This is a genomic window from Stutzerimonas stutzeri (genome assembly GCF_002890915.1).
Lineage (GTDB): Bacteria > Pseudomonadota > Gammaproteobacteria > Pseudomonadales > Pseudomonadaceae > Stutzerimonas > Stutzerimonas stutzeri_AF.
The window spans coordinates 1-57,671 of the sequence record NZ_POUT01000002.1 but is presented as its reverse complement, the minus strand read 5'-3'; the positions used below and the strand labels follow the sequence as shown (position 1 = coordinate 57,671).

General features: G+C 66.7%; 48 protein-coding genes and 1 tRNA gene (1 of these 49 running past the window's edge). 32 read left to right on the top strand and 17 right to left on the bottom strand.

Going from position 1 to position 57,671, the window contains the following annotated elements:
• The 7 genes from CXK94_RS03990 to CXK94_RS03960 all read left to right on the top strand — a co-directional run.
• A protein-coding gene (locus CXK94_RS03990; protein ID WP_037037662.1) for a response regulator crosses the window boundary here: on the top strand, positions 1-582 show its 3' portion. The gene continues 90 nt to the left of window position 1, outside the view; 582 of the gene's 672 nt are visible here — the last part of the coding sequence; its start codon lies beyond the left edge, outside the window; it ends in the stop codon at positions 580-582.
• Positions 583-738: 156 nt separating this feature from the next.
• A complete protein-coding gene (locus CXK94_RS03985) occupies positions 739-972 on the top strand; it encodes a hypothetical protein (RefSeq protein ID WP_102893377.1) in 234 nt (77 codons plus the stop codon).
• A gap of 407 nt (positions 973-1,379) precedes the next feature.
• The gene (locus CXK94_RS03980; RefSeq protein WP_102893376.1) at positions 1,380-2,918 is read left to right on the top strand and encodes an MBOAT family O-acyltransferase; all 1,539 of its coding nucleotides are present in this window, start codon (positions 1,380-1,382) and stop codon (positions 2,916-2,918) included.
• A gap of 23 nt (positions 2,919-2,941) precedes the next feature.
• Positions 2,942-4,843 carry an HAD-IIIC family phosphatase gene (locus CXK94_RS03975; protein ID WP_102893375.1) on the top strand — a complete coding sequence of 634 codons (1,902 nt, stop codon included), beginning with the start codon at positions 2,942-2,944 and terminating at the stop codon, positions 4,841-4,843.
• A complete protein-coding gene (locus CXK94_RS03970) occupies positions 4,840-5,088 on the top strand; it encodes an acyl carrier protein (RefSeq protein ID WP_037037654.1) in 249 nt (82 codons plus the stop codon). Before CXK94_RS03975 ends, CXK94_RS03970 begins: the two co-directional genes overlap by 4 nt.
• A gap of 3 nt (positions 5,089-5,091) precedes the next feature.
• On the top strand, positions 5,092-6,159 hold the full coding sequence (locus CXK94_RS03965; protein ID WP_102893374.1) for a hypothetical protein: 1,068 nt from the start codon (positions 5,092-5,094) through the stop codon (positions 6,157-6,159).
• A gap of 78 nt (positions 6,160-6,237) precedes the next feature.
• Positions 6,238-7,221 (top strand): lipid A deacylase LpxR family protein, encoded by a 984-nt coding sequence (locus tag CXK94_RS03960; protein ID WP_102893373.1) that lies wholly within the window; start codon positions 6,238-6,240, stop codon positions 7,219-7,221.
• Positions 7,222-7,282: 61 nt separating this feature from the next.
• Here CXK94_RS03960 and CXK94_RS03955 read toward each other — a convergent pair.
• The 5 genes from CXK94_RS03955 to CXK94_RS03935 all read right to left on the bottom strand — a co-directional run bounded on the left by CXK94_RS03955 (position 7,283) and on the right by CXK94_RS03935 (position 12,172).
• Positions 7,283-7,358 (bottom strand) — tRNA-Thr (locus tag CXK94_RS03955).
• Positions 7,359-7,462: 104 nt separating this feature from the next.
• On the bottom strand, positions 7,463-8,215 hold the full coding sequence (locus tag CXK94_RS03950) for a DUF3618 domain-containing protein (RefSeq protein WP_102893372.1): 753 nt from the start codon (positions 8,213-8,215) through the stop codon (positions 7,463-7,465).
• A complete protein-coding gene (locus CXK94_RS03945; RefSeq protein ID WP_102893371.1) occupies positions 8,212-8,637 on the bottom strand; it encodes a phage holin family protein in 426 nt (141 codons plus the stop codon). Before CXK94_RS03945 ends, CXK94_RS03950 begins: the two co-directional genes overlap by 4 nt.
• Complete coding sequence (locus tag CXK94_RS03940; protein WP_102893370.1) at positions 8,634-9,368, bottom strand: hypothetical protein; 735 nt, start codon at positions 9,366-9,368, stop codon at positions 8,634-8,636. Before CXK94_RS03940 ends, CXK94_RS03945 begins: the two co-directional genes overlap by 4 nt.
• 428 nt (positions 9,369-9,796) lie before the next feature.
• Positions 9,797-12,172, bottom strand: a complete 2,376-nt coding sequence (locus tag CXK94_RS03935; RefSeq protein WP_256045974.1) for a glycoside hydrolase family 5 protein — start codon at positions 12,170-12,172, stop codon at positions 9,797-9,799.
• A 490-nt stretch (positions 12,173-12,662) separates the two neighbouring features.
• Here CXK94_RS03935 and CXK94_RS03930 point away from each other — a divergent pair, with 490 nt between their 5' ends.
• On the top strand, positions 12,663-12,875 hold the full coding sequence (locus CXK94_RS03930) for a DUF2945 domain-containing protein (protein ID WP_037037642.1): 213 nt from the start codon (positions 12,663-12,665) through the stop codon (positions 12,873-12,875).
• A gap of 7 nt (positions 12,876-12,882) precedes the next feature.
• Positions 12,883-13,464, top strand: coding sequence for a DUF488 family protein (locus CXK94_RS03925; protein ID WP_102893369.1), 582 nt, complete (start codon positions 12,883-12,885; stop codon positions 13,462-13,464).
• Between the two features lie 224 nt (positions 13,465-13,688).
• Here CXK94_RS03925 and CXK94_RS03920 read toward each other — a convergent pair whose 3' ends face one another.
• From CXK94_RS03920 to CXK94_RS03910, 3 genes are all read right to left on the bottom strand, one after another.
• On the bottom strand, positions 13,689-14,525 hold the full coding sequence (locus CXK94_RS03920) for a CvfB family protein (protein WP_102893368.1): 837 nt from the start codon (positions 14,523-14,525) through the stop codon (positions 13,689-13,691).
• Between the two features lie 86 nt (positions 14,526-14,611).
• On the bottom strand, positions 14,612-16,942 hold the full coding sequence (locus CXK94_RS03915) for a glucose/quinate/shikimate family membrane-bound PQQ-dependent dehydrogenase (protein ID WP_102893367.1): 2,331 nt from the start codon (positions 16,940-16,942) through the stop codon (positions 14,612-14,614).
• A 177-nt stretch (positions 16,943-17,119) separates the two neighbouring features.
• Complete coding sequence (locus tag CXK94_RS03910) at positions 17,120-18,268, bottom strand: PQQ-dependent sugar dehydrogenase (RefSeq protein ID WP_102893366.1); 1,149 nt, start codon at positions 18,266-18,268, stop codon at positions 17,120-17,122.
• Between the two features lie 190 nt (positions 18,269-18,458).
• Between CXK94_RS03910 and CXK94_RS03905 the strand changes: the two genes are divergently transcribed.
• The 4 genes from CXK94_RS03905 to CXK94_RS03890 all read left to right on the top strand — a co-directional run bounded on the left by CXK94_RS03905 (position 18,459) and on the right by CXK94_RS03890 (position 20,975).
• Complete coding sequence (locus CXK94_RS03905) at positions 18,459-18,638, top strand: hypothetical protein (RefSeq protein ID WP_013982276.1); 180 nt, start codon at positions 18,459-18,461, stop codon at positions 18,636-18,638.
• Between the two features lie 87 nt (positions 18,639-18,725).
• Positions 18,726-19,451, top strand: a complete 726-nt coding sequence (locus CXK94_RS03900) for an RNA pseudouridine synthase (protein ID WP_102893365.1) — start codon at positions 18,726-18,728, stop codon at positions 19,449-19,451.
• A gap of 132 nt (positions 19,452-19,583) precedes the next feature.
• Positions 19,584-20,354, top strand: a complete 771-nt coding sequence (locus CXK94_RS03895; protein ID WP_102893364.1) for a PAAT family amino acid ABC transporter substrate-binding protein — start codon at positions 19,584-19,586, stop codon at positions 20,352-20,354.
• 72 nt (positions 20,355-20,426) lie between these two features.
• Positions 20,427-20,975 carry a hypothetical protein gene (locus CXK94_RS03890; protein WP_102893363.1) on the top strand — a complete coding sequence of 183 codons (549 nt, stop codon included), beginning with the start codon at positions 20,427-20,429 and terminating at the stop codon, positions 20,973-20,975.
• Between the two features lie 188 nt (positions 20,976-21,163).
• Here the strand turns inward: CXK94_RS03890 and CXK94_RS03885 are convergent, their stop codons facing one another.
• A complete protein-coding gene (locus tag CXK94_RS03885; protein ID WP_037037631.1) occupies positions 21,164-21,352 on the bottom strand; it encodes a hypothetical protein in 189 nt (62 codons plus the stop codon).
• Between the two features lie 155 nt (positions 21,353-21,507).
• Between CXK94_RS03885 and CXK94_RS03880 the strand changes: the two genes are divergently transcribed.
• Positions 21,508-22,362: a DUF6279 family lipoprotein gene (locus tag CXK94_RS03880; protein WP_102893362.1), complete on the top strand. Its 855-nt coding sequence runs from the start codon at positions 21,508-21,510 to the stop codon at positions 22,360-22,362.
• A gap of 154 nt (positions 22,363-22,516) precedes the next feature.
• On the opposite strand, the gene CXK94_RS03875 is transcribed toward CXK94_RS03880, so the two are convergent.
• On the bottom strand, positions 22,517-26,839 hold the full coding sequence (locus CXK94_RS03875) for a DEAD/DEAH box helicase (protein ID WP_102893361.1): 4,323 nt from the start codon (positions 26,837-26,839) through the stop codon (positions 22,517-22,519).
• Between the two features lie 113 nt (positions 26,840-26,952).
• Here CXK94_RS03875 and CXK94_RS03870 point away from each other — a divergent pair, with 113 nt between their 5' ends.
• The 9 genes from CXK94_RS03870 to CXK94_RS03830 all read left to right on the top strand — a co-directional run bounded on the left by CXK94_RS03870 (position 26,953) and on the right by CXK94_RS03830 (position 40,154).
• A complete protein-coding gene (locus tag CXK94_RS03870) occupies positions 26,953-27,258 on the top strand; it encodes a hypothetical protein (RefSeq protein WP_102893360.1) in 306 nt (101 codons plus the stop codon).
• Between the two features lie 121 nt (positions 27,259-27,379).
• Positions 27,380-28,675, top strand: coding sequence for an ergothioneine biosynthesis protein EgtB (egtB, locus tag CXK94_RS03865; RefSeq protein ID WP_102893359.1), 1,296 nt, complete (start codon positions 27,380-27,382; stop codon positions 28,673-28,675).
• 2 nt (positions 28,676-28,677) lie between these two features.
• Entirely contained in the window at positions 28,678-29,640 is a 963-nt protein-coding gene (gene egtD, locus CXK94_RS03860) for an L-histidine N(alpha)-methyltransferase (RefSeq protein WP_102893358.1), read from the top strand.
• A 2-nt stretch (positions 29,641-29,642) separates the two neighbouring features.
• A complete protein-coding gene (locus CXK94_RS03855; protein WP_102893357.1) occupies positions 29,643-31,388 on the top strand; it encodes a S8/S53 family peptidase in 1,746 nt (581 codons plus the stop codon).
• 553 nt (positions 31,389-31,941) lie between these two features.
• Positions 31,942-33,714, top strand: coding sequence for an N-acetylglutaminylglutamine amidotransferase (locus CXK94_RS03850; protein ID WP_102893356.1), 1,773 nt, complete (start codon positions 31,942-31,944; stop codon positions 33,712-33,714).
• Between the two features lie 49 nt (positions 33,715-33,763).
• Complete coding sequence (gene ngg / locus CXK94_RS03845; protein WP_102893355.1) at positions 33,764-35,506, top strand: N-acetylglutaminylglutamine synthetase; 1,743 nt, start codon at positions 33,764-33,766, stop codon at positions 35,504-35,506.
• Positions 35,507-35,591: 85 nt separating this feature from the next.
• Entirely contained in the window at positions 35,592-36,791 is a 1,200-nt protein-coding gene (locus tag CXK94_RS03840) for an osmoprotectant NAGGN system M42 family peptidase (protein ID WP_037039868.1), read from the top strand.
• Between the two features lie 199 nt (positions 36,792-36,990).
• Positions 36,991-39,735, top strand: coding sequence for a hybrid sensor histidine kinase/response regulator (locus CXK94_RS03835; protein WP_102893354.1), 2,745 nt, complete (start codon positions 36,991-36,993; stop codon positions 39,733-39,735).
• Between the two features lie 188 nt (positions 39,736-39,923).
• A complete protein-coding gene (locus tag CXK94_RS03830; RefSeq protein WP_037039865.1) occupies positions 39,924-40,154 on the top strand; it encodes a YheU family protein in 231 nt (76 codons plus the stop codon).
• 1 nt (position 40,155) lies between these two features.
• On the opposite strand, the gene CXK94_RS03825 is transcribed toward CXK94_RS03830, so the two are convergent.
• From CXK94_RS03825 to CXK94_RS03805, 5 genes are all read right to left on the bottom strand, one after another.
• Positions 40,156-40,584: a hypothetical protein gene (locus tag CXK94_RS03825; protein ID WP_037039862.1), complete on the bottom strand. Its 429-nt coding sequence runs from the start codon at positions 40,582-40,584 to the stop codon at positions 40,156-40,158.
• Positions 40,585-40,695: 111 nt separating this feature from the next.
• Positions 40,696-41,826: a CynX/NimT family MFS transporter gene (locus tag CXK94_RS03820; protein WP_102893353.1), complete on the bottom strand. Its 1,131-nt coding sequence runs from the start codon at positions 41,824-41,826 to the stop codon at positions 40,696-40,698.
• 188 nt (positions 41,827-42,014) lie between these two features.
• Positions 42,015-42,824 carry an SDR family oxidoreductase gene (locus CXK94_RS03815; RefSeq protein WP_102893352.1) on the bottom strand — a complete coding sequence of 270 codons (810 nt, stop codon included), beginning with the start codon at positions 42,822-42,824 and terminating at the stop codon, positions 42,015-42,017.
• A 193-nt stretch (positions 42,825-43,017) separates the two neighbouring features.
• Positions 43,018-44,673, bottom strand: a complete 1,656-nt coding sequence (locus tag CXK94_RS03810) for a cation acetate symporter (RefSeq protein ID WP_102893351.1) — start codon at positions 44,671-44,673, stop codon at positions 43,018-43,020.
• Complete coding sequence (locus CXK94_RS03805; protein ID WP_102893350.1) at positions 44,673-44,987, bottom strand: DUF485 domain-containing protein; 315 nt, start codon at positions 44,985-44,987, stop codon at positions 44,673-44,675. Before CXK94_RS03805 ends, CXK94_RS03810 begins: the two co-directional genes overlap by 1 nt.
• 475 nt (positions 44,988-45,462) lie before the next feature.
• Here CXK94_RS03805 and CXK94_RS03800 point away from each other — a divergent pair, with 475 nt between their 5' ends.
• The 3 genes from CXK94_RS03800 to CXK94_RS03790 all read left to right on the top strand — a co-directional run bounded on the left by CXK94_RS03800 (position 45,463) and on the right by CXK94_RS03790 (position 48,450).
• Positions 45,463-46,755 carry a serine/threonine protein kinase gene (locus CXK94_RS03800; protein WP_102893349.1) on the top strand — a complete coding sequence of 431 codons (1,293 nt, stop codon included), beginning with the start codon at positions 45,463-45,465 and terminating at the stop codon, positions 46,753-46,755.
• Positions 46,721-47,515, top strand: coding sequence for an MlaA family lipoprotein (locus CXK94_RS03795; RefSeq protein ID WP_423835233.1), 795 nt, complete (start codon positions 46,721-46,723; stop codon positions 47,513-47,515). The genes CXK94_RS03800 and CXK94_RS03795 overlap by 35 nt, the downstream gene beginning before the upstream one ends.
• Positions 47,516-47,607: 92 nt before the next feature.
• The gene (locus CXK94_RS03790; RefSeq protein ID WP_037039845.1) at positions 47,608-48,450 is read left to right on the top strand and encodes a pirin family protein; all 843 of its coding nucleotides are present in this window, start codon (positions 47,608-47,610) and stop codon (positions 48,448-48,450) included.
• A gap of 22 nt (positions 48,451-48,472) precedes the next feature.
• Here CXK94_RS03790 and CXK94_RS03785 read toward each other — a convergent pair whose 3' ends face one another.
• A complete protein-coding gene (locus CXK94_RS03785) occupies positions 48,473-49,420 on the bottom strand; it encodes a lipid A biosynthesis lauroyl acyltransferase (RefSeq protein ID WP_102893347.1) in 948 nt (315 codons plus the stop codon).
• 278 nt (positions 49,421-49,698) lie between these two features.
• On the opposite strand from CXK94_RS03785, the gene minC reads away from it, so the two are divergent.
• The 5 genes from minC to CXK94_RS03760 all read left to right on the top strand — a co-directional run bounded on the left by minC (position 49,699) and on the right by CXK94_RS03760 (position 53,702).
• The gene (minC, locus tag CXK94_RS03780; protein ID WP_037039841.1) at positions 49,699-50,424 is read left to right on the top strand and encodes a septum site-determining protein MinC; all 726 of its coding nucleotides are present in this window, start codon (positions 49,699-49,701) and stop codon (positions 50,422-50,424) included.
• Between the two features lie 96 nt (positions 50,425-50,520).
• Positions 50,521-51,336, top strand: coding sequence for a septum site-determining protein MinD (minD, locus tag CXK94_RS03775; RefSeq protein WP_037039839.1), 816 nt, complete (start codon positions 50,521-50,523; stop codon positions 51,334-51,336).
• The gene (gene minE / locus CXK94_RS03770; protein ID WP_037039836.1) at positions 51,333-51,590 is read left to right on the top strand and encodes a cell division topological specificity factor MinE; all 258 of its coding nucleotides are present in this window, start codon (positions 51,333-51,335) and stop codon (positions 51,588-51,590) included. The genes minD and minE overlap by 4 nt, the downstream gene beginning before the upstream one ends.
• 62 nt (positions 51,591-51,652) lie before the next feature.
• On the top strand, positions 51,653-52,288 hold the full coding sequence (locus tag CXK94_RS03765) for an RluA family pseudouridine synthase (protein ID WP_102893346.1): 636 nt from the start codon (positions 51,653-51,655) through the stop codon (positions 52,286-52,288).
• Between the two features lie 124 nt (positions 52,289-52,412).
• Complete coding sequence (locus tag CXK94_RS03760) at positions 52,413-53,702, top strand: M18 family aminopeptidase (protein WP_102893345.1); 1,290 nt, start codon at positions 52,413-52,415, stop codon at positions 53,700-53,702.
• A gap of 224 nt (positions 53,703-53,926) precedes the next feature.
• Here CXK94_RS03760 and CXK94_RS03755 read toward each other — a convergent pair whose 3' ends face one another.
• Entirely contained in the window at positions 53,927-54,889 is a 963-nt protein-coding gene (locus CXK94_RS03755) for an NAD(P)H-quinone oxidoreductase (RefSeq protein ID WP_102893344.1), read from the bottom strand.
• A gap of 170 nt (positions 54,890-55,059) precedes the next feature.
• Here CXK94_RS03755 and CXK94_RS03750 point away from each other — a divergent pair, with 170 nt between their 5' ends.
• Positions 55,060-57,144 carry a carboxy terminal-processing peptidase gene (locus tag CXK94_RS03750; protein ID WP_102893343.1) on the top strand — a complete coding sequence of 695 codons (2,085 nt, stop codon included), beginning with the start codon at positions 55,060-55,062 and terminating at the stop codon, positions 57,142-57,144.
• The last annotated feature ends 527 nt before the right edge of the window (positions 57,145-57,671 follow it).

The window sequence follows — 57,671 nt, the reverse complement described above, 5'->3', positions numbered from 1 at the left end:
GACCAGGCCGGCTACATGGTGCTGGTGGCGCTCGACGGCCTCAGCGCACTGGAGCGCATGCAGCGCCTGAAACCCGACATCGTCCTGCTCGACGCCATGATGCCGGGGCTCGACGGCTTCGAGACCTGCCGCCGGATCAAGGCCCAGGCGGAGCTGGAAGACGTGCCGGTGCTGTTCATGACCGCCCTGACCGAAAGCGAACACGTGCTCGAAGGCTTCGAGGCCGGCGGCATCGACTACGTGACCAAGCCCATCCACCCGGAACAGGTGCTGGCCCGGGTGGCCGCCCACCTGCGTACCGCGCGCGCCCTGCAGAGCGCCCGCCAGACCTCGCAGCAGTTGCAGGCGCCACCGGACGAACAACAGGTCCAGGCGATGCTGACCCAGCGCTTCCAGCTGACCGGGCGGGAGGTGGAAGTGCTGCACTGGGTCTCCTGCGGCAAGACCAACCGCGACATCGGCGACATCCTCGGCCTCAGCCCGCGCACGGTGAACAAGCACCTGGAACACGTCTACGTGAAGCTCGGCGTGGAAACCCGGACCGCCGCCGCGGCCATCGCGATGTCCGCCATTTCCCGCTGACCCAGGCTGCCCCCCACGGGTTGCGGCAGGACGAGCAGCATCCGGGAACGTTTCCAATGTGCGCCCTGTCTCAAGGTGGCTGATCGATATCAGGGTCACCTGCGATCGCCCCGCCTCCGGGATGTAGGCGGTCGCCACAACAAGAAGGACGACAGGATGTTTTCCAGCTATCTCTACGACGCCGCACTCATCTATAGCCTGGTCTTCACTTCGCTGGGGTTCGTGCTGGGCATGTTCTATAACCACCGCAAGGTCTTCCAGCTGGAAGACAAGGTGCACCGCCTCAAACGCACCATCCGCCACCTGCAGCGCAAGCTCGAACAGCCGCCGGCCGAGCAGCAGCCCGACGAACAGCCCGGGTGCCAGCAGGCCACGCCCAGCGTGCTCTGACAGGCCTGGCCGGCAACGGCATGTCGGCTTGAACGCTGCCGCCAGCGCCCCCAACGCTTGTCCACAACGGAACGCCCGGGATGGCTCGCCGACGAAAGGCCGGCCGCTGCAGGCCAGGCCGTTCGCGGGGTTGCCGGCCAGAGCCGGGAAAGCGCCCGGTGGCGCACGGAACGCTGAAACTTTTGCTTACAGCTCCAAGTCGGAGCCAGAGGAGCTCAGGGGGTACCGGCCGGGTGGCCGATGACCCGAGCGAAGCATCCGGCGAAGGACCGAGGATGCCGCGGCACCCGCCAAGGGCGGGCGCAGTGCCGCGACGGTAGTAGACGGTTACCGAACAGGATGGATCGCCCGCCCCACAGGCGGCCTGGGCAGCGTTGAGCACATACGCTGAACAGGGATTAAGGAAGATGCTTTTCAATTCTGTGGAGTTCATCGCGGGATTTCTCCCGCTGGTGCTGATCGGATTCTTCGTGCTGACCGGCTCAGGCCGGCAGCGCCTCGCGGTCATCTGGCTGACCGTCCTGTCGCTGGTCTTCTATGGCTGGTGGAACCCGGCCTACGTGCCGCTGCTGGCCGGCAGCATGCTGTTCAACTACCTGCTTGGCGGCTATCTGCGCCAGCACCCCTCACGCCTGGTGCTCGGCCTGGCGGTGGCCGCCAATGTGCTACTGCTCGGCTACTACAAGTACACCGGTTTTCTCTTCGGCAACCTCGACGAAGCCTTCGAACTCGGCTGGCGCGTGCACGACATCATCCTGCCGCTGGCCATCTCCTTCTTCACCTTCCAGCAGATCGCCTATCTGGTCGATGCCCACGACGGCGTGGTGGAGGAGCACGGCTTCGCCAACTACTGCCTGTTCATCAGTTTCTTCCCGCAGCTGATCGCCGGGCCGATCACCCACCACGGCGAGATGCTCGCCCAGTTCCGCGAACGCGCTACCTTTCGCGCCCGGCTGGACAACCTCTCCCTGGGTGCGACGATCTTCCTGTTGGGGCTGTTCAAGAAAGTGGTGATCGCCGACACCCTGGCGCTGAAGGCGACACCGGTGTTCAGCCTCGCCGTCGATGGCTCGATTCCATCCTTCTACGACGCCTGGACCGGGGCACTGACCTACACCCTGCAGATCTACTTCGACTTCTCCGGCTACAGCGACATGGCCATCGGCCTGGCCCTGCTGTTCGGCATCAGCCTGCCGGCGAACTTCAACAGCCCGTTCAAGGCACGCAACGTCATCGACTACTGGTCGCGCTGGCACATGACGCTGACGCGCTTTCTCACCGCCTACATCTACAACCCCATCGTGCTGCGCGTGACCCGCGCGCGGATGGCAGCCGGCAAGCCGCAACCGCGGCGCGGCAGGATGACCGCCGGAACCTTCTTCGCCCTGGTCGCCTATCCGACCGTCTTCACCATGTTCATCTCCGGCATCTGGCACGGCGCCGGCTGGCAGTTCGTCGTGTTCGGCCTGTTGCACGGTTTCTACCTGGTGGTCGCCCATGGCTGGCGTGCCTGGAAGGTGAGCCACGGGCGCCAGCTGGACAGCGACCTCTGGTGGCATCGGCTGCCGGCGGTGCTGCTGACCTTCCTCTGCGTGGTGGTGGCGATGGTGTTCTTCCGCGCCGCCGACGTGCCGGCGGCGCTGGCCGTACTCGCCGGCATGCTCGGGCTGAGCCCGGTCAGCACGCAGATGGACCGTTCCGACTTCGTCTACATCGCCGCGCTGCTGCTGTTCGTCTGGGGCATGCCGAACATTCAGCAGTGGATGGGGCATTTCCGTACCGCGCTGAATTTCCAGCCGCAGCCGCACTGGACCGGGCGCTGGCTGCCGTTCGGCGCCTGGCGCCCCGCCCCCGCGTACGGCGTGGCGGTCGGAATGCTCGGGTTCTTCGCCCTGGCCGTCGCCTTCTCCATGGCGCCGACCGAATTTCTCTACTTCCAGTTCTGAACCGCGACAAGGAGTCCCTGGTAATGGAACAACTCTCCTGGCTGCCCCCACATCCCGACCTCAGCGCCGCCATCGGCCAGGCCAAGCACCTGGACGATCCGCTGGCGCGCCTGGCCGAAGCCATCCGGCTCGCCGGCTACCGCCGGGATTTCACCCTCACCGCCCGGCTGGACCGGCTGGCCGCCGCCGGGCTGGCGGAGCATGCAGCAGCGGCGCAACTCATGCCGCTGCGTGTGGCGCTGCTGGCCTCGCACACCGTGGATCACCTGCTGCCGGCCATTCGCGTCGCCGGGTTGCTGCGGCGCCTGGCGCTGACGCTGCATGTCGCGCCCTACGGCATGTATCGCCAGGCGCTGCTGGCCGACGACCCGGCACTGGACGCCTTCGCCCCGCAACTCGTGGTGCTGGCCCTGGATGCCCGCGACACGCCGCTGCAGATGCCGCTGGACGCTTCGCCGGCCGAGGTCGATACCGCCGTGCAGGCGCGTGTCAACGAGCTGCGCCTGCTCTGGCGGCGGGCCCGCGAACGCTACGCCGCGCAGGTCGTGCAACAGACGCTGGTGCCGGTCGATCCGCCGCTGTTCGGCTCCTACGAAGCCCTGGTGCCCGCCTCGCCACAGGCCCTGATCGAGCATTTGAACGCCGCCATCCGCAACGCCGCGCGGGAAGACGGCGTGCTGCTGCTCGACCTCGCCTGGCAGGCCGGCGGTTATGGCAATGGCCTGGCCGACCCGGTGCGCTGGCATCAGGCCAAGCAGCTGGTCAGCCCGACGCTGGCGCCGCTCTATGGCGACCACTTGGCGCGGGTTCTCGCCGCCGCGCTCGGGCTGTCGCGAAAATGCCTGGTGCTGGACCTGGACAACACCCTGTGGGGCGGCGTGGCCGGCGACGATGGGGTCGACGGCATCCAGCTGGGCCAGGGCAGCGCCAGCGGCGAAGCCTTCCTCGCCTTCCAGCGCTACGCCGCGCAACTGGCGCGCCGCGGGGTGATCCTCGCGGTATGCAGCAAGAACGACCTGGACGTGGCCGAAGCGGCGTTCGCCCACCGCGAGATGGCCATCGCCCGCGGCGATGTCGCCGCCTTCATCGCCAACTGGGACGACAAGGCCGGCAACCTGCGGCGCATCGCCACCTTGCTCGACATCGGCCTCGACAGCCTGGTGTTCGTCGACGACAACCCGGCCGAACGCGACATCGTGCGCCGCGAGCTGCCCGCCGTAGCGGTCCCGGAACTGCCCGAGGACGTCGCCGACTACCCGGCCCGGCTGGCGGCGGCCGGCTATTTCGAGGCGGCGTCCTTCACCACCGACGACACCGGCCGCGGCCGCAGCTATGCCGCCAATGCCGAGCGCAAGGCGGCGCTGGGCCAGGCCACCGACATGGACGGCTACCTGCGCGGCCTGGACATGATCCTGCGCGTTACCCGCATCGGCCCCGCCGAACTGGCGCGCAGCACCCAACTGATCAACAAGACCAACCAGTTCAACCTCACCACGCGGCGCTACACCGAGGCCGAGGTCGAGCGCATCGCCGGCGATCCACGCGCCATCGCCCTGGCCCTGCGCCTGGAAGACAAGTTCGGCGACAACGGCCTGATCAGCGTGGTGCTGGCACGCCCCGACGCCGGCATCGAGGCGAACGAATTGCTCATCGACAGCTGGCTGATGAGCTGCCGCGTGCTCGGCCGCCAGGTCGAGGCCGCGGTGCTCGAGGCCCTGGCCGATGCTGCAGCGGCAGCCGGCTGGCATGCACTGGTCGGCGAATACCGACCCACCGAGCGCAACGGCATGGTGGCCGAACATTATCCACGGCTGGGCTTCCAGCAACGCCCGGCCCCGGCAGGCGCCGGCCACGATGCAAGTTTCTGGCGCTACGAGCTGGCCTCGCGCGCTCCCCTCGACCACTTCATCCAGGTGCAAGCATGAACGAAAAGGACATTCTCGCGGCGCTGACCCAGGTCTTTCATGACGTGTTCGACGATGACGACATCGTCCTCAGCGCGCAAACCACCGCCGACTGCATCGATGGCTGGGACAGCCAGGCGCACGTCCTGCTGATCGTCGCCGCCGAACAGCGCTTCGGCATCAAGTTCCGCACCGCCGAACTGGAATCGCTGAAGAACGTCGGCCACTTCGTCCAACTGATCCAGACCAAGCTCGAGGGGCGCTAAGCCATGAGCGGAACCGTCGAAACATCCCTGGGCGGTTCGGCCGCCCGGGCCGTGGCCGATCCGGTCGACATGCGCCCGACCTACCTGCTGGCCCTGCTCGTCGGGCTATTCGGCTCGCTCGGCGCCTTCGCGCTGTTGCTGGCCGGGCTCGAGATCACCGACAACCTGCCCCCGCCGGCCTTCTCCAACAGCCTGTGCGTGGACGAGAAGCTCAGCTTCCTGCGCGACAATCCCGTGCGTGACCCGAACCTGCTGGTGATCGGCTCCTCGGTCGCCTGGCGCCACGTCGACGGCGAGGTACTCGTCGAACAGGCACCCGGCTCGCGCCCATTCAACGGCGCTTTCTGCGGGCTGCACGCGAACCAGGCGGTCTACGTCGCGAACTGGCTGCTCGACCGCCATCCGGGCATCCGCCAGGTGGTGATGATCGTCGATCCGCTGGACTTCGCCGGCTGCTGGAAGGTGCCGGACGCGGTATTCGACCGCGACGACGTCGACAGCTACGTCAACGGACAGGCCTCACCCTGGGGCTACTATCTGCGTTACTTCTCTCCGCGCTCGCTGCTGCACAATGCACGCACGATCAAGGCGCAGCGGGCCAACCTGATCGAATGGGACCCGCTGGTATTCAACCGCTACGGCGATGGCCCGCTGGAACCACGCGGCGACCGTGGCCTGTTCTACGGGCGCCCGGACCCGCTCGATAGCGGTTGCTTCAGTGCGCTGGCGGCACTGGCCGGCCGCCTGGAGCAGGAGAAACGCCAACTGATAGTGGTATCGACGCCACTGCATCCGCAATGGAAAGAAGAGTTCGATCACGACGGCAGCTTCCTCGGCTACTTCGACAACCGGCTGAGCGCCGCGCTAGCCGGCAACGACACAGCTCGCTACTGGAACGCGGACCGCGAATGGGTCGCCCCGCCCTCGGCCTTCGTCGATGCCATCCACCTGCGCTGGTCAGCGGTGCGGGATTTCTCCTCGGCGCTTGCCCGGCAGTTGCTCGAGGCCGAGCGAGACGCCCTGGATGACTCGATCGTCGCCGAAAATGAGGAAATCTTTGCACAGCCATGAGCCCCAAGCGAACCGGCATGCATGACGGCGGTCCAAAGCGAAACATACAAAAACGAATGTAAGCCCAGGAGTACCGCCATGCATTGCCCACCTCTGCTGCGCCCCTGCCTGCTCGTCACCCTGTTCACCGTACCGATGCTGGCATCGGCCGGCATCCTCTCGATCAAGGCGGAGAACGACATCATCTCCTCCGGCAGCGATGGCCATTACAGCAACGGCCTGGAACTGATCTGGGGCTTCGAACCGCAACGGGAACACTGGAGCCGCAACGTCGCCGACTTCCTGCCAGGGTGGTCGGGTGACACGGTGAGCAATGTCGCCTACCGTTTCGGCCACCAGATCTACACCCCCGAGGAAATCGAGACCGACCGCCTGCTCGAAGACGACCGCCCCTATGCCGGGCTGATATTCGCCGGGCTGTCGCTGTTCGCCGACACACAGCACGAGGGCTGGCGTGTGGCCGAGGGGCTGCACCTGGACGTCGGCATCGTCGGCCCCGCCGCTGGTGGCAAGCGGCTGCAGCGTGCGGTGCACAAGGTCACCGACAGCGACGAGCCCATGGGCTGGGACAACCAGTTGGAGAACGAACCCTTCATCAACCTGGCCTATCAGCACCGCTGGTGGTTGCAGGAGCGCTTCGCCGGGCTGGAGCTGGAATACGGCCCGAGCCTAGGGTTCTCGCTCGGCAATCTCTACACCTACGCCTCGGCCGGGCTGGGCGCACGCCTCGGGCAGAACCTCGGGCGCAGCTTCAGCATTCCGGCGGTGACACCGGCGCAGAGCGGCAGCCAGTTCTTCCGCCCCGGCGGCGGGTTCGGCTGGTATGGCTTCGCCAATGTCGAGGGGCGCTACATGGCGCAGAACATGCTGCTCGACGGCAACACCTTCGAGGACAGCCATTCGGTCGACCGTCGCGAATGGGTCGGCGACGCCAAGCTCGGCGTGGCACTGACCTGGGATCGCTGGCAACTGGCATTCGCCAGTGTCTGGCGCACCCACGAGTTCGAAGGCCAGCAGGAGCACGACCAGTTCGGCTCGATCACCCTCTCGACCTGGCTCTGACGGGCCACTGGGCCTCGAAACGAAAAGGCCCGCATCGCTGCGGGCCTTTTGGGGAAATCAGTGGTGCCGGAGACAGGAGTCGAACCTGCGACCTTCGCATTACGAATGCGCTGCTCTACCTACTGAGCTACACCGGCGCCAGGCGGCGGATTATCGGGGGTTCTGCGGCCGGACTCAAGCCCGACCGCAGTCGCTGCGGTGAAATGTCGAGTGACGCCCCGCCAAGCGGGGCGTTTTGCGCTCAGTGAGGCCTTGAAACGGCTTGGCTGTCGTCGCGGCCGAGGTCCTGTTTGACCTGGTTGGCCAGCTGCTCGCCCTCGGCGCTGGCCATCTCGTAGCCTTCACGCGCCTTCTGCTTGAGCCTGCCGCTGAGCTCGTCGCTGCTCGGGCCCATCAGCTCGTCCTCGCGCCGCGTCGGTGGCATCGATGCGGCGAGCAATGCGCCCAGGGCGATGCCCATGGCTCCCAGTGCCAGTGGTTGCTCGTTGAGCAGTTGCGAGAAACCGCCACGGGCACGGTCCGCCGTATGGCGCAGGCTATCGGCTGCATGCCGGCCGGAATCGCCGACACGCTGGCGCGCATTGTCCAGCGTGCTGGAGGCGTCGTGGCGCATCTGCGCGGCCTTGTCCTTGATGCCGCTGCCCTGCTGCCTGAGGCCCGAGGCCTTGGCGGCGAGCCTGTCGGTCACCGACGGGCCGCTGGTTGCGCCGTAGTCCGGTCGCCGGTTCTGCCCGGCCATGAGCCAGACCAGGCCGATCGAGGTGAGCAGCGTCGGCACCGGATTGGCCTTCACGGTATCGCTCAGGTTATGCAGGAACTCACCGCCGCCGCCCTTGGCATAGCCCAGCGCGGTATCGATCATCTGCCCCGGCGACAGCTTGCTTTCCAGGGCGTGAACGATATGGTCGATTTCGGCGCGCTGCTGGTCGATTTCCCGTTCGAGGGTGTCCGGGTCTTTCTGCGCTTCGGCGTCGATCCGATGATGAGTGCTCATGCGTGCCCCCTGACGACTTCTTTGTCTTTATTCAGCGAATGAAGGGTGCGCTCGGGCTTGAAGGACGAGGCTTCGAACTTCTTCTTGCCCGCCGCGACCATGATCAGGCCGATGACCATGACCACACCGCCGACGATCAACGCCGCCAGCCAGGTTTCCATCAGGGTGCCCAGGAAGTACACGGCGGCCATCAGCAGGATGATGAAGCCGGCCAGCAGCACCGCGCCGCCGGTGGCGACACTGGCGGCGCCGGCCTTGGTGGCGCGCAGCGATTCGTTCAGCTCGGCCTTGGCCAGTGCCAGCTCCTTGGTGAACAACGACGGCACCTCACGGGTCAGCTGGCGCAGCAGGCCGCCGACCGAGCCGTCCGGTTCGGAATGGAGCGGTTCATAAGGCGTATTGAGGTTGCGTTGCTCGTTCATCGATTAAGCCCTCCATCTGTGCCTTTGCCATTGTTGCCGTGGCCCTGGGTTGCCGGGGGAACGCCGGCGTTGCTGATGCTGCCGACGGTGCCGGCGGGTGCGCCGCTGGAGATGCGCGAATCCAGCTCGGCCTGGCTGGGCAAGGTTTCCGCCGTCACGTCCGCCGGCACGCCCAGGGGTGAGGTGGGATGCGGTCGCGCGGCGTCGGAATGGCCGTAATCGTGGGTCGGCTCGCGGTGCCCGGCCTGCGCCCGGTGGCTGGAGGCGCGGGCGAAGCGGGTCAGGCCGAAGCCGAGGGCGACGCTGCCGGCGATGAACAGTGCCGGATTGTTGCGGGCCAGGCGATTGACCTCGCCGACCAGTTCGTCGACGCTCTTGCCGCGCAGGTCGTCGGCGAACTCGACCATGCTCTGCGCCATGTCGGATACGTAGTGGGACAGCCCCGCGCGATCTTGCTGTTCCAGTTCCGCCGCAGCGGCCTTGGCGCTGCGGGCGACCTTTTCCAGCTCGTCGGCGGCGCTGCCGCGATAGCTCTCGAACTGGGCCTTGCCCTGGTGCTTGACCTGCTCGGCGGCCTGACGCGCACTCGCCTTGGCCGATTCGCTCATCCGAGCGGCATCGGGGCCAGCGGTCTGCGCCGGAGCCTGGCTGGGCGAGCTGTCCGTGGACTGCAGGGAGCCGGTCTTGGCTGGGCCGCCATAACCTGTGATGTCTTCATCGGGTGTCGTCATGTTGATCCACCTTTCATGGGGTTTGGCCGGATGACCACGGTCCGTTGAAACACAGCGATGCGGGGTTGCCGCGGCCGTGCAGTTTCAGTGCGCACATAAATGGTGACCGGGGCCCAAATTTTGAGTTCCGTCGCTCCAGCCGGGCGGTTCAGGGCTTTGCCAGCGCAGTCGCGGCCCCGGACCGGCACGCCGCGGCAGCCAGCGCCGGGGGCGAAGCGACTCGCCCAACCGAATGGCCGGGACCGGCCGGCATGCGCTCTGGGCTGCGGGTTGGCGGGGAAACGAGCAGGCGAAGCGGCATGGGATGAGGTATCGCGCGCCCGGCTGCTGCCGCGGGCCGACGAGCCGTAGCGAAGGCGTGTTCTTTTCGGCGGGCAAACGCAAGAACGGGCCCGAAGGCCCGTTCCGTATGCATCGCGTCTCGGTCCTTACAGCGGGCCGATGCTGGTGCAGCTGTGTGCCGTCTTGGCGTGCTTCTGCAATACCGGCAGCTGCGGGCGCTGCTTGCCGCTGCTGACATCCAGCGACAGGGCGTAGTCGCCCCACCAGGGCCCGGCCGCCCAGTAGGTGCTGGGAATGCAGTTCTGGCGCAGGTAGGCCATCAGGTTGTCGGTGGCGACGATGGCCGACGGGGAGAAGTCCGGCACGCCGTGCTCACCGATGTAGCCGCGCAGTTTGTTCTGCTTGAGCCAGTCGACGAAGGGCTTGACGCGGTTCACGCCGACCATCGGGTCGAAGGTCTCGCTCTTGTTGAAGTAATTGCCGGAGAAGTCGCTGTCGATGTACATGTGGGCTTCGTATACCAGGTTGTTCTTCGGATCGCGCATCCAGGCGTTGCTGATCAGCTGGCTGTTGTAGTGCGGCCAGTGGTAGGCACTCGACCAACGGTCGCCGGCGACGTAGATCCAGCGCTGGGCATCGACGCTGCGGATCGCCTGCGCGGCGGCCAGGGCAGCCTGCGGCCACAGGCCATTGGTGGAGTACGGCTCGTTCATCAGGCCGTAGCCTTCGACGGCCGGATGGTTCACCACCTGCTGCGCAATCTGCTTCCAGACCGCGGCGAAGGAGCTGATGGGCACCTCGTTCGAGCCGATCAGCTTGCCGAAGTAGCGGTAGTAGTTGTGCAGGTCGAGGATCACCTTGACGTTGTGCTTGTGCGCGAAATCCAGCGACTGCTTGAGACGTGCCAGCTCCTCGGCATTCAGCGGGGTGTTCAGCTTGGGCTGGATGCGCTCCCAGAGAAACGGCAGGCGAACCAGCGGCATGCCCAGGTCGGAATACTTCTTGTAGTACGACTCGGCCGGGTAGGTGTAGTTGGTGCCGTGCGTGCCGGGCACCACGGAAGGCCCGAAACCGGCGCCCGACAGGTTGACCCCGACCAGCCGCGGCTTGCCATTGGTGGTATCCGGCGCGGTAGGCGCCGGCAGGGCGATCTCGGACGGGCTGCTGTCGGCAGGTGCCGAAGGCGTGCTGACGCTCGACTCGCTGATCACGGAAACGGTCTTCGGGTAGCCCAGGGTAGTGCCATTGAGCACCGCGCCTTCCACGAACACGCTCATGTTGGCGCCAACGATCTGCGCACGCAGGATCTTGCGTACCTGGCCGTCGGCCAGTTTCACCGACGCCCCCGCCTTGAAGGCGGCGACGTTGGCGGCAGTGGCCTGGATGGAGAAACCGGCCGAAGCGCGGTAGACACCGTTCAACCAATCGGTATTGGTGAAGTTGTTGAGGTTGCTGGTAGTCACCGTAGTGGTTGGCGAGGGCGCGGTCAGCGTCGGGCTGCTGGTGGCCGAGGCCAGGCTCAGCTTATTGGGCGCACCGACAACGCTGCCATTAACCGCGACGCCATCGAGGAACACACTCATGTTGCTGCCGACAACTTGTACGACCGTCACTTTGCGCACCTGGCCGTCGGCAAGTTTGACCGACACGCCAACTTTGAAAGCGGACTTATTAGCGTCGGTCGCCGGAATGGAGAAACCGGCGGACTTGCGCCATACACCGTTCAGCCAATCGGTATTGGTGAAGTTATTGATGCTGGTGGCGTAACTGGTCTCGGTAGATGGCGCCGGGGCCGGCGTCGAGGTATCGGTCGAGGTATCGGTCGATGTACCGGCAATGCTGACCGAACGCGGCGCACCCACCTTGTTGCCGTCGATCAGCGCACCGTCGAGGAACACGCTCATGTTGCTGCCGACGATCTGCACGCGACTGATCCTGCGCACCTGGCCATCGGCCAGTTGCACCGAGACGCCAGCCTTGAAGGCCGCCTGGTTGGCGGCAGTGGCCTGGATGGAGAAACCCGCCGAGGTGCGGAACACGCCGTTCAGCCAATCAGTATTGGTGAAGGCGTTGATGCTCGCCGAAGTACCGCTGGACGGTGCGGTGCTCACCGGCGAAGTCGTCGTCGAAGTGCCGGCGATGGCCACCGCACGCGGCGCGCCCACCTTGTTGCCGTCGATCAGCGCCCCTTCGAGGAACACGCTCATGTTGGCGCCGACGATCTGCACGCGGCTGATCTTGCGCACCTGGCCATCGGCCAGGTGCACCGAGGCACCCGCCTTGAAGGCCGCCTGGTTGGCAGCAGTGGCCTGGATGGAGAAACCCGCCGAGGTGCGGAATACACCGTTCAGCCAATCGGTATTGGTGAAGGCATTGATCGGCGCGCTGACGCTGGACGTGGTGACGGCGGTCGATGCGACGGCGCGCGGCGCGCTTGCAACCATGAAACCGCCCATGAGTGCAGCCATGGCAACAGAGGTGCAGAGCAGTTTGCGAGCACCGGCAAAAACAGTGGTGGGCATTCAATCTCTCCGGAACTTAATACGTCTAAAGGCGTTGCCTTTAAAAAAGTGGCGAGAGCTCAATTGAGTCGTGGGGCGTTGCGCTGGAAGAAAAGCCGCAGGTGACACAACCAAACGAACCGTTCAGCAAGAAATCCCCCGCCGCCCCCCTGAACACCGGTCAAACCTCTTGCTTGGCGGCTTTATAATAGGTTCAAAAAAATAATGGAAATTTTTCTGACGGAAATATATCGCCAGAAAATCGCCGATAATTGTGAGTGGCTATTAATTTGATACTGTCAAAAATCAATTTGATATCTAAATGACACCATGAAAATCGTATCTGAGTAGCTTCAGATCAATTTATGCGCGTCATTTTTTTGAATTCTGCAAATAAGAAACAGGCAAAAGCTATTGCAACTTTCCCGACGAACGGCAATTGGCAAAAAGCGAGACCTTCCTCTGCGCATCGGGGTCAGAAGAAGCATCGGCAACTGCACAGGGGCCACTCATGGGCGAGCATTTCAAGGTGGGCGATCATGTCGGCTGGAACTCAGAGGCGGGACATGTCAGCGGCACGATCATCCGCGTGCACACGCGCGATACCCACTACAAGGGCCACCTGCGTCACGCCAGCGCGCAGGAGCCGCAGTACGAAATCAAGAGCGACAAGACCGAGCACATCGCCATGCACAGGCATTCGGCGCTGAAGAAACTGCCCTGAGGAAACGGTGAAACAGCCATCCGCCATCTGGACCATCGGCCACTCGACACGCTCGCTGGAGCAGTTCGTCGAGGTGCTCCGGCAGCACCGCATCGAAGCCATCGCCGACGTGCGGCGCTTTCCCGGTTCGCGGCGGCTGCCGCAATTCGGTGGCGACACGCTACGCAGCGCGCTGGCTGAGCACGGCATCGACTATTGCTGGTTCGAAGCGCTCGGCGGCCGGCGCCGGGCGCATGCCGACTCGCAGAACCTGGCCTGGCGCAATGCCTCGTTTCGCGGCTATGCCGATCATCTGCAAAGCACGGAATTCGCCGAAGGCCTGGCGCGCCTGCTGGAACTCGCCGCGCGCCGTCGCACGGCGATGATGTGCGCCGAACTGCTCTGGTGGCGCTGCCACCGCTCGCTGGTGTCGGATGTGCTGAAGGTGCGTGGCATCGAGGTGCTGCATATCCAGGACGGCACGCCAGCGATCCCCCATCCCTTCACCGCCCCGGCCCGCCTCGTCGACGGGCGGCTGAGCTACGTTCCGGGCCGCGGCGAGGCGCTCGGGAAGCAGGCCCGGAACGAACAGATCAGCCTGGATCTGTAGCCGTCAAGCCAACACCGCTTCCGATACCCGGCACGGTCCGGCGGTGACGTAGGTTGGGTTGAGCGCAGCGAAGCCCAACGCCTGGCGGTGAGGTAATGGGCGGACTGTGGTGTATGGCTGGAAACTCGTTTGTTGGGCTTCGCGGAGCTCAGCCCAACCTACGGTAGGGTGCGCTGCGCACCCGAAAGCGAAAGCCCCATGTACCAGGACGGTCGTTCCGACGCTCAGGCCCGCTCGATGCGGTCGGGATGGATGACGATTCGCCCCTGCTTGTAGAGCCCGCCGATGGCCTTCTTGAAATTGCCCTTGCTGACGCCGAAGCGCCGGGCGATCTCCTGCGCCGGGCTCTTGTCGCTCAGTTCGAGCACACCCTGGTTCTCCTCGAGCTGCTGCAGGATCAGCGCCTGCAGGGCATCCGCGGCCTCGCTGCCTATGGGCTGCAGGCTCAGGCTGATCTTGCCGTCGGCGCGCACTTCCTTGATATAGCCACGCTCGCGCATGCCGCCACGGAGGAACTTGAACACCTCGTTCTTGTGGATCAGCCCCCAGTGCCGGCCGTTGATGATCGCCTTGTAGCCCAGGTCGCTGGCCTCGACGATCAGCAGGTCGACTGCCTCGCCGGCCGTATAGGCGGCCGGGGTCTTGTCCAGATGACGGTCCAGGCGCGCGGTGGCGGTGATGCGGCGCGTGCGCTTGTCGATGTAGACGTACACCACGCAGTAGTCGCCGACCTGCAGCGGGCGCTTTTCCTCGGAGTGCGGCAACAGCAGGTCCTTGGGCAGGCCCCAGTCGAGGAAGAGGCCGACGCGGTTGATTTCCACCACCTTGAGGCTGGCGAACTCGCCGACCTGTACCCTGGGTTTCTCCGTGGTGGCGATCAGCTTGTCCTCGCTGTCGAGGTAGACGAAGACGTTGAGCCAGTCGTCCACCTCGGCCGGCGTGTCCTTGGGGATATAGCGCTTGGGCAGCAGGATCTCGCCATCCGGACCGCCGTCCAGGTACAGGCCGAAACCGGTGTGCTTGACGATGGGCAGGCTGTTGTAGCGTCCGATTGCGGCCATTTCAGGTGTCCCGAGCAAGAAAGCTGGCGATTCTAGGTCCGTTGACGTTTCGGCGCGAGCCGCGTTGCGGCGGCGGCCGCCTCGCTTCAGCGCGGCAACGCATAGGCGATGACCGAATCCCCGGCCCTGGTGCCCAGCGAGCCGTGGCCGCCGGCGACCACCACCACCATCTGCCGGCCCGAGCGGCTGCGGTAGGTCATCGGCGTGGACTGGCCGCCGGCCGGCAGCCGCGCCTTCCACAGCTCGCGCCCGGTGGCGGTGTCGTAGGCGCGCAGGTAGTAGTCCAGCGTGCCACTGAGGAAGGCCACGCCGCCGGCGGTGAGCATCGGCCCGCCGAGGCTCGGCACGCCCATCTTGAACGGCAGCGGGAGCGGCGCACGGTCGCGCACCGTGCCGTTGCGGCGCAGCCAGTGGGTCTTGCCGGTGCGCAGGTCGGCCCCCGCCACGTAGCCCCACGGCGGCGCGGTACAGGGCAGGCCGAGCGGCGAGACGAACGGGCCCAGCTCCACCGCGAACGGCGAGCCGAAATTCTCGTTGAGGAACGGCTCCTTGCCGGAGACGTAGGTCGTCAGGTCGTCCTCGCGCGGCACCAGGCGCGAGGTGAAGGCCAGGTAGGCCGGCGTGCTGAAGACCATCTGCCGCACCGGATCGACCGCCACCCCGCCCCAGTTGAAGACGCCGAAGTTGCCCGGATGCACCAGCGTGCCCTGGACCGACGGCGGCGTGTAGCGGCCCTCGTAGCGCAGCGAATGGAACTGGATATGGCACAGCATCTGGTCGACCAGGGTCGCGCCCCAGAGGTCCTTGCCCTGCAGTTTCGGCGGTTCGTAGGACAGCGCCGAAGCGGGTTGGGTCTCGGCAGTCCAGTCGCCTTCCGCGGCACCCTGCGGCGCCGGCACCTCGCGCACCGGCAGGATCGGCTCGCCGCTGCGGCGGTCGAGCACGTAGATGTCGCCCTGCTTGGTCGCCGCCACCAGCGCCGGCACCGGGCCGTTCGCAGTCTGGATGTCGACCAGGCTCGGCTGCGCCGGCACGTCCATGTCCCACAGGTCATGGCGCACGGTCTGGAACACCCAGCGCAACCGGCCGCTGTCGAGGTCCAGGGCGACGATCGAGGACGAGAAGCGCTCGCTGTTCTCGCTGCGACGGCCGCCCCACTGGTCCGGCACCTGGTTGCCCAGCGGCACGTAGACCAGGCCCAGCGCCTCGTCGGCACTGGAAATGCTCCAGCTGTTCGGGCTGCTGGCGCTGTAGGTCCGCCCGGCGGCGATGGGTGCGGTCGCCTCGGGGTTGCCGGGGTCCCAGTTCCATTTCAGCGCGCCGCTGTAGACGTCGTAGGCGCGGATCACCCCGGACGGCTCGTTGGCGCGCACGTTGTCGTTCACCGCCCCGCCGACGATCACCAGGTCGCGGGCCACCACCGGCGGCGAGGTGGAATAGTAGAAGCCCTCCTTCACATGCGGCATGTTCGCCCACAGATCCACCTCGCCGTTGTCGCCGAAGCCGGGGCAGATCTCGCCGGTATGGGCGTCCAGCGCGATCAGACGGGCATCGGCGGTGGGCATGAACAGGCGCTGGCGGCAGGCCTGCCCATCGGCGGGCTCCGGCGCGGCGTGATAGGACAACCCGCGGCAAGTCAGGTGCTGCCGGTTGACCGAATGCGGCACCTTGGGATCGAAGCGCCAGCGCTCCTCGCCAGTCTCGGCGTCGAGGGCGATCACCCGGTTGTGCGGCGTGCACAGGTACAGGCTGTCGTCGATCTTCAGCGGCGTGACTTCGTAGGTGGTCTCGTCCGGGTCGTCCGGACCGCGCAGATCGCCGGTGTGGTAGTGCCAGACCGGTTGCAGGCGCTCGACGTTCTGCGGGGTGATCTGCGCCAGCGGCGAATAACGCTGGCCATGCTGGTTGCGACCATAGGCATGCCAATCGCCGGCGGGAACCGGATCGTTGCTGGCGAGCGCCCCGGCCAATGGCTGCGGCAACATGCCCTTGATGTCGTGGCTATCGTGGCCGATGGCGTAGATGGCCGCCGCGCCCCACAGCGCCACCGCCAACAGCAGCGGCAACGCGGCGCCGCCCCAGGGGCGGAAACCGAACGGCTGCCAGCCCAGCTGCCGCACGATCCACGGCGTCAGCAGCCAGAGGCCGAGCGGTACGACGATGCTGCCGCGTGGCGCCAGTTGCCAGCCGTCCAACCCAACCTCGTAGAGCGCCCAGCCCAGCGTGCCGAGCATCAGCAGCGCATGGACCCACAGCGCCGCTCGCCGCCGCATCAGCAGCAACGCGCCGGTGAGCAGGAAACCGATCGCCACGATGGCGAAATACCAGGTCCCGCCGAGGCTGATGACCTTCGCCCCTCCCGCGCCGAGCGCCAGCCCCAGGATGATGCAGAACACACCGCTGACGACTACAGCCACGATCCTCTCCTTCCGTCTTGTTATCGAACCCGGGGCCGTGCCGGCATGCTGGGCCGACGCCCCATGCCCGGGTGCGGAACGCCGCGTTGTGACGACCTCCCAGAGAGTGGACCGACGCAGGCGCGCGATTGCTCCCGTGTCGTGCGGCGATTGACCAACGACGAAGCGGCGTTCGCGCTACCGCGCCTGCAAGCCGACCTGCAGCAGCCTGCCGTTGCCGGCATCGGTGAGCAGATAGAGGTAGCCGTCGGGGCCGACGCGCACGTCGCGGATACGCGCGCCCAGTTCCTTGAGCAGGCGTTCCTCGCCGACGATGCGGTCGTTGTCCAGCTGCAGGCGGATCAGCGACTGGTCCACCAGGGCGCCGATGAACAGGCTGTGCTGCCAGGCGGGAAAACGGTCGGCGTCGTAGAACGCCATGCCGCTGATGGCCGGCGACTTCGCCCAGACGTGATACGGCGGCTCGGTGCCTTCGGCGGTTTTGCCCCTGGCCTCGGGGATCGGCAGCATGCTGTAGTTGATGCCGTGGGTCGCCAGCGGCCAACCGTAGTTCTTGCCGGCCTGGGGGATATTGATCTCGTCGCCGCCGCGCGGGCCGTGCTCGTGGGTCCAGAGCACGCCGCTCCAAGGGTTGAGCGCGGCGCCCTGCTGGTTGCGATGGCCGTAAGACCAGATTTCCGGGCGGGCGCCCTGCTGGCCGACGAAGGGGTTGTCCCGCGGCACCGTGCCATCGGGGCGGAGGCGCACGACCTTGCCCTGGAGCTTGCCCAAGTCCTGCGCGGTCGGCCGCTGGTTGTTCTCGCCGAGGGCGATGAACAGGTAGCCCTCGCGATCGAACACCAGCCGCGAGCCGAAATGGATGCCGTTGGAGAGCTTCGGCTGCTGGCGGAAGATCACTTCGAAGTCCTCCAGCCGGGTCAGATCCTCGCTGAGCCGGCCGCGACCCACTGCCGTCCCGGCCATTCCCTGCTCGCCGGCCTCGGCGTAGCTCAGGTACACCAGCCGGTCCGTGGCGAAATCCGGCGACAGCTGCACGTCCAGCAACCCACCCTGGGCGCGGGCGAATACCTCCGGCACGCCGCCCAGCGGCTCGGACAGGCTGCCATCCAGGCCGACCAGCCGCAGGTGCCCGGGCCGTTCGGTCACCAGCATGCGCTTGCCGTCCGGCAGGAAGGCCAGCGCCCAGGGGTTTTCCAGGCCTTCGACGATCGGCTTGACCAGCACCTGGCCCTGCTCGCTGGGGTAGCGCTGCGGCTCGGCGGCGAAGACGAACGCAGCGACGAAAAGCGAACCGCAGAGCGCGGTGCGAATGACGGGATGCAGCATGGTGGTCCTCCGCTATGGGCCGACGGTCGCCAGCCCGAACCCTGGCTGGCGGACATTAAAGTGAAGACCAAACCAGCCCCGGACGTGCCGCGAAAACGCTTCAAGAAATGACCGCAGACAGAAACCTGAACAAAAAACGATCAAAATCTGTATAATGCCCGGTTCGACCGATTGAAGGAAAAAGCACTCCATGGCCACGAAAACCACCAGCGCCAAGCGCAAGCCCGAACCCGCAACCGAAACCAGCCAGTCGCTCGCCGAGCAGATGGCCGCCTTCCTCAAGGCCGGCGGTGAAATCCAGACCATCCCCAACGGGGTCAGTGGCCAGACCCAGGGACCGTCCCGGCAGATCACCATCAGCAAGAAGTGATGGCCTGAAATCGCAACGCTTTCGGCGAGCCAGCACCGTCCGCACTGCGGCTCGCCGCGTTCTTCCCCACTCCCCGCCGAGTTCAGCATGACCGACCCCGTGCGCCTGTCCAAACGCCTCGCCGAACAGCTCGGCTGCTCCCGGCGCGAGGCCGAGCTGTATATCGAGGGCGGCTGGGTGACCGTCGACGGCCAGGTGGTGGAAGCCCCCTTCCGCAAGGTCGAACCCGCACAACGCCTCGAACTGCGCGCCGGCGCCACGGCGATAGAGATCGCGCCAGCCACGCTGCTGTTGCACAAGCCCGCCGGCCAGGCAGCCAGTACCGATGCCGAAAGCGCCCTGCGCGTGCTCACGGCGGCCACGCACTGGAGCGAAGACCCCAGCCGCATCGAGCCCCTGCGACGCCACCTGCTGCGGCAGAACGAGCTGCTGCCGCTGGATACCGAGACCAGCGGCCTGGCGGTCTTCAGCCAGCAGCGCGAGGTGATCCGCGTCCTGACCGGCTCGCGCAACCGGCTCGAACAGGAATACATCGTCGAAGTCAGCGGCGAGCCCGAGGCCAACGACCTGGCACGGCTCGCCAAGGGCATCGACCATCGCGGCCGGAGCCTGCCGGCGGCCAAGGTCAGCTGGCAGAGCGAGAATCGCCTGCGCATGGTGCTCAAGGAGCCCGCGCCGGGCGAGGTACGCCTGCTCTGCGAAGCCATCGGCCTGCACGTACTGGCGAGCAAGCGCATCCGCATCGGCCGGCTGTCGATGGCCAGGCTGCCGGCAGGCCAATGGCGCTATCTGGGTGCACACGAGCGTTTCTGACCCCACCGCTCGCGCTCCCCGACGCTGCCGGAACACCGGCCAGCGGGGTAGGCTTGCTTTGCACGCGGTGCTGAATCAGTCTTGAGCCACTTGCCGGGTCGAACCGATCCGCTGCCCGTCTCCAGGACCGCAATGCAGAAACTGCTGCTGTTGTTGCTGCTCCTCTCCCCGCTGAACGTCCTGGCGGTCGAGCGCGTCGCTGTCTGGGCCTACCAGCCCTCGCCCCCCTTCGCCTCCGAGCACAGCCAGGGCCTTTCCGAAGCCCTCGTGCAGTTGTTCAACGAGCACTCGACCAACCAGAAGCGCTTCGACTTCCAGCTCACGCAGCTCCCGCGCAAGCGCCTCGATGCGCGGCTCGCCGACAACGAGCCCGGCGTGCTGCTGTGGGCGACCCCCGAATTCTTCCCGGCGCGGCTGACAGCAGGGGCCCACTGGACGCTGCCGCTGCTGTGCGACACCCAGGATTTCGTCTCCCGCAGCGCGGCCCCCTTCGATTACGACGGGCCGCAGTCGCTGCATGGGCGCAGGCTCGGCGGCATCCTCGGGCATCGCTACACAGCCCTGGAAGAGGATATCGGCCAGGGCCTGATCCACCGCGAGGACGTGCACAGCGATCTGCAGAACCTGAACAAGCTGCTCTCGGAGCGCATCGACGTGGCCCTGATGCCACGTTCGGCATGGCTGTTCTACAGCGTGACCGAGGTATCGCAGGCACAGCTATACGTTTCCCCGAGCCCGCTGTACGTGTTCGACCGCCACCTGCTCACCACCGCCAGCCTCGGTCCCGAGGCCACCCAGTTCATCCGGCAACTGGTCACCGACCTGCCGCGCAGCGCCCTCTGGCAGCAGTTGCTCCGGCGCTACGGCCTGCAGCAGATGAGCGCCCCCTGCCCGAAATACTGAGCAAGCGCCTCTGGCGAATCGAAGCTGGCACGGCCCATACTGGCGAAACAACGAATGGAGAACGCGTCAGTCATGAAAAAGGCACTGGTAATCGGCCTGCTGCTGGCCCTCGGCGGTTGCGCCACCGGCCCCTGCGAACCCTGGAGCGGTAGTGCCTGCCGGGCCGAGCAACTGCTGTACCAGAACGACCTGCTGCAAGCGAAGATCCTGATCACCGTCGGCAACGAGGACGGCTACGAACTGGCCCAGGCCTTGCTCGACCGCAGCGCCCCCCTCGACCGGCGCGGAGAGATCGAGCTCTACCAGGCCCTGCTGCTGATCCGCCAGGGGCCGGAAACCTCCCAGGTCCTGCGCCTGCTGGAAAAGGCCAAGGCCAAGGGCCATCCCCACGCCGTCGCCCTGCTCTACAAGATGTACCAGGAGCCCTACCTGCTCGACGAACCCGACCCGGCCAAGGCCGAGCACTACCGCCGGGCCTACGCCGAGCTGGACGTCGCCCGCAGCGGCTATCCCTCGTTCGAGAAAGCCCTGGAAGTGGTCGACCAGTTGGTCACCCCGCCGCCGCCCATGGCCGACTACCGGGCGCCCTGCCCGCAGTATTGCCTGGAGCTGTCGCGCTAGCCCCTACCGGCCAGGTACGCGGGGCATAACATGCGGGGCAGGGCCAATGCATTTCCACGGCGTGACAAAGGGCTGGGTAGGCTGGGTTGAGCTCAGTTGAATGTTGGGCTTCGGCGCTACGCGCCTCAGGCTGCGCGCCCCGACCCAACCTACGCGCCCCGCCTCACCCAGCGCTGCAAGGGTGAACGTCAGGGCGCGGGCGTCTCCGACAGCCGCGGCTCCTGCTCGCCGTTGGCTACGGCGCGCGCTTCCTGCTCGGTGGCGTAGGGGCCGCCGATCAGCGTGCCGTCCAGTTCCACCACCCAACAGACGGCCCAGGTCGGGCGCCAGGCTTTGGGTACGTCTTCGCCGCTGAGGTGCTTGATCTGCGGGGTCATGGCGTTTCTCCACTGCTGTTGGCCAAGTTGCCGCGGCTCGTGTCGCGGCCCATACGGGGAAGACCATGCGCGTCGCAGTTTTTCTCGCCCGACCTGACGAAACCGCCGCCGGTGCCGCGGCTCTACAGAACTGACGTTACAGGCGAGGACCCGCGATGCGCTTGACCGGCCGGCTGTTTCTGCTGACGCTGCTCGGCTGCCTGCTGCTGGCGGGCTGCAGCCGCGCGACGCTGGTCTACCGCAACCTCGACCTGCTGGTGCCCTGGACGCTCGACGACTACCTGGACCTCGACCGCAGCCAGCGAAGCAAACTCAGAGAGCGGCTGGGCGAACACCTCGCCTGGCATTGCCGGACCCAGTTGCCCGACCTCCTCGCTGGGCTCGAGCGTTTACGCCAGCAGAGCGCCGGCGGCGAACTGGACCGTGATCACCTGCGCCTGCATTACCTCGAGGCGAAGCAGGCGATTCACGCGATCGCCGTCGAAATCACCCCGACCGCCACCGAGCTGCTGCGTGACCTCGACGATGCCCAGGTACGCGAGCTGGCCCGGGCGCTCGACAGCAACCGCCTGGAACATCGCGAGCAATACCTGGCGCCGCCGCTGGAGCGGCAGATACGCGAACGGGCCGAACGCATGCAGGAACGCCTCGAACACTGGTTCGGGCCGCTCGACGCGGCGCAGCGCCAACGCGTGCTGGCCTGGTCGCACGGCCTCGGTGCGCAGAACGCACGCTGGCTGAGGAACCGCGAACACTGGCAGCGCAGCCTGCTCGACGCGCTGAATGCGCGCGGCGAACCGGGCTTCGCTGCGCGCATCGCACAATTGCTGCAGGAGCGCGAGACCCTGCTGGGCGAGGCCGACCGCACCGCGCAACGCAGCGCCGAACAGGCCGCGCTGACGCTGCTGGCCGACCTGCACGGCATGGCCGACGAACGCCAACGCGAGCATCTGCAGCAGCGCCTGGCACGGATGCGCCAGGATTTCGCCACGCTGGACTGCCTGCCCTAGCACATATCGGCAGTCGATTCTGCAGGAGCCCGCTTGCGGGCGATCCGGCGCAACACCGATGATCGCCGGCAAGGACTCGGCGTCCCCCGGGCTCCGACAAGGACTCCGACGCAACACCAGGGCTGTTGACGTTTCGTTCGCGGCCGCGCCGGAATCAACCTCTCCCTAGCAGCCGCCGGACCTCGTGCTGCCCGACCTCGTCCAGCTCGGCCAGCAGCTGCGGCTTGCCGGCCACCAGCGCCGCCAGCGGCACGCCGTCGCGGTAGAGGATGCGGTTGCCGGGCAGCGCCGGCACCTTGTCGCCGGGCAGCAGCGTGCCCAGCTGATTCAGCGGATCGACCGCCGACACCGCCAGCCATTCGCCGGACAGAGGCCGCTTGCGCACCTCGCGCAGCAGGCCGAGCGCTTCCGGCAGGGCGAACTGTTCGCCGGCCACGCCGGCGACGAAGCGCCCGCCGCGGATCTCGCCGCGTGCCTCCAGCCGGTGGTAGACCCGCAACAGTTCGCGCCACGGCGGCAACCAGTCGGCCTCGCGCGCCAGCAGCCGCCAGAACACCACGCCGTAGCGGCGCAGCAGCACCCGGGCGATATGCTCCAGCACCGCGGGATCGAGTGTGGGCCGGCACGCCGGCGGTTCGGCATTCGCGCCGGGTCTGCGCACCAGCGCCCAGCGGCCGGCATCGGCCATGCCACCGATGAAGGCGCCGCCGCGGGTGCGCCGCGCCGTGCGCGAACGCTTGCTGGCCGGCGTCAGCAGCGCGCGCAGGCCGGCGAAACTGTCGGCGTTCACCAGCCCCACCGCGACCAACTCGCCCAGGGCATCCTCCAGCTCGCTGCGCAGCAGGTGCGCCTCGTGCTGCAGTTCGTCGAAGAACAGCGCACCCTGCGCCTGCAGGCAGTCGAACACCCGCTGCGCCCGCGAGGACAGTTCCGGCATTGGCGCGTCGCTCGCCAGCGCATACCAGGCAGTCAGCTGGCGCCGCGGCAGCAGCACGAGCGGCGTACCGCGCACCGGCCCGCCGCTGGCCTTGAGCCGGCCGGCCAGGCGCGTCCAGACGATGCGTCCGGAGCGGCACAGCTCGTCCAGCCAGCTGCCGCCGTAGTCCTTCAGCCGCGCCGGCAACAGGTCGCCTTCCCAGGCCGCGGCGGCCGCCTGGAAGCCTTCCAGTTGCTCGACCAGCGCGGCCAGCGCCTCGCGCCCCTGCAGCCGCGTGGTGCTTGCCAGGTGCTGCCAATCGAACAGGAAACGCATGAAATCGGCGCGCTCCACCGGCTCGATCTCCCGCCGCAGGCGCCTGACCGTGTAGCGATGGATGCGCGCCAGCAGGTGCCGCTCGCACCATTCTTCCTCCACCGCGCCCGGCGTGAAGCGCCCGCGCAGCACGTAACCCTGGCTTTCCAGGCGGGTCAGCGCCAGCGCCACGGCCGAGGCCGGCAGGGCCAACGGCCGCGCGATCAGCGGCACCGGCAGCGGGCCGAAGCCGCTCAGCCGCGCGCGGATCAGCTCCACCAGCGCCGCCTCTTCATCGAGCGGCGCCTCATGGTCGGCCGGCAGTTGCAGGCGCGGCTCGAACGGCGCCTGGGGATAGATCGCGCGCAGCAGCGCCAGGCGCTCCAGCGGCAGCCACAGGGCGCGGTCGTGGGCGACCGGCATGCGCGTCGCACGGCCGCCGCGGGCCAGCTCGGCGAGCCATGGCAGCCACTGCGGCTGTTCCACGGCCTCGGCTTCGGCGATGCAGCCCAGGGCGACCAGCGCCTCGTGCATCTCGTCGGCATTGCGCACCTCCGGCCAGGCCTCCTGGCGCACCGAGTCGATCGCCTCGGGGTCCAGCGCGCCGAGGTCGTCGCTCGATTCCGGGTCGCTCCAGCGCCGGCCGAGCACCGCCTGGGTGCGCCGCTCTTCCAGCGGTGCGTCGTCGAGAAAGGCATAGGGCCGCGCGCTGAGCACCTCCATCGCCAGCGGCGACGGCGCCGGCAGGTCGCGCGCGAGCAGCTCCACCACGCCGCTTTCCATGTGCCGCAACAGCGCCAGCCAGCCGTCGCTGTCCATCGCTTCGTGCAGGCAGTCGTCGAGGGTCTGGCGCACCAGCGGATGGTCGGGAATCTCGCGCTCGCCGACGATGTTCTCCAGGCAGGCGACCTGGTCGGGGAACACCGTGGCCAGCAGGTCCTCGCTCTTCATCCGCTGCAGCTGCGGCGCCACCTTGCGCCCACCGACCATGCGCGGCAGCGCCAGCGCGGTGACCGCGTTCCAGCGCCAGCGCACGCCGAACAGCGGCGCGTCCAGCAGCGCCTGGATCAGCACCTGCTCGGCGCTGGCCGAATGCAGGTAGCGCCAGACCTCCTCCAGGGCGAAGCTGTGGCTGGTGGACAGCGAGAGGATGATGGCGTCCTCGGTGGCCGCCGCCTGCAGCTCGAAGTTGAAGGTGCGGCAGAAGCGCTTGCGCAGCGCCAGGCCCCAGGCGCGGTTGATGCGGCTGCCGTAGGGCGAATGGATGACCAGCTGAGTGCCGCCGGACTCGTCGAAGAAACGCTCCATCACCAGCCGCCGCTGGGTCGGCAGTGCGCCCAGCGCCGAGCGTGCGCGGGCCAGGTATTCGACGATCTGCCGCGCCGCGGGCTCGGGCAGGCCGAGTTCGTCCAGCAGCCAGTCGATCGCCGCTTGCAGCCGGTGCGCCGTCTCTGCAGGCGCACCGCTGCCGGCCAGGCGTGCATCGATCTCGCCGCGCAGCCGCGCCACGGCGAAGGACAGCTCATCGCTGCGCCCCGGCGCCTCGCCGAGCCAGAAGGGGATGTTCGGCGGCTGGCCCTGGGCATCCTCGACGCGCACCCGCCCCGGCTCGATCCTGAGGATGCGGTAGGAGGTGTTGCCCAGCTGGAAGACGTCGCCGGCCAGGCTTTCCACGGCGAAGTCCTCGTTCACCGTGCCGATGTTCAGCCCCTGCGGCTCCAGCAGCACGGCGTAGTCGGCATTGTCGGCGATGGTGCCGCCGGAGGTCAGCGCGGTCAGCCGCCCGCCGCGCCGGCCGCGCAGGCTGTGGCCGACCAGGTCGCGATGCAGGTAGGCGCCGCGCGGGCCATGACGGGTGGTGTAACCCTCGGCGAGCATCTGCAGCAGCGCCTGGTAGTCGGCGTCATCGAGCGCGGCATAGGGCATGGCGCGGCGGATCAGCGCCAGCAGCGCGTCCTCGCGCCACTCGCCGCAGGCCACCTCGGCGACGATCTGCTGGGCCAGCACGTCCAGCGGCGCCCGCGGGATCGCCAGGGTGTCCAGTTCGCCGCGGCGCACGGCATCGAGCAGCGCCGCGCATTCGATCAGGTCGTCGCGCGAGCTGGGGAACAGCCGCCCCTTGGACACCCCGGCGACCTGGTGCCCGGCGCGACCGACGCGCTGCAGGAAGGCGGCGATCGAGCGTGGCGAGCCCAGCTGGCAGACCAGTTCCACGTCGCCGATATCGATCCCCAGTTCCAGCGAGGCGGTGGCCACCAGCACCCGCAGTTCGCCGCGCTTGAGCTTCTGCTCGGCATCCAGCCGCTGCTCGCGCGCCAGGCTGCCATGGTGCGCGGCCACCACCGTACTGCCCAGGCGTTCGGACAGGTGCCGCGCGGCGCGCTCGGCCATGCGCCGGGTGTTGACGAAGACCAGCGTGGTGCGGTGCTCGCCGGCCAGTGCGGCGAGACGATCGTAGACCAGCTCCCAGGCGTCGTTGCTCATCACCGCTTCCAGCGGCACCGGCGGCACCTCCAGCGCCAGGTCGCGGGCGCGGCCATGGCCGATGTCGACGATCTCGCAGGCGCGGCCGCTACCGACCAGGAACTGTGCGACGGCCTCGATCGGCTTCTGCGTCGCCGACAGCCCAACCCGCACCAGCGGCCGGCCGCAGAGCGCCTCCAGGCGCTCCAGCGACAGCGCCAGGTGGCTGCCGCGCTTGTTGCCGGCGATGGCGTGGATCTCGTCGACGATCACGCTCTGCACCTGCGCCAGCATCTGCCGGCCGGAGTCCGAGCCGAGCAGCACGTAGAGCGACTCCGGCGTGGTCACCAGGATATGCGGCACCCGCTTGCGCAGCGCCGCGCGCTCGGCCTGCGGCGTATCGCCGGTGCGCACCGCGGCGCGGATTTCCAGTGGCGGCAGGCCCAGGCGCGCCAGCTCCGCGCCGATCCCGGCCAGCGGCGCCTCCAGGTTGACGTGGATATCGTTGGACAAGGCCTTGAGCGGCGAGACGTAGAGCACCGTGGTGGCATCGGCCAACCCGCCCTCGGCCAGGCCCTGCCGCACCAGTTGGTCGATGGCGGCGAGGAAGGCCGTCAGCGTCTTGCCCGAGCCGGTGGGCGCCGCCACCAGGGTCGAACGCCCGGCGCGGATCAGCGGCCAGGCGGCGGCCTGGGCCGGCGTCGGCGCGGGAAAACTGCGCGCGAACCAGCCGGCCACCGCCGGGTGGAAGGCGTTCAGCGGATCGGGGGAAGGCATGCTCATGCGTCGAATATGGTGCCGCCGCTGCCGCTGCACAAGCGACAGCCCGTCGGTGGCGCGGAAACGGCTCCGGCGCGCGGGGGTCAACCGTCGCACAGCCCGCAACGGAGACGACCATGACCACCACCCCGCTCAGCCTCGACAACGCCATGCAACTGGCTGCCGAGGCCTTCCTGCCCTGCGGTTGCGTCACCAGCGCCAATCCCGAGGACGACAGCTTCGGCTTCACCGTGATGAGCGGCAGCGGCGAGGAGCTGGTGCGGGTGCCGCAGGTGCGCGACTACGCCGACCCGGCACGCATGGCCCAGGTGATCGAGCAGACCCGCCAGGAGCTGATCGACAAGGGCTGCGCCCTGGAACCCTGGAGCATGCCGTTCATCGCCGACGCCAGCGCCATTCCGGAAACCACCCCGAACTACTGATGCCGGTCGCGGCCTGTCCCGCGTCTCGCACCAGCCGGGTGCCGGCCGAAACTTTTACGTTGCGCTTCGGGTCGCTATAGGAGGTGGTTTCGGCCGCTGAAACTTGGACAAGGGGACGCCCATGGGCAATCTGGCATACCAGCCGAAACAGCAGCCGGCACTTGCCGAACTCGATCACCTGTTGCAGCGCTATCGACAGGTGCGCGCCGCCAGCGAGACGATCTGCGCACCGTTGCAGGTCGAGGACTACGTCATCCAGAGCACCCCCGAAGTCAGCCCGCCGAAATGGCACCTGGCCCACGTCAGCTGGTTCTTCGAGACCTTCCTGCTGCTGCCCTACCTGCCCGGTTACCGACGGCTCAACGAGGCCTACGACCATCTGTTCAATTCCTACTACGAAACCCACGGCACGCCGTTCCCGCGGGCCCGGCGCGGCGTGCTGTCGCGCCCGGGGGTGGAGGAGATCTATCACTACCGCCTGCATGTCGACCAGGCGATGGCCGAACTGCTGAGCAACCCGCCACGCGAACAGGCTGGCGAGATCGTCCGCCGCGTCGACCTGGGCCTGCAGCACGAGCAGCAGCATCAGGAACTGCTGCTGATGGACATCAAGCACATCCTCGCGCAGAACCCGATGCACCCGGTCTACCGGGCCGACCTCCAGCCGCCCCGGCACCCAGCCGCGGAGCGGCCGCGCTGGTACGCGTACGCCGGCGGCGTTCAGCACATCGGCCACCCCGGCGGCGATTTCGCCTTCGATTGCGAGAGGCCGCGGCACCGCCAGTTCGTCGAGGATTTCCAGCTGGCCGGACGCCTGGTGAGCAACGCCGAGTACCTGTCGTTCATCGCCGACGGCGGCTACGCCCGCCCCGAGCTGTGGCTGGCCGATGGCTGGGAGCTGATCCAGCGGGCCGGCTGGCACGCGCCGTTGTACTGGCTGCACGCGGACGACGCCTGGCACGAGATGACCCTCGGCGGGCTGCGGCCGCTGGACCTGGAAGCACCGGTCTGCCACGTCAGCTACTACGAGGCCGATGCCTATGCGCGCTGGGCCGGTGCACGCCTGCCCAGCGAGGCCGAATGGGAGCTGGCGGCGGCGGATCAACCGCTGCGCGGCAACTTCCTGGAAAGCGATTACCTGCAGCCCGTCGCCGCCGTACCGGGGCATGGCGGCCCGCTGCAACTGTTCGGCGACGTCTGGGAATGGACCGCCAGCGCCTACCTGCCCTACCCCGGCTTCCGCCCGCTGGAGGGCTGCCTGGGCGAATACAACGGCAAGTTCATGTCCGGCCAGATGGTGCTGCGCGGGGGCTGCTGCGCCACCCCGGAATCGCACATGCGGGTCACCTATCGCAACTTCTTCCAGCCGGCGATGCGCTGGCAGTTCGCCGGGCTGCGCCTGGCCAGGGGGCTTTGAACATGGCGCTGGCCATCCATTTCCACGATCAGCTGCAGCAACCCCATGAAGCCTCGCTGCGCGACGAAGCCCTGGCCGGGTTCGCCGCCACGCCGAAACGTATTTCACCGAAGTTCTTCTACGATCGCCACGGCTCGGAGCTTTTCGAGCAGATCTGCCGGCAGCCGGAGTACTACCTCACCCGCACCGAGGAGCAGATCCTCGCCAGCGCCGCCAACGACATCCTCGACATCGCCGGCCCCCATGCCGACCTGATCGAGCTGGGCAGCGGCGCCAGCCGCAAGGTGCGCCTGCTGCTCGAGGCGCTGCATCCGGCGAGCTACCTGGGCATCGACATCTCCGAGGACTTCCTGCTCTCCAGCACCCAGCGCCTGGCGGCCGACTACCCCTGGCTGGAGGTGCACGCGGCCTGCACCGACTTCTCCCACGGGCTGAACCTGCCGGACGACTTTTCCAGCGAGCACCCGCTGGTGTTCTTCCCCGGCTCGAGCATCGGTAACTTCACCCCGGCCGAAGCCGCGCAGTTCCTGCGCCGCCTGCACGACGTGCTGCCGCAGGGCGGCGGCCTGCTCATCGGCGTCGACCTGATCAAGGAGCTCGACGTGCTCGAAGCCGCCTACAACGACCGCGCCCAGGCCACCGCGGCCTTCAACCTCAACCTTTTGCAACGCATCCGCAACGAGCTGGACAGCGACATCGAGCCCTCGCGCTTCGTCCATCGCGCCTTCTTCAACGAGGCCGAATCGCGTATCGAGATGCACCTGGTCAGCCCTGCCGCGCAGGAGGTGGCCATCGAAGGCCGGCACTTTCATTTCGCCGCCGGCGAGAGCCTGCACACCGAGAACTCCTACAAGTACACCCTCGAGTCCTTCGCCGCGCTGGCCCATGCGGCCGGCTTCGACTGCAGCGGCCAGTGGACCGACCCGCGCGGCCTGTTCAGCGTGCATTACCTGCGTCGGCGCTGAACATGCGCGGCGCCGTCGTCTGCCTGCTGGGCACGCTGGCCTGCGCGCCGGCATTCGCCGAAGAGGCCCTGCGCATCACCGAGCTGCAGCGCTGCGGCGATCTGTTCGCCCACGATCGACTGACCTGGTGCCTGCACGCCAGCGGCCTGCCCGAGGCGCCGGTCCGCCTGCGACTGGCCGGTGAGCCGCTGCCCACCGAGCGGGTCGAGCGCGACGGCGATCGTCTGCGCCTGAGCCTGCCCGCCGCCGAACACCGGAGCGGGCCGCTGTGGCTGGAGCACGACGGCCAGCGCAGCAACCCGGTGTGGCTCTCGCTCGGCCGCAGCCACGTACTCGCAGCCACGGCCGACGAGGTCGCCGAGAACATGGATGGGCTGAGCACCTACCTCGACCTGGTCAGCCTGATCGTCGAGGAAGACCAGGACGGCCTGGAGACCGCTCGGCGACTGGCGGAGAAATACGGCGCGAAGGTGGTGGGCGCCATCGCGCCGCTCAACACCTACCAGCTGCGCCTGCCGGTGGCGAACCTCACCGAGCGCGACGCCATGCTGCTGCGCCTGGGCAACGAGGTCGGCGTCGATGCCGTGGTGATCGAGGAAACCGCTACCGAAGGCGGCGAGCAGGAAACCGGGCGCGAGCACTCGCAGAATCGCGAATGGGCGGCCAACCGCTTTCTCGACGCGGTGGACTACTACCGCGCACGCATCCCGGCCAAGCGCGTGCCGATAGATACCGAAGCGGTGCGCATCGGCGTGATCGAGCGCGCGGTGGATTTCGACGCGCCGAATTTCGCCGGCTACCTGCAGCCGTGCGACCCCGGCAAAGGCCGCACCTGCCTGTACGCGCGCGACGCGGACAAACCCGACAGCCATGGCAGCAGCGTCGCCGGCATCCTCGCCGCACGCGCCGCCGATGCCCGCGACAGCGGCTTTCTCAGCGCGCTGGACGACGTCGGCCCCGGCTTCGAAGTGATCGTCGAGCCCAATTCCGGCAGTGGCATCGCCGCCAAGGTCGCGGCCTCGGTCAACCTGGTGGAAGACGGCGTGCGGATACTGAACTGGAGCTGGGGCCTGCACCGCATCGGCACGGTGGACGTCGACGGCGAGCCGGTGGATTCGCTGCTGCGCTCGGGCATCGCCATGAGCGGCTACGAAGAACTGCTGGAGGAATTCTTCCTCTGGCTACGCCGCGAGCATCCCGACGTGCTGGTCGTCAATTCGGCGGGCAACGGCTCGGCCCGCTCCGGGCGCGACGACTACCGACTGCCCTCCTCGTTCGTCACCGAGCAGTTGCTGGTGGTCGGCGGCCACCAGCGCAGCCGGCGCCAGGACGTGCCGGTGGAGCATCCGCAGTACACCACCAAGCGCGCCTCGTCCAACCTCGACATGCGCGTCGACATCACCGCGGCGGCCTGCATTCGCGCGGCGACCCTGGATGCCGATCAGCGCGGCGCAGTGCACTGCGGCACCTCCTACGCCACGCCGCTGGTGGCCAGCACGGTGGCGGCGATGTTGTCGATCAACCCGCACCTGGAACCGGAGCAGGTACGCGAGCTGCTGCGGCGCAGCGCCATGACCATCGGTCGCGATTCGGATTTCGAGCCGGCCGAGGCCGACGACCTGACGGCGCCGATCCTGCCGTCGGAACGCAACGACCGGCTCGACGACCGCGACGTCGGCCGCTCGGCGCGGCTGGACATGCGCAAGGCGCTGGAGCTGGCGGTGGAAAGCCTGCGGCATGCGCGCTGAAGGCATGCAGCGCCGTCGCGCAGCAAACAGGGGGGCAGGTTCCTGTAGGAGCGCGCCCTGCGCGCGAACCCGGCCCCGCGAAAGCATCGAGTACTCCGTTCCGGCTTTGCCCGGGTGTGGTGCGAACCCCGTTCGGCGGGTTGCAACCCGCCCTACGCCTGAAACCGTAATGCCGTTCAGAGGAGCTTGCTGGCGATCCGCCGCAGCGCCGATGATCGCCGGCAAGGACTCGGCGTCCCCCCGGCTCCTACAGGTCGGTGTGCACATGTTGCTTATCTGAGGGGAATGGCCTGAGGCGATATGGTGGTCCAGGGTGGGCTTCAGCCCACCACGCGTTCGCTGAAACCCAGGACTTGTAGGAGCCCGCTTGCGGGCGATCCGCCGCAACACCGATCGCCGGCCGTTACCGGCTTTGACGTAAGGGCATTTATTTGTTTTGGTGTAAAAGCTGACTGGCCGATGCGAAGCGGGCGAAGCGCAACCGCGCGAAAACCTGAACTTCGTGCTCGACCCGCCAGTCACACTCCCCAACGGCAAAACCGGTAAGGACCTTATGTGTGGCATAGCTGGAGAACTTCGTTTCGACAACCAACCGGCCGACCTGGCCGCGATTGAACGCATCACCCAACACCTGACCGCGCGCGGCCCCGATGCGTGCGGCTTCCACAGCCAGGGCCCGCTGGCCCTGGGCCATCGACGGCTGAAGATCATGGACCTGTGCGAGGCCTCCGGCCAGCCGATGATCGACTCGGCCCTCGGCCTGTCGATGGTCTTCAACGGCGCCATCTACAACTACCCCGAACTGCGCGCGGAGCTCGAAGGCCTCGGCTATCGCTTCTTCTCCGGGGGCGATACCGAGGTGCTGCTCAAGGGCTACCACGCCTGGGGCGAGGCGCTGCTGCCGCGCCTGAACGGCATGTTCGCCTTCGCCATCTGGGAGCGCGACCGCCAGCAGCTGTTCATCGCCCGCGACCGCCTCGGCGTCAAGCCGCTGTACCTGTCGCGCAGCGACCAGCGCCTGCGCTTCGCCTCCGCGCTGCCGGCGCTGCTCAAGGGCGGCGATATCGCCGGCGTGCTGAACCCGGTGGCGCTGAATCACTACATGAGCTTCCACGCCGTGGTACCGGCGCCAGACACGCTGATCGCCGGCATCGAGAAGCTGCCACCGGCCAGCTGGATGCGCGTCGCCGCCGACGGCACGACCACCACCGAGCGCTGGTGGGAGCTGCAGTTCGGTGCCCGCGAAGACGAGCGCGACTACGGCTTCGAGGACTGGAAGCGCCTGACCCTGGACACGATGCGCGAAGCGGTGGCGATTCGTCAGCGCGCCGCGGTGGACGTCGGCGTGCTGCTTTCCGGCGGGGTCGATTCCAGCCTGCTGGTCGGCCTGCTGCGCGAAGCCGGCGTCGCCGACAACCTGTTGACCTTCTCCATCGGCTTCGAAGACGCCGGCGGCGAGCGCGGCGACGAGTTCAAGTACTCGGACATCATCGCCAAGCACTACAACACCCGCCATCACCAGCTGCGCATCCAGGAAAAGGAAATCCTCGAGCAGCTGCCGGCCGCTTTCCAGGCGATGAGCGAGCCGATGGTCAGCCACGACTGCATCGCCTTCTACCTGCTCTCGCGGGAAGTGGCCAAGCACTGCAAGGTGGTGCAGAGCGGCCAGGGCGCCGACGAGCTGTTCGCCGGCTACCACTGGTATCCGCTGGTGGATGGCGCCGAGGATCCGGTGGCCGCCTACCTCGCCGCGTTCCGCGACCGCAGCTACGAGGAGTACGCCGCGACCATGCAGCGGCAGTGGGTGCAGGGCGATTTCTCCGGCGACTTCGTCCGCCGCCACTTCGCCCAGCCCGGCGCCGAGGCCGCGGTGGACAAGGCGCTGCGCATCGACAGCACGATCATGCTGGTCGATGACCCGGTCAAGCGCGTGGACAACATGACCATGGCTTGGGGCCTGGAGGCGCGCACGCCGTTCCTCGATTACCGCGTGGCCGAACTGTCGGCACGCATCCCGGCGAAGTTCAAGCTGCCTGACGGCGGCAAGTACGTGCTCAAGGAAGCCGCGCGCCAGGTGATCCCGGCCGAGGTGATCGACCGGCCCAAGGGCTATTTCCCGGTGCCGGGGCTCAAGCACCTGCAGGGCGCGACCCTCGACTGGGTGCGCGAACTGCTGCTCGACCCGAGCCAGGAACGCGGGCTGTACGACCCGCAGGCGTTGGAAAAGCTGCTGGCCGATCCGGATGGCCAGCTCACCCCGCTGCGCGGCTCAAAACTCTGGCAACTGGCGGCGGTCAACCTTTGGTTGAGCGAACAAGGGCTCTAAGGACTCACGCCCCATGGGGTCGTGAACCTTGCAACGTAAGGAAAGCACCATGCAGAAGTCCCAAGCCTACGGCCAGCGTCTGTTGCGCGGACAGACACCGACCTACCAGCGACTGCAGGCACGCTTCGCCGAAGACGGCCAGGAAGAACCTTGCGGGCCGGTGACCCTGCATTGCGGCTGGGGCCGCATCCTGGTCGGGCATACCTATTCCGACCCGGCGCGGCTCGCCGCCGACCTGCTCAACGAGCAAGCCGGCGAACGCGACATCGCCCTCTACGTCGCCGCCCCGCACCAGGTACTGGCCTACGCGCCACAGCAGCTGTTCCTCGACCCCTCCGACACCCTGCGCCTGTGGTTCACCGACTACCGTCCGGCGCGCCGCAGCTTCCGCGGCTTTGTCGTACGCCGGGTGCAGAGCGAAGCCGACTGGGCGGCGATCAACTGCCTCTACCAGTCGCGCGGCATGCTGCCGGTCGACCCGGCGCTGTGCACACCGCGCGACCAGGGCGGGCCGGTGTACTGGCTGGCCGAGGACGAGAGTTGCGGACAGATCATCGGCAGCGTCATGGGCATCGACCATCACCGCGCCTTCAACGATCCGGAGAACGGCTCCAGCCTCTGGTGTCTGGCGGTCTCGGCCAACTGCCCGCGCCCGGGCGTCGGCGAGGCGCTGGTGCGCCACCTGGTCGAGCATTACATGGGCCGCGGCCTGGCCTACCTCGACCTGTCGGTGCTGCACGACAACCACCAGGCCAAGGCGTTGTACGCCAAGCTGGGCTTTCGCGACCTGCCGACCTTCACCGTCAAGCGCAAGAACAGCTTCAACCAGCCGCTGTTCCTCGGCCCCGGTCCGGAGGCCGAGCTCAATCCCTACGCGCGGATCATCGTCGACGAGGCGCGCCGCCGCGGTATCGAGATCAGTATCGACGACGCCGAGGCCGGCCTGTTCACCCTGACCCAGGGCGGGCGCCGGGTGCGCTGCCGCGAGTCGCTGTCGGACCTGACCTCGGCGGTGAGCATGACCCTCTGCCAGGACAAGCGCCTGACCCACCGCACCCTGTCCCAGGCCGGCATCCGCCTGCCGGCCCAGCAACTGGCCGGCAGCGCCGCGGACAACGCGACCTTTCTCGCCGAGCACGGCAGCGTGGTGGTCAAGCCGGTCGACGGCGAACAGGGCCTGGGCGTGGCGGTCGACCTGCGCGATGCCGAGGACATGGAGCAGGCGATCCACCGCGCACGCCAATACGACAGCCGTGTGCTGCTGGAGAGTTTCCATCCCGGCCTGGATCTGCGCATCGTGGTGATCGGCTACGAAGTGGTCGCCGCCGCGATCCGCCGCCCGGCCGAAGTGATCGGCGACGGCCGCAACAGCATCGGCGCGCTGATCGAAACCCAGAGCCGGCGCCGCCAGGCCGCCACCGGCGGCGAAAGCCGCATCCCGCTGGACGAGGAAACCCGGCGCTGCCTGCGCGACGCCGGGCTCGAGCTGGACAGCGTGCTGCCCGAGGGCCAGCGCCTGGCAGTGCGGCGTACCGCCAACCTGCACACCGGCGGCACCCTGGAAGACGTCACCACGCAGTTGCATCCGGAGCTGGCCGACGCCGCAGTGCGCGCCGCCCGCGCCCTGGACATCCCGGTGGTCGGGCTGGACCTGCTGGTGCCGGCGGCGGACCAGCCGGACTACGTGTTCATCGAAGCCAACGAGCGCGTCGGGCTGGCCAATCACCATCCGCAGCCGACCGCCGAACGCTTCATCGACCTGCTCTTCCCGCTCAGCCACAACGCCGGCTGAACCGGCCTCCGGGCGGCTGCGGCCGCCCGCTCATGTCCCAGCGAACGCGAAGGTGGCCGCCCTACCGCCACCCACGGGAGAATTCATGACCGCGAAATTGCCCGAGCCCGATCTCAACTACCTGCAGCGCGTGCTGCTGGAAATGCTCGCCATCCCCAGTCCCACCGGCTTCACCGACACCATCGTGCGCTACGTCGCCGAACGCCTGAAGGAGCTGGGCATCCCCTTCGAACTGACCCGCCGCGGCACCATCCGCGCCACGCTCAAGGGCCGCCGCTACAGCCCGGACCGGGCGGTGGCCGCGCACCTGGACACCATCGGCGCCATCGTCCGCGAGGTCTACGACAGCGGCCGCCTCGGCCTCGCCCCGGTCGGCTGCTGGTCGAGCCGCTTCGCCGAGGGCAGCCGCGTCAGCGTGTTCACCGACAGCGGCGTGATCCGCGGCAGCGTATTGCCGCTGCTGGCCTCGGGGCATGCCTTCAACACCGCGGTGGACGAGGCGCCGGTCAGCTGGGACCACGTCGAGCTGCGCCTGGACGCCTATACCTACAGCCGCGCCGAAACCTGCGCGCTGGGCGTGAACGTCGGCGATTTCGTCGCCTTCGACCCGATGCCGGAGTTCACCGAGAACGGCTACATCAGCGCCCGCCACCTGGACGACAAGGCCGGCGTCGCCGCGCTGCTGGCAGCGCTCAAGGCCATCGTCGAAAGCGGCCGCGAACCGCCGATCGACGTCCACCCGCTGTTCACCATCACCGAGGAGACCGGTTCCGGCGCGGCCGGCGCGCTGCCCTGGGACGTCAGTGAATTCGTCGGCATCGACATCGCCCCCGCGGCCAAGGGCCAGGCCTCCAGCGAGCATGCGGTGACCGTGGCCATGCAGGATTCCGGCGGCCCCTACGATTTCCATCTCTCGCGCCACCTGCTCAAGCTCGCCGGCGAACATGAGATCGCCGTGCGCCGCGACCTGTTCCGCTACTACCACAGCGATGCCCAGTCGGCGATCGAGGCCGGCCACGACATCCGCACCGCGCTGCTGGCCTTCGGCTGCGACGCCACCCACGGCTACGAGCGCACCCATATCGACAGCCTGGCGGCGATGAGCCGCCTGCTCTGCGGCTACATGCTCAGCCAGCCGGTATTCGCCAGCGACGCCCAGCACACCCAGGACTCGCTCGAGCGCTTCAGCCACCAGCTGGAGCACGACGCGCAGATGGAGAACGACACCCGCGTGCCGGCGGTGGACAGCCTGGTCGGCCGCCAGCAGGACGACAAGCGGAACTGAAGCGCACCGCTTGCGTGACGAGCCGCCGTCTTCGCGCAGGCAAAGCTTGCTGGCCGGCGCGCAACTGGGCAAAGTTACCGGACAAGGAGGTGCGGCACGTCTGGAGGCTCGACATGAGCCCTGAAGGAGTCGGTATCGCCACCGCTCCAATAACAGTGCCGCCCTGTCCCCACATGGGCTGCCCCTTCCGGATTCGACCATGTTGTCGCGTTTATGCCTGGCTCTGCTGCTCTGCTGCCTGTCGGTTCAGGCGTGGGCCTTCGCACCCGTCGCCCTCGATTCGCTCGATACCCGCCAGGCACTCGGCAGCGGCACCCGCTACCTGGAGGACCCGAACGGCGAGTTGCAGGTCGAGGAAGTCCTGGCGCTCCCCGAGCAGCGCTTCCAGCAGGTGCGGCGCGCCCATGTCAACGAAGGCAAGAACCGCTCGACCTGGTGGCTGCGCACCTCGCTCGACAACCGCCTCCAAGAGCCGCTCGGGGGCTTCATCGAGATCAACTACCCGCTGCTCGACCACATCGAACTCTTCCTGCAATACCCTGACGGCAGTTTCAGCAGCCAGCTCTCCGGCGATGAGTACCCCTTCTCGCAGCGGCCGGTGAAAGTCGGCAACTTCTGGTTCCCGGTGGAACTGCCCCCGGGCGAGACGACGCTGCTGCTGCGGATTAAGACCACCAGCACGCTCTATGTTCCCCTCTACTTCAGCACCTACGCCGCCAGCGCTTCGCTGCAGGAGGACCTGAGCGGGATCAGCGGGGCCTTCTACGGCGTCTTGTTCGCCATGTTCTGCTACAACCTGTTCCTGTTCGTCTCGCTGCGCGAACCGTCGTACTTCTGGTACCTGGTCTACAACCTCAACGTCGGGCTGTTCGCGCTCGCCTTCGACGGCCTGCTGATCAAGTGGCTGGGCTCCGGCAACGCAGTGGTGTCGCTGGGCATCTATGCGCTGATGTTCAGCCACTGCCTGATCGCGTTCCAGTTCAGCCGCCACTTCCTGCACACCCGTGAGCTGTTCCCCCGGCTCGACCTCACCCTGCGCGTGTCCTTGCTGCTGGCCCTGACCTGCATGCTTTCCGGACTGATGCTGGACGTGCAGCACTGGAGCATCCTCGCCAGCATCACGGTGATCGTCACCTCGGTCGGCTTGCTGTTCAGCGGCGCCTTCGTCTGGCGCCGGGGCGTGCGCTACGGGCTCTACTACACCCTGGCCTGGGGCGTGCTGCTGGCCTCGTTCATCCTCGTCACCGCCGGCTCGCTGGGCTTCGAGGCATTCGGTCTGTACGGCTCGGCGATCGTCAAGGCGGGCGTCACCTTCGAGCTGATCACGCTGTCCATCGGCCTGGCCGACCGCATCAACCTGCTCAAGGAGGAGGGCTATCGCTCGCGCCAGGCCGCCGAGCGCGCCGCCAGCGAGAACGAGGCCAAGAGCCGCTTCCTGGCCAAGATGAGCCACGAGATCCGCACCCCGCTCAATGGCGTGCTCGGCATGCTGCAACTGCTGCGCGAAACGCCGCTGGACCGCAGCCAGCGCTTCTATCTGGACACCATCTCCAGTTCCGGTCATTCGCTGATGGCGGTGATCAACGACATCCTCGACTACGCGCGCATCGGCTCCGGCAAACTCAGCCTCGAACACATCGAATTCGATCTGGAAGCGCTGATCTCCGAGACCATCAGCCTGTTCACCGCGCAGGCGCTGGAGAAACAGCTGAACCTGCACGTGAGCCTGGAAGCCGGCGTGCCACGGCGAATTCGCGGCGACCCGACACGGCTCAAGCAGATCTTGATGAACCTGCTGAGCAATGCGCTGAAATTCACCGAACAGGGCCATGTGGTGCTGGAGGTGTCCTGCCGCAAGACCGAGAACGGCGATCCGCGCCTGGTGTTCTGCATCAGCGACAGCGGTATCGGCATGCGCCAGGAGGTACTGGCCCAGCTGTTCGAGTCCTTCTCCCAGGGCGACTCCAGCACCACCCGGCGCTATGGCGGCAGCGGGCTGGGACTGGCGATCAGCAAGGAACTGGTGGAAATGATGCAGGGCCATATCGAGGTACAGAGCACCCCGGGGCGCGGCAGCCGCTTCTGCTTCGAGATTCCGCTGCATGCCGCCCTGGACGTGGAAGACCCGCTGGCACTGCTGCTGGCCGGCCGCCCGGCGCTGCTCGCCTCGCAGGACGTACCGGGCCTGGAGGCGGTGAGCCATCTGCTGCGCCGCTGGGGCATGCGCACCGAGCGTTGCCAGACGCCGCAACGCCTGCCGGACTACCTCAGCGACTACACGGCGCCACCGCTGCTGGTCTTGCTGGCGCCTTGGCCCGGCACGCCGACCGACTGGCTGGAACGCCTGCGCCCCCATCTGGAACCCGGCCAGCGTGTGCTCATGCTCTACCCGCCGATCCACGAGCAACCGCCCATTCCGCCGGGGCTGCGCCTGGTCAGCCTGCCGCTACCGTTGCAGAGTTCGTCATTGCGCGCCGCCCTGCAGATGCTCTATCAGGACATGCCTGAACAGCCATCGGGCACACCGAGCGAGGCGTTGCCGGCCACCCTCCAGGAGCCGTGCATCCTCGTCGCCGAGGACAACCCGGTGAACCAGATGGTGGTCCGCGGCCTGCTGAAGAAGCGCGGTTATACCGTACAACTCGCCGACAACGGCCGTCAGGCGGTGGACATCTACCGGCGCGACCCCGCTGCCGTGCAGCTGATCCTGATGGATTGCGAAATGCCGGAAGTCGACGGCTTCGAGGCCAGCCGGCAGATCCGCAACCTGGAGCTGGAGCGTCAGTTGCCGGCGGTTCCGATCGTCGCGGTGACCGCACACGTGCTCGCCGAGCATCGCCAGCAGGGACTGGCGTCAGGGATGAACGAGTTCATCGGCAAGCCGCTGGAGAGCCAGCAGCTGTATGCTTGCCTGGACAGCTACCTGCAAGGTGGCGCGTCGTAGCGCCACCGAGGCCGTAATGCCGTTAAGGCCACGAACCGGATGCAGGATCACATGCAGGAGCGGGCCACGCCCGCGATTCGCGCGCATGGCGCGCTCCTACAACGTACTCTCTGTGCTTGTCCGAACGACATGCACCTGGGCCGGCTTCGATGCCATGCGCCTTACCCAATTCATTTGAAAGACACGCCATGCTCATTCCCCACGACCAGCTCGAACCGGACACCCTGACCCGCCTCATCGAAGACTTCGTCACCCGCGACGGCACCGACAACGGCGACGAAACGCCGCTGCAGACCCGCGTTGAGCGCGTGCGGCGGGCCCTAGACAAGGGCCAGGCGGTGATCGTCTTCGACGTCGCCAGCCAGCAGTGCCAGCTGGCGCTCAAGCGCGACGTGCCCCGGGAATGGCTCGACGACTGACTCAGCCGAACAGGCCGCTCTCGCGCTCCCAGGCGCAGCGCATGCGCAGGTCGCTCTGCTGCGGGCTGTGGGTGCCCGTCTCGGTCTCCCAGCGGAAGGTGTGGGTACCGTTGAGCTCGGTTTCCAGGTGCACCACCGCGCTGCTCCAGTACAGCTGCTTGAGCAGCGCCTCGAAACGCTGGACCCAGAGCGACCATTCGTATTCGATGGCCCGGTAGCTGGCGCCGAAATGGATCACCTGGGTCTGGTACAGGCCCAGTTCCTCGTCGCCGCAGAAGGAAAACATCTCGCGCCCGATGAACGGCCAGGCCTCGCCCTGCGGCAACGCCTGCAAGGCGGCGCGATTGTTCGCCCGGCGCTGGCGGCATTGCTCGGGGTCGGCGGATGGCCAATCGCGGATGCAGCCATAGACGATGGATTCAGACTCCACGCGAAACTCCGGTGCGGCTGGGGGAGGAAGACCGCGGCTTTCTAACACAGCGCGGCGACGCGGTCATCCGCGGGTTGGGAAGAGGTGAAGCAGGCCACAGCCCTGGCGTCTTCAGCCCGTCGCCGGCCGCGGGCGCAACCGCAGGGCCAGCAGCGCCATGACGACCGCCATGCCCATCAGCACCAGGAACGGCAGGCGGTAGTCGCCGGCCAGATCGCGCCCGAGCCCAGCCAGCACGGGCGTCAGGCAGGCCAGGCAGTAGCCGGTGCAGAGCATCATCGCAGTCAGCCGGCTGACCGCCAGCGGCGTGCTCGCCTCGTACATCGGCAAGATCAACGACAGCGAAAACGTCCCGTTCAGCGCCACCCCGAGCAACATGCAGACCAGCAGCGGCTGCCAGGTCGGCAACAACGCGATCAGCGCCAGGCATACCGTCGCCAGCACGCCGCAGGCGGCCATCAGCAGGTGACGCTTGCCCAGGCGCTGCGCCAGCCAGGGCATGATGAACGCGCTCGGCAGACCGATGAGCATGAAACCGCTGAAGAAGGCATTGCTGCGCAGCAGGCTGTAGCCGGCCTCGTGATAGCGCGCCACCAGCCAGGTGGCCAGGGCGTAGAACAGCCCGGCCTGCAGCGCGAAGTAGAAGCTGATCAACCAGGCACGCGGCTCCCTCCAGGGCAGCCCGGCACGGCTGTCGCTGGCCGCCTCCGGTCGGTTCGGCAAACGCAGCCAGATCAGCAACGCAGCCAGCGCCGGCAGCGCCCAGAGCGCCAGCCCCCAGGTCCAACGCTGGTCCAGCGCCTCGGTCGCCGGTGCCGTCAGCACCACGCCGAGGGTGCCGCCGACCGCCATGCTCAGCGAGTACCAGGCCGCGGTCTGGCCCATGCGTTCGAGAAAGTGGCGCTTGATGAAGCCCGACAGCAGCGGCCCGGCCACGGCGATCCCGGCGCCGACCAGCGCGGCGGTGGTGATCAGCACGCCGGCACTATGGCCGAACAGCCGCAGCAGCAGCGCCGCACCGATCAGGCCGAGGCAGAGGGCGATGCTGCGCTCCAGGCCGAAGCGCACCGCCAGGCGCGGCGCCAGCGGCGCCAGCACGCCCATGAGCAGCACCGGCAATGCAGTGGTCAGGCTGATCAACCCGCGGGAGAGTTCGAGTTCCTCGGCGATGCGCTCGATCAGCGGCGCGAACGAGGTGATGCCGGGGCGCAGGTTGATCGCAGCCAGCACCAGCGCCAGCATCAGGAATCCGCGGGATGGAAATTTCACAAGCAATCCATGGGGTTACGACAAAAGCCGGACAGGCAACCCTACTCCCCGGCCGGCCTTCGGGCAACCGGGCCGGTTCGCATGCCGCATGGCCCGCGTGGCCGCCAACGCCATGCCGTGGCCCCTGCAGGACACGCCGCCCGGCCATGGTCCTTTCGACGCTAGAGCGCCTTGCTCTTGCTGCGCTTCTTCTCCGCCAGCAACGCCATCTCGTCGTAGATGGCCTGCGGGTTCTGCTGCTTGACCTTCCAGGCCTTGCGGCCCTCGTCATGCGGCAGGATCATGAACTCGCCCTTGCCGACCTGCTGGTGGATGTAGTCGGCGATATCCGCCGCGGTGATCGGCGAGGACTCCAGCAGCTTGCCGATCTGCGCTTTGACGTTAGGCGTCGGGCCACGGAAGGAGTCCAGCAGGTTGGTCTGGAAGAACGAGGGGCAGACCACGTGCACGCCCACCTCGGCCTGGCGCAGTTCCACCAGCAGGCTCTCCGACAGCGCCACCACGCCGGCCTTGGCGACGTTGTAGTTGCTCATCCCCGGCGCCTGCATCAGCGCGGCCATGGAGGCGATGTTGATGATCTTGCCCTTGCTCTTCTGCACCAGCGGCAGGAAGGCCTTGCAGCCCTTGACTACCCCCATCAGGTTGATCGCGATCTGCCAGTCCCAGTCTTCCAGCGACAGCTCGTCGAAGAAGCCGCCCGATGCCACGCCGGCGTTGTTGACCACGATGTCGATGCCGCCGAGCTTCTCCTCGCAGGCCTGGGCGAAGGCGACCAACTGGCTGTAGTCGCGCACGTCGCAGCGCATGCTGAAGCCATCGCCGCCGGCCTCGCGAACCATCTTCAGGGTCTGCTCCAGCCCGGCCTCGTTGACATCGGAGAGCGCCAGTTGCCAGCCATCGCGTGCCCAGCGCAGGGCGATCTCGCGCCCGAGTCCGGAGCCGGCACCTGTGACCATCATGCGATTGTGCATCGTTCTGCTGCCTTCTTTGGTTCGGTAATGGCAGCGAGTCTAGCGAATGAGCCAGCCCGAACCGGCATCCATCAGGACGATGAATGTCGCTGGCAAACCCCGGCCCAGGGGGCTGACCGGCGGGTCGCGGCGAGCGGGTAGCAATGAAAAAGGGCAGCCCGAGGGCTGCCCTTTGCTGTGTCGCGAACGATCGTCAGTGAGCGACGGCGCCGGTAGCACCCAGGCCGGTCTGCGAACGAACGAACTGGGCGAAGAAGCGCTCGCGCTCCTCACCCGCACGCGTGGACTTGTCGGTGACCGAGAAGAACCAGATGCCGATGAAGGCCGCGATCATCGAGAACAGCGCCGGATACTTGTAGGGGAAGATCGCCTCGGCGTAGCCGAACACGTCGACCCACACGGTCGGGCTGATGATGGTCAGCACCAGCGCGGTAACCAGGCCCAGCGCGCCGCCGAACAGCGCACCACGGGTGCTCAGGCCTTTCCAGTACATGGAGAGGAACAGCACCGGGAAGTTGCAGCTGGCCGCGATGGAGAATGCCAGGCCCACCATGAAGGCGATGTTCTGCTTCTCGAAGATGATGCCGAGCAGGATCGCCACCACACCCAGCGACAGCGTGGTCAGCTTGGTCACGCGCATCTCGTCCTCTTCCCTGGCCTTGCCCTGCTTGATCACACAGGCGTACAGGTCATGGGAGACCGCCGAGGCACCGGCCAGGGTCAGGCCGGCGACCACCGCGAGGATGGTGGCGAAGGCCACCGCGGAGATGAAGCCCAGGAACAGGTTGCCGCCGACCGCATTGGCCAGGTGGATGGCGACCATGTTGGTGCCGCCGACGATGGCGCCGGTGACGTCCTTGAAGTCCGGGTTGGTGCTGACCAGCAGGATCGCGCCGAAGCCGATGATGAAGGTCAGGATGTAGAAGTAGCCGATGAAGCCGGTCGCGTAGAACACCGACTTGCGGGCTTCCTTGGCATCGGAAACGGTGAAGAAGCGCATCAGGATGTGCGGCAGGCCGGCGGTACCGAACATCAGCGCCAGGCCCAGGGAGATCGCCGAGATCGGGTCGGAAACCAGGCCGCCCGGGCTCATGATCTGCGCGCCCTTGTCGTGGATCTTCACCGCTTCGGCGAACAGGCTGCCGAAGTCGAAGCCGACGCTCTTCATCACCATGATGGCCATGAAGGTGGCGCCGGACAGCAGCAGTACCGCCTTGATGATCTGCACCCAGGTGGTGGCCAGCATGCCGCCGAACAGCACGTACATGACCATCAGCACGCCCACCAGCACCACCGCGACGTAGTAGTCGAGGCCGAACAGCAGCTGGATCAACTTGCCAGCACCGACCATCTGCGCGATCAGGTAGAAGGCCACCACGATCAGCGAACCGAAGGCCGAGAGCAGACGAATCTGCGTCTGGCCGAGGCGATAGGAGGCCACGTCGGAGAAGGTGAACTTGCCCAGGTTGCGCAGGCGCTCGGCCATCAGGAACAGAATGATCGGCCAGCCGACGAGGAAGCCGATGGAATAGATCAGGCCATCGTAGCCACTGGTGTAGACCAGCGCGGAAATGCCCAGGAAGGATGCCGCGGACATGAAGTCACCGGCGATCGCCAGGCCGTTCTGGAAGCCGGTGATGCTGCCGCCGGCGGTGTAGTAGTCGGACGTGGAGGTGTTGCGCTTGGCCGCCCACTTGGTGATGCCCATGGTGAAGGCGATGAACACCACGAACATGAGGATGGCGGTGTAGTTGGTTGCCTGTTTCTGCACTTCGCCGGTAATCGCATCGGCAAGCAGTGCCGGCGAGGCGGCCAACAAGGCGGCAGCCATCAGAAGACGCGCGATCATTATTGCTGAGCCTCGTTGAGGATTTCCTGATTGATGCGATCGAACTCACCGTTGGCACGCTGTACGTAAACGCCGGTCAGGATGAAGGCCATGAAGATCACGCCGACGCCCACCGGGATGCCCCAGGTGGTGACGGTATCGGCCGAAAGCGGAATGCCGAGGATTTGCGGCTCGAACGCGATCAGCAGGATGAATGCAAGGTAAGCCCCAAGCATGACGGCCGACAGCAGCCAGGCGAAACGCCCGCGCTTGGCAACCAGCTCTTGGAAACGTGGGTTGGCATAGATCTGCCGATAAACATTTTCATTGTGCATTGGAATCTGTCTCCACGATCACTGCCCCCAGATGAGAGCAAGGCGGGCTACTTTAGGGCCGGGCAGGCCGAATTCCACCCGACTTTGGTCTGACTGCGCATTATCCGAACACGCGGCCTAGAGCCTCCTGCCCCTCGCGACAAGTGAGATTGCGGACGATTCGCCGGCTCATAGTGTGGCGCTATGTCGCACATGCTCAGCATCGATTTCCGCACCCTGGCGCCCTCGACCAGAATCGAAGCATCGAGACTCAAGGACACCTGACCGCACCACCCGGCATGAGCGCCATGGCAGTTGGCCTCTATAGATGAAGGGATGGCAGCGATGCGGGGCAAGCCAGACGCTCACCCGGCAACAGGGATCGAAATCGCCGGAATGCTGCCATAGTGATGTTGGCTTGCACGGTGCAGCCAATGCAGTTCTGATTGGGACAGATGTCGCCGGGGCACCCAGGCCCTGTTTATGGAGAAGCACCATGCCGTTGTTGTTGTGCCTGACCGCCCTGCTCGCGCTGGTCATCGCGCCGGCTCATGCTGCCGACCTGAGCGCCGCCGAATACGGCTTTCCGCTGGCCAACCCCTTCGAAGCCACCATCGCCACCACCCCGCCGACCCTGCGCGCACCGCTACCGCGCGATGAAGACATCGACCAGGCCGACTACAGCCTGCGCCTGCGCCCGGAACGCGAATTCACCCTTCCCGACAGTTTCTGGCCGGTCAAGCGCCTGCGCTACCGCCTGGCGCGCCAGAACGGCCCGGCGCCGCTGATCTTCATCATCTCCGGTACCGGCGCGCATTACTCCAACGGCAAGACAGAGTCGCTGAAACGGCTGTTCTACGGTGCCGGCTACCATGTGGTGCAGCTCTCCTCGCCCACCAGTTTCGACTTCATGGCCGCCGCCTCGCGCTATGCCACGCCGGGTCTGAGCAGCGACGATGCGCAAGACCTGTATTGGGTCATGCAGGCCATACGCGCCCAGCACCCCAGGCTGGCGGTCACCGAGTTCCACCTCACCGGCTACAGCCTCGGCGCGCTGAACGCCGCCTTCGTCAGCCAACTGGATGAAACGCGGCGCAGCTTCAATTTCAAGAAAGTGCTGCTGATCAATCCGCCGGTGAATCTCTACACCTCGGTCAGCAACCTGGACAAGCTGGTGCAGACCCGCGTCGAAGGCATCGACGACAACACCACGTTCTATGAGGTGGTCCTGGAGAAGCTCACTCGCTACTACCAGCAGAAGGGCTATATCGATCTCGACGAAGCCATGCTCTACGACTTCCAGCAATCGCCGCAGAAACTCAACGACGAGCAGATGGCCATGCTGATCGGCTCGGTGTTCCGCTTTTCGGTCGCCGACATCACCTTCACCTCCGACCTGATCAACCAACGCGGGCTGATCGTTCCCCAGGACTACCCGATCAACGAAGGCACCCGCCTGGAACCGTTCTTCAAGCGCGCCCTGCTGTGCAACTTCGACTGCTACATTACCGAGCAGCTGATCCCCATGTGGCGCGCGCAATACGACGGCGGCAGCCTGGCGCAACTGGTACAGCAGGTCAGCCTCTACGCGCTCGAGGACTACCTGCGCCAAAGCCCGAAGATCGCGGTGATGCACAATGCCGACGACGTCATCCTCGGGCCCGGCGATATCGGCTTCCTGCGCCGGACCCTGGGTGAGCGCCTGACGCTCTACCCGCGCGGCGGCCACTGCGGCAACCTCGAATACCGCGTCAATGCCAAGCACATGCTGGAGTTCTTCCGTGGCTAAATGGATGCTATTGCCCCTGCTGCTGGCCAGTGCCATGGCCCAGGCACAAACGCCCCTCGCCGACGAGGACGGCTTCACCCACCCGCTGCGCAACCTGCAGTTCAACCCGGGGCTGGACCAGCGCGAATTCGAACGCGCCACCTTCCGCGCGCTGGATGTCTACGATCCCTTCGAGTCGTTCAACCGGCGCATGTATCACTTCAACTATCGGCTCGACCAGTGGGTGATGCTGCCGGCGGTGCGCGGCTACGTCTACGTCACACCGCGGGTGGTGCGCACGGGGGTGAGCAATTTCTTCAGCAACCTGGGCGAGATCCCAACCCTGGTGAACAGCACCCTGCAGCTCAAGGGCAAGCGGGCGATGAATGCCACGGCACGCTTGCTGTTCAACAGCATCATCGGCGTTGGCGGCCTGTGGGACCCGGCCACCCGCATGGGCCTGCCGCGCCAGCCGGAGGACTTCGGCCAGACGCTGGGCTACTGGGGCGTGCCCGAGGGCCCCTACCTGATCCTGCCGGCCCTGGGCCCCTCCAACCTGCGCGACACCCTGGGGCTGGCGGGCGACTTCGCCGTCGAGCGGCAGGTCGACTACCTCGAATACGCCCAGGCCAGCGGCGGCGAATTCGGCCTGACCGCACTGCGCCTGGTGGACATCCGCTATACCACCGACTTCCGCTACGGCCTGCTCAACTCGCCGTTCGAATACGAGAAGGTGCGCTACGTCTATAGCCGTGCACGTGAATTGCAGATCGACGAATGATCGATCAAGCCGATTATTTTAAAGCGAATTCAGCAACCATAAATCGATCTGTTCGCTCTACTCTGGCGCCATTCACCACAGAGGAGACGACCATGTCCCTGCGCGAAATCATTTCCCTCACCCGCGGCCATCCCACCGCCGATGGTGCCGGAGTGAATCTGACCCGCGTGTTCGGCGGAGCCGGCGTCGAGCGCTTCGACCCGTTCCTGATGCTCGATGAGTTCGGCTCGAACAACCCGGACGACTACATCGCCGGCTTCCCGCCGCACCCGCATCGCGGCTTCGAAACCATCACCTACATGCTCGAAGGGCGCATGCGCCACGAGGACCACATGGGTAACGTCGGCCTGCTGGAAAGCGGCGGCGTGCAATGGATGACCGCCGCCCGCGGAGTCATCCACAGCGAGATGCCGCAGCAGGAGCACGGCACCATGCGCGGCTTCCAGCTCTGGCTCAACCTGCCAGCCCACGCCAAGCTCGGTGCCCCCGGCTACCGGGATTTCACACCGGGCGAACTGCCCCGGCTGAGCCTTCCGGGCGGCATCGAGGCCAAGGTCATCGCCGGCACGCTGAAGGTCGGCGAGTTCGAGCAGGCCGGGCTCGTGCAGCGTCCGGATACCGAGCCCTACCTGATCGATCTGCAGCTGCCTCCCGGCAGCGAGCTGGCACCGGCCATCCCCGATGGCCATCGGCTGCTGCTGTACGTCTTCGAAGGCGAGCTGCAGGTCGGCGAGCAGGCGGTGGGCAAGGGCCAGCTGGTACGGCTGTCCGAGCATGGCGAACTGCAGTTGCGCAGCCGCCACGGCGCGCGGCTCATGCTGCTGGCAGGCAAGCCGCTGGGCGAACCGATCGTGCAGTACGGACCGTTCGTGATGAACAGTCGGGAGGAAATCGAGCAGGCCTTGCGGGACTTTCGTGACGGGACGCTGGCGTAAGGCGCCTCCGTCAGCCGCACCGCTACGCCGGCGAGCGTCGCCTTTTCTTCTTGTAGAGGCTGCGCTCGCCGGCCGGCCGCGTCTTGAAGCGTCGATGCGCCCACAGGTACTGCTCCGGCAGCGCAGTGACCGCCTCTTCGACCCACCGATTGATACGCAGGCAGTCGGCCTCCTCGCTCTCGCCGGGAAAATCCTCCAGCGGCGGGTGGATCACCAGGCGGTACCCCGAGCCATCGGCCAGCCGTTCCTGGGTGAACGGCACCACCCGCGCCCTGCCCAGCCGGGCGAACTTGGTGGTGGCGGTGACCGTCGCCGCCTGGATGCCGAACAACGGCACGAACAGGCTCTGTTTGCGGCCATAATCCTGGTCCGGTGCGTACCAGATGGCACGGCCGGCGCGCAGCACCTTGAGCATGGCCCGCACGTCCTCGCGCTCAATGGCCGTCGCATCGCGGTTGTGCCGCTCGCGCCCGCGGCGCTGGACGAAGTCGAACACCGGGTTCTTGTGCTCGCGGTACATGCCATCGATGGTATGCCGCTGGCCGAGCAGCGCGGCACCGATCTCCAGCGTGGTGAAATGCAGGGCCATGAGGATCACTCCCTGCCCTTCGGCCTGGGCCCGCTGCAAGTGCTCCAGCCCCTCGATCCGGGCCAGGCGCTGCAGGCGTGCCTGCGGCCACCACCAACTCATGGCCATCTCGAAGAAGGCGATGCCATTGGAGGCGAAGTTCTCCCGCAGCAAGCGTTCGCGCTGCTCGCTGCCGAACTCGGGGAAGCACAATTCCAGGTTGCGCCGCGCAATCGAGCGGCGCGAGCCGGCCAGCCGATACATCAGCGCGCCCAGGCCGCGGCCCAGCCGCAGCAGCACCGGGTAAGGCAGCTGGATCAACAGCCAGAGCAGCCCCAGCCCCAGCCACAGCGGCCAGAAGCGCGGATGCAGGAAGTACGCACGAAACTGAGGACGATCCATGAACGACTCGAAACCAGGAGAAGCCAGCCATTCTAGCGGCAAACATCGGCGATGACCGAACCTTGCAGCGTCACCCTTCGCCGCGCGTCGTCCGATCGCGGAGCCTTCGGTAGGAGCGGGCCATGCCCGCGATGCTTTTGCATGGCCGGGTTCGCGAGCATGGCTCGCTCCTACAGGTCGCTCCGGGTCGTCAACCGTCCCCGGCAATCACCCTCGCGGCTTGCAGGCGGCGGCGTGCCCGGCTATAAGTCCTCGCCATTTACCGCAGCAGGCAGACCATGAGCCAAGCCGACCTTCCCGAACCGTCCCCCGCCTTCCAGCTCAAGGGCAGCATGCTCGCCATCACCGTGCTGGAACTGGCGCACAACGACATCGAGCGCCTCGACCAGCAACTCGCCGCCAAGGTCGAGCAGGCCCCGGACTTCTTCGACAACACCCCGCTGGTGCTGGCGCTGGACAAGCTGCCGGAAGCGTCCCGCGAGATCGACATCCCGGCGCTGGTCGCGCTGTGCCGCAAGCACCGGCTGCGTACCCTGGCCCTGCGCGCCAGCGATGCCGCCCATCTCGAGGCCGCCGCCGCACTGGATCTGCCCGTGCTGCCGCCCTCCGGTGCCCGCGAGCGCAAGCTCGACCTGGCTTCGAAAACCCCGCCCAAGCCGGCAGAGCCGACCTATCGCCCGACCCGCGTGGTCAGCACACCGATCCGCGGTGGCCAGCAGGTCTATGCGCAGGGCGGCGACCTGATCGTCCTGGCGCCGGTGAGTCCCGGTGCGGAACTTCTCGCCGATGGCAACATCCATGTGTACGGTCCGCTTCGCGGGCGCGCCCTGGCGGGCATCAAGGGCGACACGACGGCGCGGATCTTCTGCCAGCAGCTCGCCGCGGAAATGGTTTCCATCGCCGGCCAATACAAGGTCGCCGAGGACCTGCGCCGCGATCCTCTATGGGCCGAAGCAGTGCAGATCGGCCTCTCTGGCGATGTGTTGAACATCACCCGCCTTTAACGGATACTGCCGCGAATTTTCAAGGACCAAACGGGCAATCCTGACGCCGAAATTGGCGGAAGATCCCGATTTTTTCAATTTTTAGGGTGAATCACCTTGGCCAAGATCCTCGTAGTCACTTCCGGCAAGGGTGGCGTCGGTAAAACCACCACCAGCGCCGCCATCGGCACCGGCCTCGCTCTGCGCGGGCACAAGACCGTCATCGTCGATTTCGACGTCGGCCTGCGCAACCTCGACCTGATCATGGGCTGCGAGCGCCGCGTGGTTTACGACTTCGTCAACGTGATCAACGGCGACGCCACCCTGACCCAGGCCCTGATCAAGGACAAGCGCCTGGAGAACCTCTACGTGCTGGCCGCCAGCCAGACCCGTGACAAGGATGCCCTGACCCAGGAAGGCGTCGGCAAGGTCATCGACGAACTGAGCAAGAACTTCGAGTACGTCATCTGCGACTCCCCGGCCGGTATCGAGAAGGGCGCGCATCTGGCGATGTACTTCGCCGACGAAGCCATCGTCGTGACCAACCCGGAAGTCTCCTCGGTACGCGACTCCGACCGCATGCTCGGCCTGCTGGCGAGCAAGTCGCGCCGCGCCGAGAACGGCGAGGAGCCGATCAAGGAACACCTGCTGCTGACCCGCTACAACCCCGAGCGCGTCACCAAGGGCGAGATGCTCGGCGTCGAGGACGTCGAGGAGATCCTTTCCATCCGCCTGCTCGGCGTCATTCCCGAATCGCAGGCCGTGCTCAAGGCCTCCAACCAGGGCATCCCGGTGATCCTCGACGACCAGAGCGATGCCGGCCAGGCCTATAGCGACGCAGTCGACCGTCTGCTCGGCAAGGACGTGGCGCACCGCTTCCTCGACTTCAAGAAGCCCGGCTTCCTGCAACGACTTTTCGGAGGTCGCGAATGAATCTTTTCGACTTCTTCCGTGAACGCAAGAAGAAGGAAACCCCTGCCGCGATCGCGAAAGAGCGCCTGCAGATCATCGTCGCCCACGAACGCGGCCAGCGCAGCGAGCCGGACTACCTGCCGGCGCTGCAGAAAGAGCTGGTCGAGGTGATCCGCAAGTACGTCAACATCGACAGCGAACAGGTACAGGTGGCGCTGGAGGATCAGGGCAACTGCTCGATTCTCGAACTAAACATCACCCTCCCGGATCGCTGAGCGACACCGACGGCAGAAACGGCGGCCCACGGGTCGCCGTCTTCGTTTGTGGAAATGCAAAAATGCCCTTGAGCAATATCCAGATCGTCCACCAGGACACCGCCCTGCTGGTGATCGACAAGCCGACCCTGCTGCTCTCCGTGCCCGGCCGCGCCGAGGACAACCGTGACTGCCTGGTGACCCGCCTGCAGGAGAACGGCTACCCGGAGGCCCGCATCGTGCACCGCCTGGACTGGGAGACCTCCGGGCTGATCGTACTCGCCCGCGACGCCGATACGCACCGCGAACTGTCCCGCCAGTTCCACGACCGCGAGACGGAAAAGGCCTACACCGCGCTGTGCTGGGGCCAGCCGCAGCAGGACAGCGGCAGCATCGACCTGCCGCTGCGTTACGACCCGCCGACCAAGCCGCGTCATGTGGTCGACCACGAGCAGGGCAAGCATGCGCTGACCTTCTGGCGCGTCCTCGAACGCTGCGGCGACTACAGCCGCGTCGAGCTGACACCGATCACCGGACGCTCCCACCAGTTGCGCGTGCACATGCTGTCCATCGGCCACCCGCTGCTCGGCGACCGCCTCTACGCGCATGAACAGGCCCTGCGGGCCCACGAGCGCCTGTGCCTGCACGCCAGCATGCTGACCCTGACCCACCCGCAGAGTGGCGAGCGGCTGCGCTTCGAAAGCCCGGCACCATTCTGAGTGCCCGCCCGGGCCGAGGCGCACGGCGCCGAAGCCCGGCATCTCGCCGGTCGCGGCCGACACTGCGCTTATTCGCCAGGGGCGAATGCTATAGACTTCGTGGCCTTGCAGTCCGGAGACCGCCATGCGCAAAGCACTCAACCAGGGCCTGATCGATTACCTCCAGGCGTCCCCCACCCCGTTCCATGCCACCGCCAACCTTGCCCAGGCCCTGCAAGCCGCCGGCTACAAGGCGCTCGATGAACGCGAACCCTGGTACACCGAGGCCGGCGGGCGCTACTACGTGACCCGCAACGACTCGGCCATCGTGGCCTTCCAGCTCGGCAACAAGCCCCTGGTCGAGCATGGTCTGCGCCTGGTCGGCGCTCACACCGACAGCCCCTGCCTGCGCGTCAAGCCGCAACCGGAACTGCAACGCCAGGGCTTCTGGCAACTGGGCGTGGAAGTCTATGGCGGCGCCTTGCTGGCGCCCTGGTTCGACCGCGATCTGTCGCTGGCCGGACGCGTCACCTACAGCCGCGACGGCCGGATCGAAAGCCAGCTGATCGATTTCCGGCTGCCGATCGCGACGATTCCCAACCTGGCGATCCATCTCAACCGGGAAGCCAACCAAGGCTGGGCGATCAATGCGCAGAACGAGCTGCCGCCGATCCTCGCCCAGGTCGCCAGCCAGGAAAGCCCGGATTTCCGCGCCCTGCTGGCCGAACAGCTGAGCCGTGAGCACGGCTTGCTGGCCGATGTGGTACTGGACTTCGAACTGAGCTTCTACGACACCCAGCCGGCGGCGGTCATCGGCCTCAGCGGCGACTTCATCGCCGGTGCCCGGCTGGACAATCTGCTGTCCTGCTTCGCCGGACTGCAGGCCCTGCTCGAAGCAACCCCCGAGGAAACCTGCATGCTGGTCTGCACCGACCACGAAGAGGTCGGCTCCACCTCGATGTGCGGGGCCGACGGTCCTTTCCTCGAACAGGTATTGCGTCGCCTGCTGCCGGAAGAGGACGTCTTCCAGCGCGCGATCAACCGTTCGCTGCTGATTTCCGCCGACAACGCCCACGCCGTTCACCCCAACTATGCCGACAAGCATGACGGCAACCACGGCCCGAAACTCAACGCCGGCCCGGTGATCAAGGTCAACAGCAACCAGCGCTACGCCACCAGCAGCGAGACCGCCGGATTCTTCCGCCACCTGTGCCTGGAAAACGAAGTGCCGGTACAGAGCTTCGTCACCCGCAGCGACATGGGCTGCGGCTCGACCATCGGCCCGATCACCGCCGGCCAGCTCGGCGTGCGCACCGTGGATATCGGCGTGCCCACCTTCGCCATGCACTCGATCCGCGAACTGGCCGGCAGCCAGGACCTGGCACATCTGGTGAAGGTGCTGACGGCCTTCTATTCGAGCGCCGAGCTGCCCTGAAAAAGGCCATGCCCTGATGCAAACTGCAGGCCTGCCAGGAGCTCAAAAGCATCGCCCCGAGGGCGGGCCTCCCACAAAAGCAGCAAGTGCACGCCGAGCCTCTTGTGGGCGCGCCCTCGCGGCGATACAGGCCCAGGCCGCCCCGAACTCAGCCCCTGGCGTGGGAGCGCCGAAGCCCAACACCAGGGCTTCGCGCCGCTCGATGCCCATCCAGGGTCGGCCACCTATTCCAGGCTGGCGTCGATCACCAGCGCCACCTTGCCGGACACCGTGTTGCTCGCCAGCGCGGCGAATGCGGCCTCGACATCGGCCATGGCGAAAGTCTGCTCCAGGCGCGGCGAGAGCTTGCCGCTGGCGAACAGCGGCCAGACCTTCTCCTCCATTTCCGCCAGCAGGTCGGCCTTGTAGTCGGCGTCGCGGCTGCGCAGCGTCGAGCCGATCAGCTGGATACGCTTGGCCAGCAGCCCCGCCAGGTCCAGCTCGGCCTTGCGACCGCCCATCAGGCCGATCATCACCCAGCGCCCGCCCATGCCCAGCAGTTGCAGATTCAGCGCCGCGTACTTGGCGCCAACCGGGTCGAGGATCATGTCGAACGGCGCGAAATCGCGCAGCGCCTCCAGCGACTCACCGCGCAGCACCCCGCCCTGCGCGCCGAGCGACTCGCAATAGGCCAGGCGCTCGGCCGAACCCACGCTGACCCAGCAGGGATTGCCGAAGGCCTTGCACAGCTGGATCGCGGCCGAACCCACGCCACTGGCGCCGGCGTGCAACAGCACCTTGTCGCCCGCGAGCAGGGCGCCGAGGCGATAGAGGTTCAGCCAGGCCGTGGCATACACCTCCGGAATCACCGCGGCCTCGTGCAATGACAGGCCATCGGGAACCGGCAGCGCGTGGCGAGCATCGACGACCACCTCCTCGGCCATGCCGCCGCCAGCCAGCAACGTGCAGACGCGATCGCCGACCTTCCAGCGGCTACGACCATTGACCTCGCTGATCACCCCGGCGCACTCCAGCCCGAGAATGTCGGTGACCCCGGCCGGCGGCGGATAGTGCCCGGCGCGCTGCAGCAGATCCGCCCGGTTGAGCCCAGCGGCGGCGACCCGAATGCGAACCTCGCCCTCGGCACACGCCGGAGCCGTTCTCTGCGCCCACTCCAGATGCCCCTCGATACCTTGCAATGCCTTCATGCTGCCTCCATAGTGAGTTCAATCCGTACCGCTCAACCGATCGCCCGCTTTCTCGACCACTGTTGTTACCATCGGGCTCATGCTTTCCACCGCCGGACGGAAACGGAACCGGCGCTTATCTTAGATGGCCTAATATGCGTTATTCCCTCGTATCACGTCGCCCCCATGCCATGAAACGCACGCTGACCTGCACCGTTCTCGCCGTTTTCTTCGGCCTCCAGGCTTCCCTCGCGCTGGCCAAAGCCGTCAGCACCCCGGAAAACTGGGACTACCTGCAGCCCGACCGCGAACAGGTGATCGCCAGCCTGAACGTGGTCGAACTGCTCAAGCGTCACCACTACAACAAGCCGCCGCTGAACGATGCGCGCTCGGCCAAGATCTTCGACAGCTATATCCAGATGCTCGATCCGTCGCGCAGCTATTTCCTGGCCTCGGACATCGACGAGTTCGGCAAGTGGCGCAACCAGTTCGACGACTTCCTCAAGGGCGGTAACCTCGAGCCTGGCTTCACCATCTACACACGGCATCTGGAACGTCTGCAGAACCGGCTCGACCATGCACTGGGCCTGCTGGAGAAGGGCGTCGACAGCTTCGACTTCAGCGTCGACGAAGAGCTGCTGGTCGATCGCGAGAAAGCCGCCTGGGCCAAGAATACCGCCGAACTCGACGACCTCTGGCGCAAGCGCGTCAAGGATGAGGTCCTGCGCCTGAAGATCGCCGGCAAGGAGCCGAAGGCCATCGAGGAACTGCTGACCAAGCGCTACAAGAACCAGTTGGCGCGGCTGAACCAGACCCGCGGCGAGGACGTGTTCCAGACCTACATCAACGCCTTCGCGCAATCCTACGACCCGCACACCCAGTACCTGTCGCCGGATAATGCGGAGAACTTCGACATCAACATGAGCCTGTCGCTGGAAGGCATCGGCGCCGTGCTGCAGAGCGACAACGAGCACGTCAAGATCGTGCGCCTGGTGCCGGCCGGCCCGGCCGAGAAGAGCAAGCAGCTGTCGCCGGCGGACAAGATCATCGGCGTGGCCCAGGCCAACGACGAGATGGTCGACGTCATCGGCTGGCGCCTGGACGAGGTGGTCAAGCTGATCCGCGGGCCGAAAGGCTCGGTGGTACGCCTGGAAGTGATCCCGGCGAGCAATGCCCCCAACGACCAGAACACCAAGGTGGTCGCCATCACCCGCGAGGCAGTGAAGCTCGAAGAGCAGGCGGCGAAGAAGTCGGTACTGAACCTCGAACACGAGGGGCAGAACTTCAAGCTCGGCGTCATCGAGATCCCGGCCTTCTACCTCGACTTCAAGGCACTGCGTGCCGGCGACCAGGACTACAAGAGCACCACGCGCGACGTGAAGAAGCTGCTGTCGGAACTGGAAGCGGAAAAGGTCGACGGCGTAGTGATCGACCTGCGCAACAACGGCGGCGGCTCCCTTCAGGAGGCCACCGAGCTGACCGGCCTGTTCATCGACCAGGGCCCCACGGTGCTGGTGCGCAACAGCGACGGCCGCGTCGACGTACTGGCCGACGACCAGGTCGGTGCGTTCTACAAAGGCCCGCTGGCCGTCCTGGTGAACCGCCTCTCGGCCTCCGCCTCGGAGATCTTCGCCGGTGCCATGCAGGACTACCACCGGGCCCTGATCCTCGGCGGCCAGACCTTCGGCAAAGGCACCGTGCAAACCATCCAGCCGCTCAACCACGGCGAGCTGAAACTGACCCTGGCCAAGTTCTACCGCGTCTCGGGCCAGAGCACCCAGCACCAGGGCGTGATTCCCGACATTTCCTACCCCGCCGACGTCGACACCAAGGAAATCGGCGAAAGCGCCCTGCCCGAGGCCCTGCCGTGGGACAGCATCCGCGCCGCGATCAACCCGGACATGAACCCGTTCAAACCGTTTCTCGCCGAGCTGAAAGCACGCCACGAAGCCCGCACCGGCAAGAATCCCGACTTCGTCTTCACCCGCGACCGCCTCGCCCTGGCGCAGGAGCTGATGCACGAAACCACGGTGAGCCTCAACGAAGAGAAACGCCGTGCCCAGCAGGCCGATATCGAGAAGCGCCAACTGGTCCTGGAAAATGCGCTGCGCCAGGCCAAAGGCGAGGAGCCACTGGCCAAGCTGGAGAAGGAAGACGAAACCACGCCGCACCAGGAGCTGGACAAGCCCAAGCCGGAAGACGACGCCTACCTCTCCGAGAGCGGCCGTATTCTGCTCGACTATCTGGGGCTGAGCTCGGCCATGGCCAAGCACTAGGGTCTGTTGCCGTTTCATCGCGAGCCGCGTTGCTGCGAGAAATAGCCCCCGGTTAGGCGCAGGACGCAGGTAATGGTCATTCCCTTGCCAAGTCCTGCAACGACAGCGGGGGCTATTTCCCGCGCAACCCGAAGGGCCGGGCCTGTTTTACCGCGATGCGGCGTTACTCGATGGCTCATTTAGCCGACTAAACTTCGCATCTCGTGCCTTGCCTCGCGGTAAAACAGGCTCCGGCGCGGCCGCGAATGAAACGGCAACAGACCCTAGGCAGAGCGGCAAAACCCGGCGCGGCAATATTCGGTTGGGCCGAGGCGCAATAGGCCGAAAACCAACTCGGCACGATATCCGTGCGTTGAGCTTCGCTGCACTCAGCCCAACCTACGGCCGAGTTCGACCATTCGTAACCGTCCGCCGAACCCATCTCCCCGCTTCTTCCAGATAACGGCATGGTGTCCACCTATTTTTGGTGGACACCATTTCAAGCCACTTTCTGGAGGGTTTCGTGTCTCGACAGCGCCGTACATTTC

Bases quoted from the DNA above. Each gene is read 5' to 3' on its own strand.
- CXK94_RS03840 (WP_037039868.1), top strand. From the start codon at position 35,592: ATGACCGCGAAATTGCCCGAGCCCGATCTCAACTACCTGCAGCGCGTG.
- CXK94_RS03800 (WP_102893349.1), top strand. From the start codon at position 45,463: ATGCCGTTGTTGTTGTGCCTGACCGCCCTGCTCGCGCTGGTCATCGCG.
- CXK94_RS03920 (WP_102893368.1), bottom strand. From the start codon at position 14,525: ATGGCCGCAATCGGACGCTACAACAGCCTGCCCATCGTCAAGCACACC.
- CXK94_RS03895 (WP_102893364.1), top strand. From the start codon at position 19,584: ATGCAGAAACTGCTGCTGTTGTTGCTGCTCCTCTCCCCGCTGAACGTC.
- CXK94_RS03970 (WP_037037654.1), top strand. From the start codon at position 4,840: ATGAACGAAAAGGACATTCTCGCGGCGCTGACCCAGGTCTTTCATGAC.
- CXK94_RS03910 (WP_102893366.1), bottom strand. From the start codon at position 18,268: ATGCTGCATCCCGTCATTCGCACCGCGCTCTGCGGTTCGCTTTTCGTC.
- CXK94_RS03950 (WP_102893372.1), bottom strand. From the start codon at position 8,215: ATGAGCACTCATCATCGGATCGACGCCGAAGCGCAGAAAGACCCGGAC.
- minE (WP_037039836.1), top strand. From the start codon at position 51,333: ATGAATCTTTTCGACTTCTTCCGTGAACGCAAGAAGAAGGAAACCCCT.
- egtD (WP_102893358.1), top strand. From the start codon at position 28,678: ATGGCGCTGGCCATCCATTTCCACGATCAGCTGCAGCAACCCCATGAA.
- CXK94_RS03765 (WP_102893346.1), top strand. From the start codon at position 51,653: ATGCCCTTGAGCAATATCCAGATCGTCCACCAGGACACCGCCCTGCTG.
- CXK94_RS03870 (WP_102893360.1), top strand. From the start codon at position 26,953: ATGACCACCACCCCGCTCAGCCTCGACAACGCCATGCAACTGGCTGCC.
- ngg (WP_102893355.1), top strand. From the start codon at position 33,764: ATGCAGAAGTCCCAAGCCTACGGCCAGCGTCTGTTGCGCGGACAGACA.
- CXK94_RS03960 (WP_102893373.1), top strand. From the start codon at position 6,238: ATGCATTGCCCACCTCTGCTGCGCCCCTGCCTGCTCGTCACCCTGTTC.
- CXK94_RS03965 (WP_102893374.1), top strand. From the start codon at position 5,092: ATGAGCGGAACCGTCGAAACATCCCTGGGCGGTTCGGCCGCCCGGGCC.
- CXK94_RS03830 (WP_037039865.1), top strand. From the start codon at position 39,924: ATGCTCATTCCCCACGACCAGCTCGAACCGGACACCCTGACCCGCCTC.
- CXK94_RS03850 (WP_102893356.1), top strand. From the start codon at position 31,942: ATGTGTGGCATAGCTGGAGAACTTCGTTTCGACAACCAACCGGCCGAC.
- CXK94_RS03760 (WP_102893345.1), top strand. From the start codon at position 52,413: ATGCGCAAAGCACTCAACCAGGGCCTGATCGATTACCTCCAGGCGTCC.
- CXK94_RS03855 (WP_102893357.1), top strand. From the start codon at position 29,643: ATGCGCGGCGCCGTCGTCTGCCTGCTGGGCACGCTGGCCTGCGCGCCG.
- CXK94_RS03890 (WP_102893363.1), top strand. From the start codon at position 20,427: ATGAAAAAGGCACTGGTAATCGGCCTGCTGCTGGCCCTCGGCGGTTGC.
- CXK94_RS03755 (WP_102893344.1), bottom strand. From the start codon at position 54,889: ATGAAGGCATTGCAAGGTATCGAGGGGCATCTGGAGTGGGCGCAGAGA.
- CXK94_RS03835 (WP_102893354.1), top strand. From the start codon at position 36,991: ATGTTGTCGCGTTTATGCCTGGCTCTGCTGCTCTGCTGCCTGTCGGTT.
- CXK94_RS03820 (WP_102893353.1), bottom strand. From the start codon at position 41,826: ATGCTGGCGCTGGTGCTGGCTGCGATCAACCTGCGCCCCGGCATCACC.
- CXK94_RS03980 (WP_102893376.1), top strand. From the start codon at position 1,380: ATGCTTTTCAATTCTGTGGAGTTCATCGCGGGATTTCTCCCGCTGGTG.
- CXK94_RS03930 (WP_037037642.1), top strand. From the start codon at position 12,663: ATGGGCGAGCATTTCAAGGTGGGCGATCATGTCGGCTGGAACTCAGAG.
- minC (WP_037039841.1), top strand. From the start codon at position 49,699: ATGAGCCAAGCCGACCTTCCCGAACCGTCCCCCGCCTTCCAGCTCAAG.
- CXK94_RS03935 (WP_256045974.1), bottom strand. From the start codon at position 12,172: ATGCCCACCACTGTTTTTGCCGGTGCTCGCAAACTGCTCTGCACCTCT.
- CXK94_RS03750 (WP_102893343.1), top strand. From the start codon at position 55,060: ATGAAACGCACGCTGACCTGCACCGTTCTCGCCGTTTTCTTCGGCCTC.
- CXK94_RS03905 (WP_013982276.1), top strand. From the start codon at position 18,459: ATGGCCACGAAAACCACCAGCGCCAAGCGCAAGCCCGAACCCGCAACC.
- CXK94_RS03880 (WP_102893362.1), top strand. From the start codon at position 21,508: ATGCGCTTGACCGGCCGGCTGTTTCTGCTGACGCTGCTCGGCTGCCTG.
- CXK94_RS03790 (WP_037039845.1), top strand. From the start codon at position 47,608: ATGTCCCTGCGCGAAATCATTTCCCTCACCCGCGGCCATCCCACCGCC.
- egtB (WP_102893359.1), top strand. From the start codon at position 27,380: ATGGGCAATCTGGCATACCAGCCGAAACAGCAGCCGGCACTTGCCGAA.
- CXK94_RS03885 (WP_037037631.1), bottom strand. From the start codon at position 21,352: ATGACCCCGCAGATCAAGCACCTCAGCGGCGAAGACGTACCCAAAGCC.
- CXK94_RS03945 (WP_102893371.1), bottom strand. From the start codon at position 8,637: ATGAACGAGCAACGCAACCTCAATACGCCTTATGAACCGCTCCATTCC.
- CXK94_RS03875 (WP_102893361.1), bottom strand. From the start codon at position 26,839: ATGAGCATGCCTTCCCCCGATCCGCTGAACGCCTTCCACCCGGCGGTG.
- CXK94_RS03975 (WP_102893375.1), top strand. From the start codon at position 2,942: ATGGAACAACTCTCCTGGCTGCCCCCACATCCCGACCTCAGCGCCGCC.
- CXK94_RS03795 (WP_423835233.1), top strand. From the start codon at position 46,721: ATGCCAAGCACATGCTGGAGTTCTTCCGTGGCTAAATGGATGCTATTG.
- CXK94_RS03940 (WP_102893370.1), bottom strand. From the start codon at position 9,368: ATGACGACACCCGATGAAGACATCACAGGTTATGGCGGCCCAGCCAAG.
- CXK94_RS03985 (WP_102893377.1), top strand. From the start codon at position 739: ATGTTTTCCAGCTATCTCTACGACGCCGCACTCATCTATAGCCTGGTC.
- CXK94_RS03785 (WP_102893347.1), bottom strand. From the start codon at position 49,420: ATGGATCGTCCTCAGTTTCGTGCGTACTTCCTGCATCCGCGCTTCTGG.
- CXK94_RS03810 (WP_102893351.1), bottom strand. From the start codon at position 44,673: ATGATCGCGCGTCTTCTGATGGCTGCCGCCTTGTTGGCCGCCTCGCCG.
- CXK94_RS03900 (WP_102893365.1), top strand. From the start codon at position 18,726: ATGACCGACCCCGTGCGCCTGTCCAAACGCCTCGCCGAACAGCTCGGC.
- CXK94_RS03805 (WP_102893350.1), bottom strand. From the start codon at position 44,987: ATGCACAATGAAAATGTTTATCGGCAGATCTATGCCAACCCACGTTTC.
- CXK94_RS03815 (WP_102893352.1), bottom strand. From the start codon at position 42,824: ATGCACAATCGCATGATGGTCACAGGTGCCGGCTCCGGACTCGGGCGC.